This is a genomic window from Clostridium sp. (genome assembly GCF_021372645.1).
Classification (GTDB): Bacteria; Bacillota; Clostridia; order Clostridiales; family Clostridiaceae; genus Clostridium.
The window spans coordinates 1-41,250 of the sequence record NZ_JAJFUC010000100.1 but is presented as its reverse complement, the minus strand read 5'-3'; the positions used below and the strand labels follow the sequence as shown (position 1 = coordinate 41,250).

At 28.9% G+C, this 41,250-nt stretch carries 35 protein-coding genes, 2 pseudogenes and 1 riboswitch; of the genes and pseudogenes, 6 read left to right on the top strand and 31 right to left on the bottom strand.

The genetic code is table 11. The features are described 5' to 3' along the window. Window positions 1-202 precede the first annotated feature (202 nt). The 13 genes from LLF98_RS14790 to yajC form a co-directional block, all read right to left on the bottom strand. Complete coding sequence (locus LLF98_RS14790; RefSeq protein ID WP_291704940.1) at window positions 203-895, bottom strand: DUF554 domain-containing protein; 693 nt, start codon at window positions 893-895, stop codon at window positions 203-205. 96 nt (window positions 896-991) lie between these two features. Next, a complete protein-coding gene (aspS, locus tag LLF98_RS14785; RefSeq protein WP_291704938.1) occupies window positions 992-2,791 on the bottom strand; it encodes an aspartate--tRNA ligase in 1,800 nt (599 codons plus the stop codon). Between the two features lie 176 nt (window positions 2,792-2,967). Then, window positions 2,968-4,221 (bottom strand): histidine--tRNA ligase, encoded by a 1,254-nt coding sequence (gene hisS, locus LLF98_RS14780; RefSeq protein WP_291704936.1) that lies wholly within the window; start codon window positions 4,219-4,221, stop codon window positions 2,968-2,970. A gap of 174 nt (window positions 4,222-4,395) precedes the next feature. Then, the gene (locus LLF98_RS14775; protein ID WP_291704934.1) at window positions 4,396-5,823 is read right to left on the bottom strand and encodes a coproporphyrinogen III oxidase; all 1,428 of its coding nucleotides are present in this window, start codon (window positions 5,821-5,823) and stop codon (window positions 4,396-4,398) included. A 74-nt stretch (window positions 5,824-5,897) separates the two neighbouring features. Beyond that, entirely contained in the window at window positions 5,898-6,494 is a 597-nt protein-coding gene (locus LLF98_RS14770) for an MBL fold metallo-hydrolase (protein WP_291704932.1), read from the bottom strand. A 13-nt stretch (window positions 6,495-6,507) separates the two neighbouring features. Beyond that, on the bottom strand, window positions 6,508-6,957 hold the full coding sequence (dtd, locus tag LLF98_RS14765) for a D-aminoacyl-tRNA deacylase (protein ID WP_291704929.1): 450 nt from the start codon (window positions 6,955-6,957) through the stop codon (window positions 6,508-6,510). Window positions 6,958-7,000: 43 nt separating this feature from the next. Next, entirely contained in the window at window positions 7,001-9,211 is a 2,211-nt protein-coding gene (locus tag LLF98_RS14760; protein ID WP_291704926.1) for a bifunctional (p)ppGpp synthetase/guanosine-3',5'-bis(diphosphate) 3'-pyrophosphohydrolase, read from the bottom strand. 201 nt (window positions 9,212-9,412) lie between these two features. Further along, window positions 9,413-9,931 carry an adenine phosphoribosyltransferase gene (locus LLF98_RS14755; RefSeq protein WP_291704924.1) on the bottom strand — a complete coding sequence of 173 codons (519 nt, stop codon included), beginning with the start codon at window positions 9,929-9,931 and terminating at the stop codon, window positions 9,413-9,415. A gap of 108 nt (window positions 9,932-10,039) precedes the next feature. Further along, the gene (locus LLF98_RS14750; protein ID WP_291704921.1) at window positions 10,040-10,891 is read right to left on the bottom strand and encodes a DHH family phosphoesterase; all 852 of its coding nucleotides are present in this window, start codon (window positions 10,889-10,891) and stop codon (window positions 10,040-10,042) included. A 129-nt stretch (window positions 10,892-11,020) separates the two neighbouring features. Next, the gene (gene secF, locus LLF98_RS14745) at window positions 11,021-11,896 is read right to left on the bottom strand and encodes a protein translocase subunit SecF (RefSeq protein WP_291704919.1); all 876 of its coding nucleotides are present in this window, start codon (window positions 11,894-11,896) and stop codon (window positions 11,021-11,023) included. After that, window positions 11,889-13,154 carry a protein translocase subunit SecD gene (gene secD / locus LLF98_RS14740; RefSeq protein WP_291704917.1) on the bottom strand — a complete coding sequence of 422 codons (1,266 nt, stop codon included), beginning with the start codon at window positions 13,152-13,154 and terminating at the stop codon, window positions 11,889-11,891. The genes secF and secD overlap by 8 nt, the downstream gene beginning before the upstream one ends. Window positions 13,155-13,519: 365 nt before the next feature. Further along, window positions 13,520-13,888, bottom strand: coding sequence for a TIGR04086 family membrane protein (locus LLF98_RS14735; RefSeq protein WP_291704915.1), 369 nt, complete (start codon window positions 13,886-13,888; stop codon window positions 13,520-13,522). Window positions 13,889-13,940: 52 nt separating this feature from the next. Then, a complete protein-coding gene (yajC, locus tag LLF98_RS14730) occupies window positions 13,941-14,219 on the bottom strand; it encodes a preprotein translocase subunit YajC (RefSeq protein WP_291704913.1) in 279 nt (92 codons plus the stop codon). A 191-nt stretch (window positions 14,220-14,410) separates the two neighbouring features. On the opposite strand from yajC, the gene LLF98_RS14725 reads away from it, so the two are divergent. Beyond that, window positions 14,411-14,647 carry an ISAs1 family transposase gene (locus tag LLF98_RS14725; protein ID WP_366512128.1) on the top strand — a complete coding sequence of 79 codons (237 nt, stop codon included), beginning with the start codon at window positions 14,411-14,413 and terminating at the stop codon, window positions 14,645-14,647. Between the two features lie 147 nt (window positions 14,648-14,794). On the opposite strand, the gene tgt is transcribed toward LLF98_RS14725, so the two are convergent. The 14 genes from tgt to splB form a co-directional block, all read right to left on the bottom strand. Further along, window positions 14,795-15,934, bottom strand: coding sequence for a tRNA guanosine(34) transglycosylase Tgt (tgt, locus tag LLF98_RS14720; protein ID WP_291704911.1), 1,140 nt, complete (start codon window positions 15,932-15,934; stop codon window positions 14,795-14,797). A gap of 233 nt (window positions 15,935-16,167) precedes the next feature. After that, window positions 16,168-17,193, bottom strand: a complete 1,026-nt coding sequence (queA, locus tag LLF98_RS14715; RefSeq protein WP_291704909.1) for a tRNA preQ1(34) S-adenosylmethionine ribosyltransferase-isomerase QueA — start codon at window positions 17,191-17,193, stop codon at window positions 16,168-16,170. 208 nt (window positions 17,194-17,401) lie between these two features. Then, window positions 17,402-18,442: a Holliday junction branch migration DNA helicase RuvB gene (gene ruvB, locus LLF98_RS14710; RefSeq protein ID WP_291704906.1), complete on the bottom strand. Its 1,041-nt coding sequence runs from the start codon at window positions 18,440-18,442 to the stop codon at window positions 17,402-17,404. Between the two features lie 86 nt (window positions 18,443-18,528). Continuing rightward, on the bottom strand, window positions 18,529-19,125 hold the full coding sequence (gene ruvA / locus LLF98_RS14705; protein WP_291704904.1) for a Holliday junction branch migration protein RuvA: 597 nt from the start codon (window positions 19,123-19,125) through the stop codon (window positions 18,529-18,531). A gap of 269 nt (window positions 19,126-19,394) precedes the next feature. Continuing rightward, complete coding sequence (locus tag LLF98_RS14700; RefSeq protein WP_291704902.1) at window positions 19,395-19,970, bottom strand: hypothetical protein; 576 nt, start codon at window positions 19,968-19,970, stop codon at window positions 19,395-19,397. Between the two features lie 189 nt (window positions 19,971-20,159). After that, window positions 20,160-20,894, bottom strand: a complete 735-nt coding sequence (locus LLF98_RS14695; RefSeq protein ID WP_291704900.1) for a hypothetical protein — start codon at window positions 20,892-20,894, stop codon at window positions 20,160-20,162. Between the two features lie 119 nt (window positions 20,895-21,013). Further along, a complete protein-coding gene (locus LLF98_RS14690) occupies window positions 21,014-21,883 on the bottom strand; it encodes a radical SAM protein (protein ID WP_291704898.1) in 870 nt (289 codons plus the stop codon). Window positions 21,884-22,023: 140 nt separating this feature from the next. After that, window positions 22,024-22,272, bottom strand: coding sequence for a hypothetical protein (locus LLF98_RS14685; protein ID WP_291704896.1), 249 nt, complete (start codon window positions 22,270-22,272; stop codon window positions 22,024-22,026). Between the two features lie 211 nt (window positions 22,273-22,483). After that, on the bottom strand, window positions 22,484-22,978 hold the full coding sequence (locus LLF98_RS14680; protein WP_291704895.1) for a L,D-transpeptidase: 495 nt from the start codon (window positions 22,976-22,978) through the stop codon (window positions 22,484-22,486). 84 nt (window positions 22,979-23,062) lie between these two features. Further along, the gene (locus tag LLF98_RS14675; RefSeq protein WP_291704893.1) at window positions 23,063-23,677 is read right to left on the bottom strand and encodes a DUF488 domain-containing protein; all 615 of its coding nucleotides are present in this window, start codon (window positions 23,675-23,677) and stop codon (window positions 23,063-23,065) included. 351 nt (window positions 23,678-24,028) lie between these two features. Further along, window positions 24,029-26,062 carry a thioredoxin domain-containing protein gene (locus LLF98_RS14670; RefSeq protein WP_291704891.1) on the bottom strand — a complete coding sequence of 678 codons (2,034 nt, stop codon included), beginning with the start codon at window positions 26,060-26,062 and terminating at the stop codon, window positions 24,029-24,031. 386 nt (window positions 26,063-26,448) lie between these two features. Continuing rightward, a complete protein-coding gene (brnQ, locus tag LLF98_RS14665) occupies window positions 26,449-27,804 on the bottom strand; it encodes a branched-chain amino acid transport system II carrier protein (RefSeq protein ID WP_291704889.1) in 1,356 nt (451 codons plus the stop codon). A gap of 270 nt (window positions 27,805-28,074) precedes the next feature. Continuing rightward, entirely contained in the window at window positions 28,075-29,766 is a 1,692-nt protein-coding gene (locus tag LLF98_RS14660) for a methyl-accepting chemotaxis protein (protein ID WP_291704887.1), read from the bottom strand. A gap of 110 nt (window positions 29,767-29,876) precedes the next feature. After that, window positions 29,877-29,960: riboswitch (cyclic di-GMP riboswitch) on the bottom strand. 205 nt (window positions 29,961-30,165) lie between these two features. Continuing rightward, window positions 30,166-31,188 (bottom strand): spore photoproduct lyase, encoded by a 1,023-nt coding sequence (gene splB, locus LLF98_RS14655; protein WP_291704885.1) that lies wholly within the window; start codon window positions 31,186-31,188, stop codon window positions 30,166-30,168. 345 nt (window positions 31,189-31,533) lie between these two features. Between splB and LLF98_RS14650 the strand changes: the two genes are divergently transcribed. The 4 genes from LLF98_RS14650 to LLF98_RS14635 all read left to right on the top strand — a co-directional run bounded on the left by LLF98_RS14650 (window position 31,534) and on the right by LLF98_RS14635 (window position 35,967). Further along, the gene (locus tag LLF98_RS14650) at window positions 31,534-32,220 is read left to right on the top strand and encodes a FadR/GntR family transcriptional regulator (protein WP_291704883.1); all 687 of its coding nucleotides are present in this window, start codon (window positions 31,534-31,536) and stop codon (window positions 32,218-32,220) included. 154 nt (window positions 32,221-32,374) lie between these two features. After that, window positions 32,375-34,045, top strand: a complete 1,671-nt coding sequence (gene ilvD, locus LLF98_RS14645) for a dihydroxy-acid dehydratase (protein ID WP_291704881.1) — start codon at window positions 32,375-32,377, stop codon at window positions 34,043-34,045. Between the two features lie 503 nt (window positions 34,046-34,548). Next, the gene (locus LLF98_RS14640) at window positions 34,549-35,265 is read left to right on the top strand and encodes a DUF434 domain-containing protein (protein ID WP_291704879.1); all 717 of its coding nucleotides are present in this window, start codon (window positions 34,549-34,551) and stop codon (window positions 35,263-35,265) included. Window positions 35,266-35,391: 126 nt separating this feature from the next. Further along, window positions 35,392-35,967 carry a hypothetical protein gene (locus LLF98_RS14635; RefSeq protein WP_291704877.1) on the top strand — a complete coding sequence of 192 codons (576 nt, stop codon included), beginning with the start codon at window positions 35,392-35,394 and terminating at the stop codon, window positions 35,965-35,967. 565 nt (window positions 35,968-36,532) lie between these two features. Here LLF98_RS14635 and LLF98_RS14630 read toward each other — a convergent pair. The 3 genes and pseudogenes from LLF98_RS14630 to LLF98_RS14620 all read right to left on the bottom strand — a co-directional run bounded on the left by LLF98_RS14630 (window position 36,533) and on the right by LLF98_RS14620 (window position 39,863). Further along, on the bottom strand, window positions 36,533-37,144 hold the full coding sequence (locus LLF98_RS14630; protein WP_291704876.1) for a DedA family protein: 612 nt from the start codon (window positions 37,142-37,144) through the stop codon (window positions 36,533-36,535). Window positions 37,145-37,245: 101 nt separating this feature from the next. Beyond that, window positions 37,246-37,590 (bottom strand): annotated as a pseudogene (locus LLF98_RS14625) (phosphatase PAP2 family protein); the annotation flags it as partial. Window positions 37,591-37,865: 275 nt separating this feature from the next. Then, entirely contained in the window at window positions 37,866-39,863 is a 1,998-nt protein-coding gene (locus LLF98_RS14620) for a methyl-accepting chemotaxis protein (RefSeq protein WP_291704873.1), read from the bottom strand. Between the two features lie 160 nt (window positions 39,864-40,023). On the opposite strand from LLF98_RS14620, the pseudogene LLF98_RS14615 reads away from it, so the two are divergent. Then, window positions 40,024-40,335, top strand: a pseudogene (locus LLF98_RS14615) (transposase); the annotation flags it as partial. 184 nt (window positions 40,336-40,519) lie between these two features. Here the strand turns inward: LLF98_RS14615 and LLF98_RS14610 are convergent. Beyond that, window positions 40,520-40,885 carry a transposase zinc-binding domain-containing protein gene (locus LLF98_RS14610; RefSeq protein WP_291704871.1) on the bottom strand — a complete coding sequence of 122 codons (366 nt, stop codon included), beginning with the start codon at window positions 40,883-40,885 and terminating at the stop codon, window positions 40,520-40,522. Window positions 40,886-41,250 lie beyond the last annotated feature (365 nt).

Here is a 41,250-nt window from a genome sequence, read left to right as displayed (position 1 = left end):
TAATTGTATAATCTTTTTGTAAAATATTTTTTAGTAGCATAATGATATTTTACTATAAATCTCAAACTTATTGGGTTTGAGATTTATTTTTTTTCACAAAAAAGGAACTGTGCACTAATTATTTAGTGCGACAGCCCCTTTTTCTCAATTTTTATATTCTCTATTATTTATTAACATATTAATTGATATATTGAGCGGTAATTTAGAATAATCCAAATATAATAGGTATAAATATAGCTGGCAATAAATTCGCCACCTTAATTTTGCTCATCCCAAGCATATTAAATCCAAGACCTACAATCAAAAGACTACCGACTGCTGACATATTAGAAATTACAGTATCTATTAAAACTGTTGATAGTCCACCTGCAAGAAGTGTTATACTTCCTTGATAGACAAATACTGCAATTGAAGATAACATTACTCCTATACCAAGAGATGATGTAAATATTATTGAAGCTACTCCATCTAATATGGATTTAGCAAAAAGAGTTGTGTGATTTCCTTGAAGTCCACTTTCAAGAGATCCAACTACTGCCATTGCTCCAACACAAAATAATAAACTTGATGTGACAAACCCCTCTGATATAGAAATTTTATCCTTAGTTTTGCTTTTTTTCTTGCTATTTATTTTATTTTCTATCATATCCCCTAAATCATTCAATTTTTTATCAATATCAATTATTTCACCAATTAGTGCACCTATTGCTATACAAATTATGATTTGCAATGTATCTTCTCCTTTGAGTGCTCCTGATATTCCTATGTATAATACACATAATGCTAATCCATTCATTATAGTTGAACTAATCTTATCAGTTAATCTTTCTTTTACAATTAATCCTATTAAACATCCACCTATTATAGTAAGTGAATTAACTACTGTTCCTAACATTTATATTCCTCCATTTTCTCTACCATATACAAAAAAGACTCCCATATAACAATTTTTCATCATCATATGAAAGTCACTCTTATAGTAAAGCTATTTTTATTCTGCGTCTTTTTTATCTTCCTTCGGAAGTATTCCAATTCCAAGTTCAGTTAATTGTTTTTCATCAGTTACATTTGGTGCTTCACTTAAATAGCAATATGCATTTTGATTTTTTGGAAATGCAATAACGTCTCTTATGTTTTCTGTTCCAGCTAAGAACATTATCATTCTATCCAATCCAAATGCTAAACCGCCATGTGGTGGTGGTCCAAATTTTAATGCTTGTAATAAGAATCCAAATTTTGCCCATGCATCTTCTTGTGTAAATCCAAGTGCTTTAAGCATTCTTTCTTGAAGTGCCATATCATGAATTCTTATAGATCCTCCGCCTAATTCTTCTCCATTTAATACTAAGTCATAAGCTTTAGAACGTACAATTCCTGGATCAGATTCAATGAAATCTAAATCTTCATCCATTGGTGCTGTAAATGGGTGGTGACAAGCCATAAATCTTTCTTCTTCTTCACTATATTCAAATAATGGAAATTCAGTAATCCAAGTGAAATTAAATTCATTTTTATCTTTTATTAAATCAAATTGTTTAGCTAATTCCAATCTTAAAGCTCCTAAGCTTTGGAATACTACCGAATTTTTATCAGCTACTATCAAGATAGCATCTCCAGTTTCAGCATTCATAGTTTTTACTATAGAACTTGTTACATCATCAGTTAAAAATTTAGCTATTGATGATTTGACACCATCTTCCTTAAGTTGAATCCATGCAAGTCCCTTAGCTTTATATGTCTTAACAAATTCACCTAATTTATCTAAAGGCTTTCTTCCCATATCAGCTCCACCTTTTAAACATAGAGCTCTTATAGATCCCCCATTTACTATGGCATCCTTAAACATTGGTAACTCTACTTCTTTAACAGCTTCAGTTAAATCAGTTATTTCCATACCAAATCTTACATCTGGTTTATCTGATCCATATTTATCCATTGCATCTTTAAATGTCATTCTCTTAATTGGAAGCTTAATATCTACTCCAGCAACTTCTTTAAATACATGAGCAATTAATCCTTCATTTACTGCCATTATGTCATCTTGCTCTACAAAGCTTAATTCCATATCCACTTGAGTAAATTCTGGTTGCCTATTAGCTCTTAAATCTTCATCTCTAAAGCATTTAGCTATTTGATAGTACTTATCAAATCCAGATACCATCAACAATTGTTTAAATAATTGTGGTGATTGTGGAAGAGCATAAAACATACCTGGATAATTTCTTGAAGGCACCAAATAATCTCTAGCTCCTTCTGGTGTACTCTTATTTAATATTGGTGTTTCAACATCTAAGAAGTTATTAGCTTCTAAATAATCACGAATAGCTTTTGTTGTTTTACTTCTAGTAATGAATATTTTTTGCATATCTGGTCTTCTTAAATCTAAATATCTATACTTTAATCTAATGTTTTCTGCTGCATCTAAATCTTCTTTAATATATATTGGTGGAGTTTCTGACTCCGAAAGAATCTTTATATCTTCGCACTTTAATTCAACAAAACCAGTTGGCATGTTTTCATTAATGCTTTCTCTTTTAACAACTTCTCCTATTACTGCTATGCAGTATTCAGGTCTTACTGATTTTGCTTTTTCAAAAGCTTCTCCATTAATTTCTTCACCGAAAACTACTTGCATTATACCTGTTTTATCTCTTAAATCAATAAATTCAAGTCCTCCAAGCTTTCTATTTCTTTGAACCCACCCCATTAAAGTAATTTTTTTACCTACATGTTCTTCTCTAGGTTCACCACACATCATTGTACGCTTTAATCCATTTAAAGACTCACCCATTACTAATTTCCTCCTAACACTTTTTCCAATTCACAATTCACAGTTCACAATTTAGGATGAAACGCCTACGGCATTTACAAAAAATATATTTTAAAATCCTTAAAGGATTTATTCCTTAATTGTACATTGTGCAATATGCACTGCTAATATATCTAGATATTACCCATAAAAATATATTATTTAACTATCTTTACGATGTTTTCTAAATCATCCAATGAAACCTCAAAGACTTCGCCATCACTCATTCTTTTTAAATTAACTTTTTTATTTGTTAACTCATCTTCTCCTAAGATAGTAGTAAATGCTGCACCTATTTTATTGGCAAATTTCATTTCAGCTTTTACACTTCTACCCATATGATTTATTTCACATTTAACGCCTAAAGTTCTTAAGCTATTAGCTAATTTGAAAGCATATTTTCTTTCTTCTTCCCCTCTAGCGCCAATATATAAATCAAATAAATTTTCATTTGGTATTTCAATATTTTCTTTTTCTAAAGTCATAATTAATCTTTCAATTCCCATACCAAAGCCAACAGCTGGCATATCTGGTCCACCAAGCTCTTCTATAAGCTTATCATATCTTCCCCCACCACATACTGTGAAATCTGGAGTTAATATTTCAAATATAGTCTTTGTATAATAATCCAAGCCTCTAACTATACCTGGATCTATTTTATAAGGTAACCCTAATATATCTAAATATTCTTTAACTTTAGTAAAATGAGTATCACATTCTTCACACATAAAATCTAAAATTATTGGTGCGTTCTTTGTAATTTCTTTACACTTCTTTTCCTTGCAATCTAAAATTCTCATGGGATTCTTTTCAAATCTAGTCTTGCAAGTATCACAAAGACCATCATAATTTTCTTCTAAGAATTTCTTTAAAGCTTCATTATACTTAGGTCTACAGTTTGGACAACCTAAATTATTTATGTTTAAGCTTAAGCTTTTTAAGCCTAATTTTTTCAATGTATCCATAGCTACAGCTATAACTTCTGCATCCATTGAAGGTTCTTTAGATCCGAAAACTTCTAATCCACATTGATGGAATTGTCTAAGTCTTCCCTTTTGAACATTTTCATATCTGAAAGCTGGTGTTATGTAATATAACTTTGTAGGTTGTGCTTCATTAAATAATCTACCTTCTACAAAAGCTCTAACTACAGATGCTGTTCCTTCTGGTTTTAAAGTTACACTTCTATCACCTTTGTCATTGAAAGTATACATCTCTTTTTGAACTATATCTGTTGTATCTCCAACCCCTCTTAAAAACAATTCTGTATGTTCAAATATTGGAGTCCTAATTTCTCTAATTCCATAAGTTTTAGCAACGTCTCTAAATACGCTTTCTATATATTGCCACTTGTAAGCATCTTGAGGTAACATATCTTTTGTGCCTTTTGGTGCTTGCATTTCCATTGCCATTTTAATTCCTCCTTTTTATCCTAAAGTCATCTCCAATGAACAATTATCATTTAACAATTAAGGACGAAACTCAAAGAAAAAGAGTTCTACTTGCCAAATGTAAAATGCTCACTGGATATCTTAAAGGGTATCAATTGTTCATTAATCTAATAACTTAATATCTACAGTCACCAATTACGAATATAACGTATCTAGCAACTTCTTTTTTCTTTCAATCATTTCATCAATTCTTGATACATACTCGTGAAGATCCTTTAAATTAGGAAATCTCTCAAGTCTATCTTCTTCTAAAAATATCACTTTGCTTACAGCAGCTGCTCCTAATGCAATTGTTGTTTGTCTTTCTTCAATCATTTGAATGTTATAAATACATTCTTTACCTTCTTTAGCATACCCTAAATTCTCTAAATTTCCAACCATATTCTTTTGCCTATACATATAATATGGTAAAAGATCTAAGTTTTCTGCTAAATTCTTGCTTTCTTCGTACATTTTTATAATTTCTTCTTGAGATGTCATTTTTATTCCCTTTTTAAGAATAAACTCTTCATACATCCTAGATCCTCTTTTTAATGCTAACCCATGTACTGTAATGCTATCTGGTTTTAATTTTATCAATTCATTTTTAGTGTTTATCATATCTTCATGATTTTCACCTGGAAGCCCTATTATTATGTCCATATTAATATCATCAAAACCAAGTTCTCTTGCCATTTTAAACTTTTCTTTAATATCCTCTGACGAATGAGTTCTTCCTATCAATTTTAAAGTTTTATCATTCATAGTTTGGGGATTAATACTTATTCTATCTACACTACAATCTTTCATAGTTTGCAATTTATTTTTAGTTAATGTATCTGGTCTTCCACACTCAACTGTGAATTCCTTAACATTATTGTTTTTAATAAAATTATTATAGATTTCATTCATCACCATCATAAATTCTTTATCATTAACTGATGTTGGAGTACCTCCACCAAAATATATGGATTCAATGTTAAGATTTTTTTCCTTAACATACTCACTTATACTTCGTATTTCCTTTATTAATGCTTCTAAATATGGCATCACCATTTTTTTATAAACACTTATAGAATTAGAAGTAAACGAACAATAAAGGCATTTAGTTGGACAAAATGCCATTCCAATATAAATAGCAATATTGTTTTTATCTTTATTTACTATTCTTTCTTCAGCTTTTGCCACATCAATACATAATCTTGCTTTATCTTCATGTGCTAAATATCTCTCTTTAAATATTTCTATAACTTCTTCTTCAGTATTTCCTTCTTTAATCAATTTTAATGCTATTTTAGAAGGCCTAATTCCAATTAAAATTCCCCAAGGATATATATCATTAGTTATATCCTTTAAGCATAGAAAAAGAAACCTTCTAAGAGAATTTTTAATATCTTCTCCTAGAGATTCTTCTTTGCAATAATCTTTATATTCAAATCTTAAAACTTCCTTATCAATATAAAAAGTATAATCAGCTTCTTCTTTTTCTAAAAATTTAATTTCTTTCATTGGAAAATACACATTAAGTAATTGATATACCTCATATCTAAACTTTAAATCATTCAAATTAACTTTAACGTCCATTATTTCTCCTTAATCAATGTACTCTATGCTCTACTTGTAATTCTAAAATAAATTATATTTATTCAAGTGCCTTATTAAAAGAATGGATTCATTCTTTTCTCATAACCAATAGTAGATGATCCTCCATGCCCTGCATAAACTTCAATATTATCTCCTAGTGGAAGTAATTTTTCTTTTATATTCTTAATAAGCTGAATGCCATCTCCACCTGGGAAATCGCTTCTTCCAACAGATCCTTGGAAAAGGGTATCTCCTGTAAAAAGTTTATCGGCTATTAAAAAACAAATCCCCCCTGCAGTATGTCCTGGTGTTTCAATAACTTTTATTACATTACCACCTAAATTTAAAGTATCTCCTTCTTTTAAATATCCTGATGCCTTAGGCAATGATCCAAATACATATTTATCATTTTCCATATATTTTTCTTCTATTTCATTTATATAAAATGGAATATTTAATTTATTAACCAATTCAATAACTCCACCTACATGATCCATATGTCCATGTGTTAGAAGAATAAATTTAGGTTTTGCATCTAAAAGTCTAATTTCTTCTGCCAATATATTTGCGTTTCCACCTGGATCTATAATTGCAAGTTCTTTAGTATCTTCATCCATTAGTAAATAACAATTTTCTTCATACATTCCTGCTATAATAGTTTTTATAATCAAAGTTAATTCCTCCTTAAAAAGTTTTTTTACTATCTAATAGTATTGTAACTGGACCATCATTATTAATTTGAACTTTCATATCTGCACCAAACTCTCCACTTTTAACTTTCAAATTAGATGTTTTAAGAATCTCTAAGAATTCTTCATAAAGCTTATTTGCATAAATTCCACCTTGAGCTTCCATAAAGTTTGGTCTTCTGCCTTTTCTACAATCTCCATATAAAGTAAATTGGGATATAACGAGTATTTCACCTTTAATATCTAATAGGGATAAATTCATTTTATCATTTTCGTCGTGAAATACCCTCAAATTAATAATCTTATCTTTTATATACTTTAAATCCTCTAAAGTATCGTCTTTAGATATTCCTATTAGCACATTAAATCCTATTCCTATTTTCCCAATTATATTTTCATTAACTGAAACACTAGATGAGGTCACTCTTTGCACTACTGCTCTCATGTTATCCCACCTTTCTTATATTTTAATAATTTATGTAATGTATTTAACTATTCACTCTATATACATCTACTACACCTTTCAATCTCTTAATTCTTTTCATTAAATCTTTAAGATTATCCACTGATGTAATTTTTAATTTTACATTAACTAATGCAACTCCTTGTTTTGCTAAGTCTGCATTTACTGCACTTAATTGCAATTTAAGCTCTGTTATAACACTCATTATATCTGCAAGCAAGCCATCTCGATCATCTGCTTGAACTTGAATTTTTGCAAAATAAGCTGTGCCTTGCGATGATCCCCAGTTAACTTCTATAACCTTCTCTTCATCCGTATCTATAAGGTTCTGTAAATTACTACAATCTTTTCTATGTACTGATACACCTCTACCTTTAGTTATATATCCTAAAATGTCATCTCCCGGAACCGGATTACAACATTTTGCAAATCTAACCATTAAATTACTTTCACCTTTTACTGTTATTCCATAACTATTAGGTTCTGGTTGCCTTGCTGATTTTGCAATTTGCTCTTCAATTGCTTTACTTAAAATTTCTTTGTTCTCTCTCTCTTTGTCTTTATTTATTAGCCCATTATCTTCTTTAAGCCTTGAAATAAGCTTTGAGGCAGAAAAACCACCAATACCAATCAATGCATGTAAATCTTCCATTGAATGAATATTATATCGTTTCATTAATTTGTCGTAAATTTCACCTTTAGCAATATCAGCATAATTAACGCCTTGCTTCTTTAGCTCTTTTTCAAAAATCTCTTTACCTTTTATTATATTTTCTTCTTTTTTAGCCTTTTTAAACCAAAGCTTTATTTTACTTTTAGATTGATTACTTTTTGCAATATTTAACCAATCCATATTAGGACCTTTTGCATTAGAAGCAGTTAATATCTCAACGATTTCTCCAGTTTTAAGAGTATAATCAAGAGGCACTATTTTACCATTAACCTTAGCTCCTACACACTTATTCCCAACATCTGTATGTATTCTATAAGCGAAATCTATAGGTGTAGCATTACTACATAAATTTATTACAGCTCCTTTAGGAGTAAATACAAAAACTTCATCTGAAAATAAATCTATTTTAAAGCCTTCTATAAATTCTTCTGCATCTGATGTTTCTTTTTGCCATTCTAACATGTCTCTAAGCCATACAAGTTTCATTCCTAAATCTTTTTGTTTATCTTGTTCTGGATTTCCTATATCCCCTTCTTTGTACTTCCAATGAGCTGCAATTCCATATTCTGCTGTTTTATGCATCTCAAAAGTTCTTATTTGAATCTCAAAGGTTTTTCCTTGTGGTCCAATTACAGTAGTATGTAGTGATTGATACATATTAGGCTTAGGCATGGCAATATAATCCTTAAATCTTCCCGGAATCGGTCTATATATCGTATGAACTATTCCAAGCACTCCATAGCAATCTTTAACCGAATTAACTAGAACTCTTATAGCTGTTAAATCAAATATTTGCTCTATACTCTTATTCTTGGTGACCATTTTTTTGTAAATACTATAAAAATGCTTCGGCCTTCCATCAATATCTGATTCTATTCCTGATGTCTGAAGATTTTCATTTAACTCACTTACTATATCTTTTATGTAAGCTTCTCTTTCAACCCTTTTTTCTGCAATGCTATCTACTAATTCATAATATTCTTTTTCATGCAAATATCTAAAGCATAAGTCTTCAAGTTCCCATTTAATTTTAGACATACCGAGTCTATGAGCTAAAGGAGCATAAATATCTAATGTTTCTTTAGCCTTGTTTCTTTGTTTTTTAGCTGGCATAAATTTAAGGGTTCTCATATTATGTAATCTATCTGCTAATTTTATTATTATTACTCTAATATCCTTTGCCATCGCAAGTAACATTTTTCTAACATTATCTGCTTGCTGCTCTTCTTTAGTCTTATATTCCATTTCTCCAAGTTTAGTAAGTTTAGTAACACCTTCCACAAGATTTGCTATCTCTGCATTAAAAAGTGAAACTGTCTCATCATAAGAAAAATCTGTATCTTCTATTATATCATGTAGTAATCCAGCTACAATAGTATTTGTATCCATGCCTAATTCTGCTAAAATTTCAGCTACTGCTATTGGATGAATGATATACGGTTCACCTGATTCTCTCTTTTGTTCCTTATGAGCTTCTTTAGCAAAATGATATGCTTTTTCCACCATATCAATATCGACATTATTACAATTGTTATTGATTATCTTCAATAATTTATCAACCATAAAGATTGCTCTCCTTCTACAATAATTCGTTAAAAAATAAATTCAAAGGCTGGTTTAATAACCAGCCCGACTTTCTAATAATTATATATTATTTTAGAATTATTTTCAATAAGGCATTTAAAAGAAATACTATCTTTATAAATTTAGTTTTTCATACAGCATCTAAAAAAGAATTATCCTAAAATGAAAAATATTTTTTATTTAAACATTATATTTAACTAATGATGATACATCATAACCTTTTAGTTTATCTCTCCCATTAAGTTCTGTTAATTCTATTACAAAATTTAGTAATGCAACTTCTCCACCTGCTTGTTCTATTAACTTAGCAACACCTTCTACAGTGCCTCCTGTTGCTAATAAATCATCTATAATTGCAACCCTTTGACCAGGTTTAATAGCATCCTTGTGAATTTGAAGTTGGTCTTCTCCATATTCCAATCCATAATTAACTGAAATAGTTTCTCCAGGTAATTTTCCTGGCTTTCTTACGGGAATAAATCCTATACCTAAAGCATATGCTGCAGGAACACCAAAAATAAATCCTCTTGCCTCTGGTCCAACTATTACATCAATTTTTTTATCCTTTAGATGTTCTACAATTTGATCAATAGCTTCCTTTAAAGCTTCTCCATCAGATATTAATGTTGTTATATCTTTAAAACTAATTCCTTCCTTAGGAAAATTTTCGATTACTCGTATTCTTTCTTTTAAATTCATTTTAATTCCTCCATACATTTATTTTAATATATCCTAAATTTGTGATTAGACATATAACAATAAAATAAATAATCAACGCTGCTTTAATAGTAAATATATTTTAAAGAATTATTCCTCTTTTAAACTATATAAATATTTAATAATTTGATCTGCTCGGTCCTTGTCATTTGTGGTTAAAAGCTCTAAAACAATTCGCGCATTATCCATAATTCCAACTGCACCTATGGGCGGGATTATAAATTGTATTATTTTATTTATACCATCATTATCAAATTCTTCTATATTCTCAAATTCTATTATTGATCTCAACCCATTATTATTAGTATTCATCAGGAATTTATTTCCTTCTTTAATTAAGACTCCATTTTCCCCTTTAGTCGATACCTTCGACCACTGTATACCAATAAGTATTAAATCTAAATACTTATTTATACTTTTCATATTGTAATAAATAGCGATAGCTTGCATTAATTTAAAAGCTAATCCACTTGTAGATAAATTTTTATACCTATATTGACAACCCTTTTGATTTGGATTAATGTAAATATAATCATTCACAAAATCACTTTCCTCATTTTCAAGAACAATTAAATCTATGCCTAATTTCTTGCATAAATTTACTTCTTCTTTAGACTTTAATCCCACACCTAAAGTTATTAGAAGCTCCGCACCTAAAAAATCCACATTATCTTTTATGTCTCTTGAGTTTAGCTCCGCATCATTTTCTTGTCTATCATATATTATATACTCAACATCAGCATTTAAATATTTTAAAACAAGAATCAACGATGAAACAGCACAAATTCCATCCACATTATATGTACCATAAACGACAATTTTTTGTCTATTATTCACAGCCATAACTAATCTCTCTATTGCTTTGTTCATACCTTTAAGTATAAATGGGTTATATCCAGTAATATAATTCGGACAATATATACTTTCCCAGAATTTACGCATGGCTTATTCCTCCATAAAATTAGAAAACACTTTTATTATAAATGATTATACTCATTTTTACAATTATTTTATTAACAAATGAAAAAACCTCCATTAGTGCTGGAGGTTTTTCTATTGTTTTTCCAGTAATTAAGCTCTTTGTAATTTTGTTTTTTTGTTTCCAATTCTATCTTTTAAATATACCCATATTGGAGATGCTATACATATTGAAGAATATGCACCACTTATAATACCTATTATTAAAGGAATAGTAAATTGTCTAACTGATGGCACTAATATATTCATAGCAACTATTGTAACCACTGTCGCTAAAGATGTATATATTGATCTTGCTAATGTTTCTGTTATGCTTATATCAGCTACTTCAATCGATTTTGATCTTCTCAATTTCTTAGAATTTTCTCTTATTCTATCAAAAATTACTATTGTATCATTCATAGAGTAACCTACTATAGTTAATATAGCTGCAATAAACGGCGTGTTTACAGGAATATAAAATATTGCATAAACACAAACTGTTATTAATATATCATGTAATGTAGCAGCTAACGCTGCTAATCCAAATTTAAATTCAAATCTTATAGCTATGTATATAAGCATTACTGCAAATGATGCAAGCAATGCTAAAACTGAATTGTTGGTCAATTCTTTTCCAACTGATGCGCCTATTTCATTTTGTGAAATTAATGCTTTATTATCCAATTGGTACTTGTCTTTTAAATCAGTCATAATTGATGCTACTTTATCACTATTAAGATCTACTGACTTTATTCCATATTGATAATTATCAGATGAATTTGTAGTAGCATCCGGTGCATAATTCTTAACTATTGTGTCAACATCTTCTTTATTAATATTTTCATTTAATTGAATTGCGACTTCTGTACCACCTTTGAAATCTATTCCAAAGTTTAATCCTCTAAAACATAAGAATCCAATTCCAATTAAAATAATGATTAGGGAAATTGAAAACCATATCTTTGTTTTTTCCATTATCTTAAACATGTTTTTTATCCCCCTTTTTCATGTTAATTCCAAAGTATGACAATTTATTTAACACTCCACAGTCAACTGCTAAATTAACAAGTAATTTAGTTACTACTAGGCCTGTAAATAAGCTTATAACTATACCTATCATAAGTGTGATTGCAAATCCCTTAACAGTTCCTGACCCTATAAAATATAAAATCAATGCTGCAAGTAAAGTTGTTACATTTGAATCTACTATTGAAGATAAAGCATTTTCTGCTCCTTTTTTAACTGCTGCTTTAATAGTAAATCCTTTCTTTAACTCTTCTTTAGTTCTTTCAAAAATTAATATATTGGCATCAACAGCCACACCAATGGTAAGTAAAAAGGCTGCTATACCTGGAAGGGTTAATGTTACTCCTACTTCTATAAACACCAAAAGTGTAAGTGTTATATATAATGTTAAAGCTATATTTGCCATTAAACCTGGAACTCTATAGTGAAACAACATAAATAAGAATATTAATGCTACTCCTATCATTCCTGCTTTAACAGAATTCGGAAATGCTGTAGTACCTAATTCAGCTCCAACATTACTAACTGAAACTGCTTTTACCGGAATTGGAAGAGCTCCTGCATTGATTAGTCCAGCAGTAGCTTTACATTGTTCTAATGTGTTATTTCCAGTAATTGATGCTCTACCATCATTTATTTGTGTTTGTACAGTAGCTTCTTGTATCATTTCGTCATCAAGATAAATAGAAATTTTTTGTCCTATATACTTTCCTGTAGCTTCTGCAAACTTCTTTTGTCCTTCGTCATTAAATTCTAGCCCAATTTCATATCCACCTTTTTCTTGGTTAATTTGAGCTGTTGCTTTTTTAACATCTGAACCTGTTAAAATTTCTGTTCCATCTGGTCCTTTAAAACTCAAGTTTCCAGATTTACCTAAGCTATCTACTATTTCTTTAGAATTAGTTAATCCTGGTACATCTACTCTAATTCTCTTGTTGCCTTCTGTTGTAACAACTGTTTCAGCAACACCAAGCTTGTTTACTCTTAAAGATAAATGTTCCTTAGCACTTTGTAATTCTTCTGGTGTTACTGTATCTTTTTGAATTTCCATAAGAACAGAAACTCCACCTTGTAAATCAAGCCCCCTAGTTATTACTTTATCAAAAGATTTAAATTCATATCCTCCTAGGACAAATCCTTTAAATCCTGCAAAAGCTAACAATCCAATTACAGCAATAATTAATATAAATAATGCTGAATTTTTGCTTTTCTTTTTCATCTTAATCCTCCTCTGTACATTATGTCTTTTCCTTAATTAATATTTTGTATATTCCCCATAAGAAAATTTCGAATGATAATTTGTTCAATTTTTTTATTGTTATGTAAAATACTAAAATACTTAAAATTAAGAAAATAAACCTCTATTTTAAAGTGTTTATTTATTCTTAATTTTAAATATTATTATACTTATATGCTGGTATGCTGGCACATTGTTCATTATAACACACTATAATTTCTTAATAAAGTTTTTTATTATGCATGGATATAACTAAAAATCCATTTAAATTTCAACTAAACATTATCTTACCTTAAACACGTACAACTTATTTTAATCCTGACAAAGTTAATTTGAAGTAAAGTATCTTATAAATTTATTCCTAACATTCCAGCAAGAGTACCGACTGCTAACGCTATAGCTAGTTTAGCTAAATCAAAAATTTCAAAAGTTATTTCACTACTAAAACTACTAGATAATGCAAATAACACTAAGTAATATCCTATCGCTACTCCAAATCCTACAAGCCATCCTTTTGATTCATTTTTCTTTGCTCCTATGATTGCACCTAGACTCAAGCTACATAAAGATATTATTACATATATCATGTTAAAAATACCTTTACTAAATACTAATTTAGTCATCAATAAAGATAAAACTGCAATTCCTATAAAGCTAAAAATTAAAGATCCTGTAGTACCTTTTAATACTGATTTAAAGAATTTACTATTTTCCATTAAAATAACACCCCCAATACTTCATTTTATGATGTATTAAGGGGCATTATGATTAATCCACCTTTACTTTATAAGATATTCCACTCTTATCTAACTTAATTCTAGTTTTAGCAGTACTTGTTTCAAGTGTAATGCTTTTTTCATCTATGTGTGTAATCTTTCCTATGATTCCACCTCTTGTTACAACTTCATCATTTATCTTCAATTCCTCAAGCATACCTTGATATTTCTTTTTTCTTTTCTTTTCAGGTAATATAAGTAAAAAATAAAAAATTACAAAAACAAGTATAAAAGGTACTACATTTATAAGTAATGCTATCATGTTATTCATTTTTTTCCTCCAAAATCTTTATTTTTAAAATATTTCTTTTTTCCATGATAAGTAGTTTACATTTCTTTAAGTTTAATGTCAATATAGATCTGGCTTTATTTCACGGTAATTGCATACGAAAATTTTAGCAAAATGGCTTTACACAAGGATTTCAATGGTATATTATAAATTCATAGAAAACATAAAGTCAAATCTATAGAGTTGGAAATGTTGTAGATCACAAGTTAATTGACATACTAGTAATAGTCATATTGGGGACTATAGGTTGTGCTGATAGTTGGACAGATATAGAAGATTTTGGTGAAGCTAAAAAGGAGTGGTTATCAACTTTTTTAGAATTACCGAATGGGATACCATCACATGATACATTTGAACGCGTATTTGCTAATATAGATCCTCAAGCCTTTCATAATGCATTTCTAGAATGAATACGCAGAATGAGATTGCAAACACAATGATTGAATGTAATGTATTAAATTAAACATCCTTACTATAATTTATTTAAATGTATAATAAGGATGCGATTACCGTGATAAACTAATACATTAGTGTTGACAATTAAACATTTAATTTTTCTAGACTTTACCTTCCCATTCCCTTAATTTTTCTTCTTTGAATTTCTTAAAATAATCTCCATCAATAGCATCTCTTATATCAGCCATTAATTTATTATAGAAATATAAATTGTGCAATACACATAATCTCATAGCAAGCATTTCTTTAGCTTTAAATAAGTGTCTTATATATGCTCTTGTATAATGCTTACACGCTGGGCATTCACAACCTTCATCTATTGGTCTTGTATCAAGTTCAAATTTTGCATTCATTAAATTAAGCTTACCCTCTTTACAAAATACATTTCCATGTCTTCCATTTCTAGCTGGAAGTACACAATCAAAGAAGTCTACTCCTCTGTCCACTGCTTCTAATATATTACTTGGAGTTCCAACTCCCATTAAATAAATTGGTTTATCCTCTGGCAAATGTGGTACTACAGCATCTATTATTTTATACATTTCTTCATGAGTTTCTCCAACAGCGAGTCCGCCTATTGCATATCCATCTAAGTCCATTTTTACTATTTCTTCAGCATGTTTTATTCTTATATCTTCATAAACTCCACCTTGATTTATACCAAATAACATTTGTTCTTTATTTATTGTATCTGGAAGAGAGTTTAGTCTATCCATTTCAACCTTACATCTTTCAAGCCATCTTGTAGTTCTTTCTACTGACCTTTCTACATATTCTTTTGGTGCTGGATTTTCAACGCATTCATCAAAAGCCATTGCAATAGTTGATGCTAAATTACTTTGAATTTGCATTGATTCTTCTGGTCCCATAAATATTTTTTTCCCATCTATATGAGAGTTAAAATATACACCTTCTTCTTTAATTTTTCTCATCTTTGCAAGTGAAAACACTTGGAATCCGCCTGAATCTGTAAGAATAGGCCTATCCCAATTCATGAATTTATGTAATCCCCCAAGCTTACTAACCACTTTATCTGTTGGTCTTAAGTGAAGATGATATGTATTAGAAAGTTCAACTTGGCATCCTATCTCCTTTAAGTCCATACTAGATACTGCACCTTTTATGGCTGCTAATGTTCCAACATTCATAAATACTGGAGTTTGTATAGTTCCATGGGGCGTTTCAAACTGTCCTCGTCTTGCTTTTCCATCCTTTTTTAATAACGTATATTTTTTACTCAAAAGTTTCACCTCTTAATTATAATTTTTTAGGCATACTCACTTGTTATTTAGAGAAATAACTAAAAATGCCTTATATAATTGAAACATTTGATTATGTCACCTCATCAATGTAATCAAAGCTTTTTTATTAATACATAATTACAGTTGGAATTACTTCATAATTTCTTTAAATATGCTTTTTTCAAATTCCATAAGAACTTATTCCTTAACTGTACATTGTTAATTATAAATTATTACTTAATAAACATAGCATCTCCAAATGAAAAAAATCTATATTTTTCATTTACTGCTTCTTTATATGCATTCATAACATTATCTCTTCCAGCCAAAGTTGAAACAAGCATTATCAATGTTGATTCTGGCAAATGGAAGTTTGTTATTAAGTTATTCACTACTTTAAATTTATATCCTGGATATATAAAAATATTAGTCCATCCACTTTGTTCTTTAACAAATCCATTATTGTCACCAATAGTTTCTAAGGTTCTTGTTGATGTTGTTCCAACAGAAATAACAGCATTACCTCTTTTTTTAGTTTCATTTATTATATCTGCACTTTCCTTTGAGAGCATATAAAATTCTGAATGCATTTCATGTTCCTCTAATGATTCAACTTTCACTGGTCTAAAAGTTCCAAGTCCAACATGTAGCGTTAGGTAAACTATATTTATACCCTTGCCTTTTATTTCTTCTAATAATTCTTTTGTAAAATGCAGTCCTGCAGTTGGAGCTGCCGCTGAACCATTTTCCTTTGAATAAACTGTTTGATATCTTTCCCTATCTTCTAATCTTTCATGAATATATGGAGGCAATGGCATTTCACCAAGTGCATCTAATACTTCTTCAAATATTCCGTCATAGAAAAATTCAACGATTCTATTTCCGTTCTCTTTAACTTCTACTACTTCAGCTTTTAATTTTCCTTCTCCAAAAGTAAATTTTCTTCCTACTCTTGCTGATTTACCTGGCTTTGCTAAGCATTCCCACTTATCTTTTTCAATTCTCTTTAGTAAAAGGAATTCTATCTTTCCGTGAGTGTCTTCTTTTTCACCAATTAATCTTGCTGGCATTACTCTAGTGTTATTTAATACTAAAGTATCTCCTTCATTTAAATATTCTACAATATCATGGAATCTCTTGTGATTAATTTCTCCAGTTTCCTTATCTAAAACCATAAGTCTTGATGAATCTCGTCGTTCTAGAGGGTGTTGAGCTATTAGCTCTTCTGGCAAATAAAAATCAAAATCTTTTACGTTCATCTATTTATCTTCTCCTAACTAAAAAGTGCATTATAAGTGAGAGTCCAAATTTTATATTTTGTTCCTCGAACTTACTCAGCGAACGCATGTGAGTCGAGTTTCCTTATATATTCTTTAAACCCTGACTATAAATATAACTTCTTAAATGCTTATATTGTTATATTGTTGGTATTTTATCATGTCATTATTTACTTAACAAATAAATTTTCTAATTTTCAAAAAAATTTCCTTGCATTCTATTATTTTCTCTATTCTTTGATGTGTTTACCCTACCAAGATGTTTATACGCTTTTTCACTTGCAATTCTTCCTCTTGGAGTTCTTATAATAAATCCTTTTTGAAGGAGATAAGGTTCATAAACATCTTCTATTGTACCTAATTCTTCTCCTATAAAATAAGAAAGTGTTTCAATTCCAACAGGACCTCCATTAAAATTATCTACAATAGCTTCTAATATTTTATTATCAACCTTATCAAATCCTTGATTATCAACTTCTAGCAATTCCAAAGCTTCTCTTGCTTCTTTTAAAGATACTAATTTATTTGCTTTTACTTCTGAATAATCTCTGACTCTCTTTAATAATCTATTGGCGATTCTTGGAGTCCCTCTAGATCTTTTTGCAATTTCAAGAGCTCCCTCTTCTGTAATTTGGCAACCAAACACAGTAGCACTCCTAACGACTATTTCCTTAAGTTCTTCATCTGTATAATATTCCATAGCACACAATACACCAAATCTATCTCTAAGTGGCGATGTAAGCATTCCAATCCTTGTTGTTGCTCCTATAAGTGTAAATTTAGGAAGATCAATTCTTATAGACTTCGCCGCCGCACCCTTACCTATGACTATATCTAATGCATAATCTTCCATAGCAGGATATAAAATTTCCTCAACATTTCTATTTAACCTATGAATTTCATCAATAAATAAAACATCATAGTCCTTTAAGGTTGTTAAGATAGCTGCTAAATCTCCAGCTCTTTCTATTGCAGGTCCTGAAGTGATTTTCAAATCCCCTCCCATTTCTTTTGCAATAATATTAGCTAAAGTAGTTTTACCAAGTCCTGGTGGACCATACAAAAGTGAATGATCTAAGGCTTCTTTTCTATTTTTTGCAGCCTTTATAAATATATCTAATCTTTCTTTAACCTTATCTTGTCCTATATATTCATTTATTTTTTGAGGTCTTAGACTAAGTTCAGAATTAGAATCTTCTTCAAATTCTGATGGATTAACTATTCTTTCCATAAAAACCTCCCCATATTCTTAATGAATTAACTACATTCAAATATTCAAGCTAAATGCTTATACATACTCTTATCACTGAACAATTTTTATCCCATTAGCGCTTTTAATGCATTTTTAATGATATTTTCAACGCTATCATTTTTATCTGCTTTCTTAAGTGCAAAATCTGCTTCTTTTTCACTGTAGCCGAGTGCAAGCAATGCACTTAAAGCCTCTGATAACACATTAATATTTTCATTATTGCTATCATCAAAATTTTGAGTATTATCTAATAACTCATCTGGTTTTAATTTATCTTTGAGTTCTAAAATAATTCTAGCTGCTGTTTTTTTACCTATACCAACACCCCTGCAAATATGCTTTTCATCATTAGTCAATATAGCATATTTTAAATTATTAACTCTACTTATAGATAGTAATGATAATGCTGCCTTAGGACCAACTCCACCAACTGTCAAAAGCAATTTAAACATTTCTAGTTCTTCCTTAGAATCAAATCCATATAAACCAAGAAAGTCTTCTCTTACTATTTGTTCAAGATAAAGCATAATTTCATCTCCTGCTTTTGGTATGGAGGACATTGTAGCACCTGATGTAAATATTTTGTAACCAATCCCATTATTCTCTACTATTATGTAATCCTTACTTATACCTACATATTTTCCTTTAATATATTCATACATCCATTTTCCTCCAACTTTTGTATATAAATAAAATATACTTAAATTAAAACTTACAAAGTATACTCTTTTAAAAACAAATTACTATATTAATAAAACCTAACTTATACTTTATCATTTTAAATGAAATCTTTCAATAATGTATTTTTAAATGAAGAATACATATTTAAAAAGGTATGTGAGCAAATATTACTCTCATACCTTTTAATCATATAAAAAAAATAACAGACCAGTACATTTGTATACTTGGTGTGTTATTTTATTTCATATGTTTAAGATAAAAATTCAGACAAACTTTCTTCTGCATCTTCTTTTGAATTATATTCAAATTCAAAATTCTTAATTTTGTTTTTATCTGACTCCCTTAAGTTATCTACTTTTTTATTATTAGAATATACATCTTCACTATTTTCAATTAATAATGTTCCATCATTATCAGTTTTATATATAGCTAAAAATCCATCCTTCTCACCAATATAATATTTATTGGGTTTTACTGATTTTGAAATATCTCTTTTATATGTCATTGCACCATTAGATTCTACTTCTAAAACATATCCTTTATCTTTTAATGTTTTTGACAATTCTGCTTGTGTTAAATTACCATCTATATTTAATTCTTTTTTTAAATCTGCTATGGTTGATTCTTTTTCTTTCTTTTCTCCTGCAAATAAATATATTTTCGTGCTATCATTTAGCTCACTGCTTTTATTTATCTCACTTGCTGTCGCAGCGTTATTTTTAGCATTTTTATTAGTTATATATTTATCTGACAAATAATAAGTTATAGAAAATATAAGTACTAATGTTATTGTCATTGAAATAAATAATTTCTTTTTATTCATCATAAATAATCACTCCTTATTGAGAAGTATTAACATTTTTCTAATACTTATACATTTATTTATATATTGGTAATCATTTTTTCATATATCTCCATTATTTCAATATAGCTAAATTCCAATTTCATTATATACTAAAAAAATAACAAGTTAAATGTGCACCTCACCTTTGACTTGTTATTTTCTTTCATATGCCTAACTTCTTTTAAAAGTATGTTTTAGTGCACTAATTAATATATTCCAAGTAATTAGTATGCAATTTCTATAATTTATAATTGAATTTATTATCATAACCGTTATTATAATTTCAAAATAATAAAATATAACGGTTAAAATCGGATTAATATTTACCCATTTCATATCTGAAATCATTGCAGTTACAAAAGATAGTCCAAATATAACAACACTAAAAATTATAAGACCTTTAATCATTCCTTTGAAATCTTCATGACTGGGTGCTATTCCGCTTATTAGTACTAAAAATAATAAAATTGTTATTAAGCCTTCTTTAGTAACTATAATTCTTGGATCCAATATCATTGAAATTTCTGACATTTCACATTTTAATATAAATTTGCTTTCTATAAATATAAATAAGGGTATATTTACCAATGCGGGTGCTATTGCTATAAGAAATTCCTTTATACTTATAAAAAATGGGATTTTACTTCCTACTCTAGATCTTACGAATCCTGGTCTATTTCCTTTTGGAAAAAGTTGTACTTCTTCTATTTTAGCAAAACATAACACAGCAACTAATAAATGTGCCAGTTCATGTGCTGGTGTACCTAATGCATATATAAACTTAGCTAATTTAAAGCTTATACTTCCTATTGCACCTTGAAAAACTGATTGAATAAATCTTAATGCAAAATAATACGAAAAATATAATAATAAAAAAACTATTACTGATTTAATTGCTACTTCCATTTTAACCACATCCATTTCTATTCACGCACATTCAAAAATACCAAGTCCGTATGCTTGTCTATTTTGCATCTTTGTACTTATTATTTTCTTTCATGAGCCTAATCCTATTATGAGTACTTCTATCTTACTCTATTTATAAATCCACATCTTTTACATAATTCTTCTACTGCTTTTCTTCCAGAAAATCCATCATATATATCCTTAGCTCTTTTACAGTTTAAGATTTCATCTAAAGTGCTTTCAAAAACATTACCAAGAGAGATACTGCCTTCACTATCTAAACAACATGGCACCACTGTTCCATCAACTAATATACCTATTTGATCTCTAAGTCCATAGCAAAAAGCCCTTTCCCCTAATTCTTCAACTTTTAGAGATGGCCATTTAAATTTTTCGCCCATACTAATATACACATTATTTTTTAATTTAAAACTATTTTTCTCTTTTAAACATTCCTTTAAATCACAGTTTGTTTGAAATTCTTGTTCAAGTAATTTAAATATATCAATATTCATATTATTACTAGCACTATATTTTGTATCTAAGTTCCACAATCTCAAAGAACAAATTATATTAGTCCTTTCCGTTGATTCTTTAACAAAATTGATTATATTATTTATGTATTCATTAAAATCAATATTTTCTTCATTAGCTTCAAAACTATGTAGTGAAATATTTACTTGTCTTAAAGCAGATGCATTAAGCAATGTATCTTTAACATCACTTATTAAAGTTCCATTAGTAGTTATATTAACTTTCAATTGATTTTCTTTGCTTATCTCCAAGAAATTTTCAAGTTCTTTATTTAAAAATGGCTCTCCCATTAAATGAAAATAAACATGATCTGTATAGGGTTTTATACTTTTAGCAATATGTTCGAAGGAGTTTTTATCCATAAATTTTAGTTTTCTAGATGTTTTAGGACAAAAATTACAACTTAAATTACATACATTTGTTATTTCTATATAAACTTTTTTAAATTTCTTCATTTAACTATTAACTCCAGTCTTTTTTAAGCATCTGAAAAAATAATCATTCCAAAATGCTTTATTTAAATATCTCAAATTAGTATAGCTTTTAATTGCTGCTATTTCAACTAAAATAAGAGTCTATCTCAAAATAACTTTATTCATACATCATCCAACCTTACGTCAATATATTTAATAAATTTAAATTTTATTATATAGCAATTTATTATTTTTTCAATAGATTTTATAATGAATATACTTATTTTCATAGTAATTAAGCTTTTATTTATCAAAAAAGCAAGTGCATTAAATACACTTGCTCTTCTTAGTAACTGATTTTTACGTTGTCCGCCAACTGGATACGCCCATATGTCGTACATTGCTTCCGGGTTTTTTACGTTGCCCGTCACCAACTGTATATCACTGAAGATATACGCTTCTGCCGGATTGAAGTGTCAGTCCACTAAGATAAATTTTAATCTTTATCTTATTTAAATTATATCTCATTGTGCAACTTATTGCAATATATTTTTTTGAATTTTCTGATTAATTTTATTTGCCTCAGATTAGGCTGTTCTTTTAATAGATATTCCATCTCAAATATATAATAGTTTGGTGTTTTTAACTGATAACTACTTTAGTTCCTCTAGGAATGTTATCATAAATCCATTTCGCATTTACTTTAGTTAGTCTTATGCAACCATCAGATAATGCCATCCCAAGTCTTCCATCCCTAATAGAGCCATCTAAATTATATATTATTGAATGAAATAAATAATTTCCTTTAAATTGAGTATAATACCAGCATTTATATCCTTTATTTACTCCAAAATAAAGACCCTTTATTCCAATTGTATAAGTTCCCTTTGGTGTTGGAGTAGATTTCTTTCCTATGGTACATAAATAACTATGGACTAACACCCATTTATTTGTACTTCCTTCAAAGATATTTACTTTAAATTCTTTAAGATTTACCCAAATGAAATAATTAGTTACACTTGAAAAATTATTTGAATTCACATAATTTGTAGCATTAGTATTATCCTTAAAACTATCTGCTCTTGTATTTTTCCTATTGTTTTCTTTGCTTTTAAAAATTCTAGCTAAAAATTTCATATTTAACTTCCTACTTATTAATCTAAAGTAGTATATGTAATTTATAGTCATTTTGTTTTTTAATTCTTATTTAAGCCAAAGGCTCTATTTTAAATTTTCTACTCTATATCCAATTTCTTTATTCGCTAATCTATAAGCTTCTTCAATCATTTCTTTTTCATTCATATCATTTCCAAGCAAACTATCCATTGTTATTTGATTTCTATTACTATAATATTTGTTTAAAAGATTTTCTTCTATATTTTCTTGTGAAGCTAACGAATAATCATCTAATATATGCTTAACATTAAAGTTAGGTTCTCTTAAAGCTCTTCCAACTAATATGCTTCTATGACACCTTATTGGATCTTGCATAGCTCCTAGAAGGGCTATTTTATAATCTTTCTCACAACCTGTTTTTAATCTTTCAATTCCATTTACAAACTCTTTTTCAGTAATTACTTTTTCAAAATCAGAATATCCTTCTTTATTATAAGACAATTTATTTTCTCTGTTAGCTGCAAATTCTTTAGCCATGTATATGTATAAAAATCCTGCTTCTTTTAAAGACTTAGCTATAGTTTCTTTATTATATTGAACATTATATTTAGAATACGGTGTTCCTCTAATATCTACAACACAATTAATATCATGATATCTTAACATATTAATTAATTTTTCTACTGGATAATTTGAATGTCCAATTGTATATATATCCATTTTATAAACTCCTATCTTAAGTATCTAACTATTTTACCTTGAAAAATATTATTTAATAAATATTTCGATAATAATTGCTACAGAACCCTCTTCAGCTAGATTAATAGTAAATTGATATATTTCCAATTACCTATAGAAATATAGAAAAGTCAGATATAAAATTGTGCTTATCTGACTTTTAGACTATTACTTTTCCTTACTTCGGATTTAGAGATCTCTAAGAGCAAGAGAAAAAAATGGCTATCGCTTAAAGCTTGCTATTGCAAAAAGTATTATAGATATGAATCATGGGAAAATAACTGTTAAAAGTTCATTCATATATTAAAATTTTTCCAAAGCTAAGCTCAAATTTTATAGTAATTTTTTTAATTGATTAATATCATTAATTGGAGCTAAGCATGCCCTACCTTTACATAAGTAATATGTAGATTTATCATTTGTAAAATTATAGTCTTTAATAAACGGTATTATTCCTTCTATTTCCTCTTTATTTTCGTTAGTTTTAATGATTGTTGTTAAATTAAATGTTTGTTTTTCACTTAGTAAGTCTTTAATTTTTTCTTCATCACTTTTATCTTTAAGAACACATACTAGTTCTTTCGAAGGATTTAATGCAAATGATGCTGCAATTAAAAAGAATGAATAATTTATTTCTTCACTAAATAAAGATCCGCAAATAAAATTAAGTTGCTTTTCTGCCATTTCTTCTAAATATGTATCTCCAGTAATTCTTGAAAGCTTTATTAAATTATAAGCTGCAACAGAATTTCCTGATGGCATTGCTCCATCAAAAAGTTCTTTAGGTCTAGCTATTAATTTTTCGCTATCTTCTCCATAAAGGAAAAAGCCTTGTTTATCATTATCCCAAAAGAAATTAATCATATCTTTATTTAAATCAATTGCTTTCTTTAAAAATGTAATATCAAAACTACTTTCATAAAGCTCTATAAGTCCAAAGCAAAGGAATGCATAATCATCTAAATATGCTTTATGACGAGATTCTTCATCTCTATATCTAGCAAGTAATCTTTTATTTTCATCAATTAAATTATCAAAAATAAAATTTACTGCCTTTTTAGCATATTCAAAATATCTTTCATCTTCAAGAACTTTATACGCCTTAGCGAGGGCTGCTATCATAAGACCATTCCAAGATGTTAAAATCTTATCATCTTTATGTAATTTCATTCTTTTGCTTCTATATTCAAGTACCTTTTCACTTAAATCTCTTATTCTAGTATTATCCACCTTAAACTCACTATTCTTAATTAAATTGGGGATACTCTTCCCTTCAAAGTTTCCATCAGTAGCTATATCAAAATATTCATTAAAATATGTTCCATCCTCTTCACCTAAAATTTCTAAAGTTTCTAAAGGATTAAATACATAATACTTACCTTCTTCGCCTTCACTATCGGCATCTTCTGCACAATAAAATCCACCATTTTCATTTGTAAGTTCTCTAAATACATACTCTAGTGCTTTCACTGCTACACTTTTATATAGTTCATTTTTAGTAATCTCATAACCTTCAAGATATGCAATAATTAATAATGCATTATCATAGAGCATTTTCTCAAAATGTGGCACTAACCATTTACTATCAGTAGAATATCTAGAAAATCCAAAGCCTATATGATCAAATAATCCACCTTTATACATACAATCTAAAGTCTTTTCAGCCATTTCTAAAGCTTTAATATCTTTATATGCTTTATAATATCTAAGTAAAAACATAATTTTATGCGGTGTTGGAAACTTGGGAGCAACTCCAAATCCTCCATATTTTTTATCAAAAACGCGTGAAAGTTGGTTATAACCATTTTCTAATGTTTTAGAAGTTAATTCAACTTTATTAATTTCTCCTTCATAATATTTATCAAGTTCTGATAAAATACTTTCGCTAGTTGATATAAGCTTACTCTTATTATCTTTCCAATGAGTAATTATAGAATATAAAATCTCTATAAGTCCAGGCATATTATATCTAGAATTCTTAGGAAAATAAGTTCCTGCAAAAAATGGTTTTTGATCTGGAGTCATTATTATTGTAAGTGGCCATCCTCCACTATTTGTTAAAGTTTGACAAACAGTCATGTAAACGTTATCTACATCAGGTCTTTCTTCACGATCTACCTTTATTGCTATGAAATTATCATTAATAATTTTTGCAACCTCTGTATCCTCAAAAGATTCATGTGCCATTACATGACACCAATGGCAAGTGGAATACCCAATACTTAAAAAGATTGGCTTATCTTCTTTTTTAGCTTTATCAAAAGCTTCATCACTCCATGCATACCAATTAATAGGATTGTAAGAATGTTGTAAAAGATAAGGGCTTTTTTCATTAATTAAGCTGTTGGCTTTTCTATTAGATAACATCGCATCACCTTCTTTCAATTATTATACTTATTAGTTTACCTATTGCTAAAATAGATATACATTTAGAAATAAATATTTTAAAATTTAAGTGTTATATTATAATTTTATTAGGCAAATATAATAGAAAAGTATTTAATGTTACACTTATTTTAATACATACAAAAATACACATAGTTCTATATATATTCCTTTATAATATATTACAATCAAAATTAGATTTGATTGTATTTGAGAGTTGGCTTTATTACAATATCAAAAAGCAAATTTACGTAAAAAGACCTACTCTAAGTCATTATTCAGAGTAGGTTCCTTAAAATGATTTATGTACTACTTAATTTGCTCTTCATTAAAAATATTATAAGTTCTTGGTTGCGCTTCGCGCTTTTTTATCTGTGTATGTTTTTTACACGAATAATCCAAATAATTAATCCTATAAAAAAGCCACAAAGTGCTGGTAATATCCAGCCAAATCCATAATCAAATCCTGGTAAATATAAGTGAGCAAAATTAACAATTTGTGTAACTACAACATTTCCCTGCATATATTTCGGTAATGATTTACATAAGTCAAAAAATGCTGCAATAATTGTTAACCCAGTTGTCCATTTATAAACATCACTTTGCTTATTAATAAATGGAGTTAATAGAGACAATAAAATTAAAGTAATTACTAATGGATAAAGAAACATAAGCACTGGTATAGATATCTGCATGAGATTGCTTAATCCAAAATTAGCAATTATAAATGAAAAAAGTGTAAAAATAATAGCATATTTTTTATAGGAAATTGATTTTGGAAACATTTCACTGAACATTTCAGAACAGGAAGTGATTAAACCAATAGCTGTTTTTACACATGCAATTCCAACAATAGCTGCTAATAGCACCTTACCAACAACACCAAAATAATGATTGCTGACCATAGATAAAATAATTCCTCCGTTATCAGCACGGCTCACACTGCCTAAGCTTGTAGCTCCCATATAAGCTAATGAACCATAAATAATAGCCATTCCAACAACACTAACTAAACCTGATTTACATGCTTCAATACTAATTGAGCGAGAATTTTTAATACCTAACTTTTTAATATTAGAAATAATAATAATAGCAAAAGCCACAGACGCTAAAGCATCCATAGTATTATATCCATCTAATAAACCAGTAAATAATGGCTGAGCAGCATAACTTTCTTGAGCTGGATAATCACTTCCTTGCCCCATTGGACTTACAAATGTAGCAATTAATAAAACCGATAATAATATCAGAAAAATAGGAGTAAGATATTTCCCTACCCAATCTAAAATTTGCCCTGGTTTTAGTGAAAAATAAATTGTAAAAACAAAAAATATAAATGAGAAAATAATGAGTCCGAGCTTCAAATGTTCATCAGAAATAAAAGGATGAATTCCCACCTCAAATGCAACTGTTGCAGTACGCGGAATTGCAAATAATGGACCAATTGTTAAGTATAATAAGCATGTGAATATAATTGCATAGCGAGAACTAATAGGGCTCGCCATATCAAATAAACTTTCACTGTTTGAAATAGCTGATGCAATAATCCCTACCATAGGCAATCCTACACCTGTAATTAAAAATCCAATAGTCGCTGCAAAAACATGTTCTCCAGCTTCCTGTCCCATTTGTACTGGAAAAATCAAGTTACCCGCACCAAAAAAAAGTCCAAATAATAATGAACCTATCAATAAGTTTTGCTGAAATTTCAGCTTTTCTTTCATAAATAATCCTCCTTAAATTTTTTGGTATTGTCAATTTTTTTTGCTCTTCTTCTCACTTTAGTGTTTGAGTTTTCACTTTTTTGATAATACCTTGAATCATTCTTTTCATTATAATATATTTATATACAATAGTAAAATTCATTTTTTCATGCTATAAATGAATTTTTTTCAATTCAAAGAAATATTATACTTAAATAATTACACAGTATTAAACCCTATTGTAAAATGACAATGTTCTTTCAAGTTACAACAGGGTTTACTATGCCAAAATTATATTTTAAACTTATTTATTGCTCCAATCATAGATTGTGCCTTGCCACTTAACTCTATTGATGATGCGGCTACTTCTTGTGATGATGCATTAAAGTCTTGTGATGATGCGGTTATTTCTTCAGTTGATGCTAAAACTTCTTCTGCTAGAGATGCTGCTACTTCAACACTTTTAATAATACTTTCTTTATCACTATTAATAATAGCTATACTGCTATTTACAGCTGTTATTTGTGGCATTATTTCTTCTATATTTTCTATTATATCTTTAAATGAGCTCATAGATTTATCAATCACCTGCATCTGACTATTAAGTTTATTGTTCATTTCTTCTGATGTCTTTACTACAATGTTGCTATCATTTGAAATGTTTGAAATTAAATCACTAATACTTAAAGAAGATATCTTAGACTGCTCGGCTAATTTCCTTATTTCTTCTGCTACTACTGAAAATCCTCTACCTGATTCACCTGCTCTTGCTGATTCAATTGCTGCATTTAGAGCAAGAAGGTTAGTTTGATCAGAAATAGATTTAATTACATTAGTTATTTCACTGATTTTAGATAACTCTATACCTAACCCTTGTATTTTTTCTCTTACATCAGCAAATGATAAATTAGTATCTTTTATTGAATCTTCCAAAACCTTTAGGTCTTTACTACTATCTATTGCCTTTAAGTCTACTAATGTCATTTTACTATTTATTTTTTCAATATCCATCACCGATTGATCAATTTTCAAACCAAAGTTACTAATAGTATTGCTTATATTCATTAACTCTCCAGCTTGGTCACTTGATCCCTTAGATACTTCTTCAACTGAATTAGTAATAACCTGTGATGATGCAGCCAATTCTTGGAATACTACTGATAGAGTCTCACTTTGTTGCCTTACATCACCAGAAACACCTTTTGCCAATCTTAATGTTTCTGCTGTCTCTTCTCTGAAATTATTTATTTCTTCAGCTATATCTTGTAACTCATCTTTACTTAAAACATTTATAGAAACAGTTAAATCTCCTTGCTTCATAGCATTTAATGCATCTTTTATTTGATTAACATTAAAAGTTATTTTTTTTGAGAATATAATAGATGATAATACAGATAATATCAAAATAACTATTGAAGCTATTATACTATCACTAATAATCCTAGTTCTTATATATATAAAATTTGCAACATCCTTATCAACCCCTACAATTGCAATGACCTTACCACTAGAGTTTTTGATAGGTGCATAGCCAGATATAAATGTACCATATTCATCTTTGGTAGGTTCTTCATTAAATGACGGTGTTCCCTCAAACGCTTTTTTCATTTCCTCTTCTAACCCATACTCTTCTCCAAGTTCAGATTTATTAGTTAACGCTGCATCCACAAGGATATATGCACTATTCCCCTGATTTTGAGCTAATGTATAAAAATATCTTATATTATTGTCACTCTTAAAGCTCATCATTGATTGTTCAATTTCTTTATATTCATCACTATCCATTGATTTATTTTGTATAACCCTCTCTAGCTTATCACCATCAATAACATTTACAGCTTCTATTGCAATATTTTTTGCATCAGTTTGCAGACTTTTAAATAACATTTTAAACACTATTACATTAAGTAATAGTAGCAATATCATTGAAATAAGTGAAATTATTCCAATCATTTTTAAAATTTTTATTCCTATTTTACTCATATTGTACCCCCACATTCTTATAATATTTAAGATTTCTTTTCTAGTAAATTCAATTATCTTTATGACATTAAAAGAGCCAATATAAGAATAATCCCTTTTAAAAGTTTTATTCTTATATTGGCCGGTTGCACTACAAACTCCAAATTTCCTAAGTGCCCAAATAAAAGAAATTCATAATTGTTTCCAATACTAGTTGTAATATATTAATATACATGCATTTAACTTAACATGTAAATTATATCAAATAATTTTACAGTTTACTAGTAATTTTTACATATTCTTTTCTATGTAATTCTATTGAGTACAAATCTGTTTTTATCTATCTGAAACTTTCAAATTTACCATAACAAAAAGCATGTTAATATTTAAATTTTTAGACTTCTTTATTCTTATAAACACTCATATAATATATTTAACTTCTTTATTGGTAAACAATTCTTCTATCTCTTTTATGAAAAATTGTTTTATTTCATCTATGCTTTCTTTTGGATATACATACTTGCCATATCCAAATTGTCCATATTTAAACTTACGCTCTTCATCATTCATAGGCAATTCACTTTCAGGAAATATATTAAGTATTCTATTTTTAGCTATTGTAGTATAACGGTGGGATATAACTTCAAAAGTTACTGGAAATTTTAAATCATGTGGAAGCTTACGCCTTAATTCTATTAATAAATCATGATATTCCTCTTTCCAATTAGGGTATACAAATACAGGTGCAACTAAAAATCCCATAGGATATCCTGCTTTGGCTACCTTTATACTTGCTTCTATTCTTTGATCACGAGAAGCTGTAACGTGCTCATATTTATTTATAACTGAAGAAGTATTGATACTAAATCTTATTTCTGTGTGACCATTATGTTCTAAATTAAACAATGAATCTATATCATTGTACTTTGTTACAAATCTAAATCTAGCACTTTTATTTTTGCCAAAGAATCCTATAGCTTTCTGTAAAGAATGACTATAAGGTTCTACAGCTATTGGGTCAGATGTAGCTGCTCCTTCAAATATAGTTATTTCAGGCAACCTTTCATCTATATATTTCTGAGCTTGATTAAGAATATCATCTATATTCACATGGATTTTTACGAAAGGTTTATCTCCAAGATTAGTATTTAAATAACAGTACTCACATTGCCCCATGCACCCAGATACTAATGGAAGTTGATAATGTGCTGAAGGTTTACATGATTGAAATTTTAAACTCTTCTTGGTTCCAACAACTAAAGTTTTTTTACCTTCTCTATACTGAGAGAATAAGCCATCCCCTGGAATGTGTTGTTTGAGTTTATTAGAAGTCAAATTTATGATTTCAATATCAATCTTATCTTTAAATTTATTAAGGATTTCCTTTCCCATGTCATATTCTAATGAACCTTTCTCAAATATAATTCTTTTAGGTATAAACATATCTTCACTAATAAACCAGCATGAAACAAGCTGAGTTTATTTTCTCCTCTCTATTTTTATTTAGAAAAATATTTTATTATCATAATCAATTCGTAGCTTACCTTAAGCAAAACATGAATAAGCCTATATATTGTATTTGCTTACCCTATGATGTTATATTTCTATAATTATTATCTGTTAAACTTATAGCGTATATACTAATAATAATTTAAATTTCCCAAGGAGCTTTAATATGGATCTTAGTTTATTTCACCTTATATACATATTACAGACATCAGACATCACTATTGAAAGGCGACCTCTTTTATTATATTATATAAGCATAACCTAAAGGGAGGTTTCTTTATGTCAAGAAAAGAAAAAAGCCTATCTGAACGTATTGCTGATGATGTTCTTGCAATGATTACTATAGATAAGAAATTTGCTATTGGAGATAAACTTCCAAATGAAAATGAACTTTCCACGCAGCTAAAAGTAAGTAGAACTACATTACGAGAAGCTATTCGTATTTTAGTTGCTCATAATGTTCTTGAAATCAAGAGAGGTAAAGGAACATATGTAACAAATCATCAAGTTTTAAATGAGAATTTGGGATTAGAAGAACTTTCTACAACAAAATTAAATGCAAAAGATTTATACGAGATGAGGTTGATTTTTGAACCACAAACTGCTTATTATGCTGCAAAACGTGCTACTGATAAGGAGCTTGAAAGAATACTCTATTATGGGAAACTAGAGGAAGAAAAAATTTTAAGAGGCGAAGATCGTACTGAAGCTGAACAGGCTTTTCATAAATCTATTGCCAAAGCAACTCACAATGAATTTATGAATAAGCTAATGCCAATACTTTATAAGGCTATAGATAAGGGCGTTATTTTATCTGATGAAAATAAGTCTATAATACAAGATACTTTAAATGATCATCGTATGATAATGGAATTTTTAGCAAACCGAGATGCTGAAGGTGCAAAAACTGCGATGAAACTTCATATTATTCGGGCTATGCGAGGTTTAGATATATATAATGAATAAAGTTAAGTGCTAATCCTTTAAAATGTACTCGATGGGAATTATCACTTAATTTTTTTATATGAAGTATAATATTTTATTGACAGAAGACATCATACAACGTACAATAAAAATATACAACTGGCTAATTAGTATATAAAGATGAGGAGATTATGCTATGAAAAGTGATGTAATAACAAAAGGATCTAAAAGTGCACCACAACGTTCATTACTTAGTGCATTAGGTTTAACAAAAGAAGAAATGGAAAGACCTCTTATAGGTATTGTTAGTTCACAAAATGATATCGTACCAGGTCATATGAATTTAGATAAAATAGTAGACGCTGTAAAAATGGGTGTTTCAATGGCTGGTGGTACTCCCATTGTATTCCCCGCAATCGCTGTATGTGACGGAATTGCAATGGGTCATGAAGGAATGAAGTATTCACTGGTTACTAGAGATTTAATTGCAGATTCTACTGAAGCTATGGCAATGGCCCATGCTTTTGATGCATTAGTAATGGTACCTAACTGTGATAAAAACGTACCAGGACTTTTAATGGCAGCAGCAAGAGTTAATGTTCCTACTATCTTTGTAAGTGGCGGACCAATGCTTGCTGGAAAAGTTGATGGATGTAAGACAAGTCTTTCAAGTATGTTTGAGGCTGTTGGTGCTTACAATGCCGGAAAAATTACAGCTGAAAAGTTAGATGAATATGAAAATAATGTATGTCCTACTTGTGGTTCTTGTTCTGGAATGTATACAGCAAATAGTATGAACTGTTTAACAGAAGTTCTTGGTATGGGCCTTAAAGGAAATGGAACAATTCCAGCAGTTTATTCTGAGAGAATTAAGCTTGCAAAACATGCTGGTATGAAGATCATGGAGTTACTTGAAAAGAACATAAGACCAAGAGATATTATGACAGAAGCTGCATTTATGAATGCGTTAACTATGGATATGGCTCTTGGATGTAGCACAAACAGTATGTTACATTTACCTGCAATTGCACATGAAGTTGGTTTTGATTTAAATGTTGATATAGCAAATGAAATCAGTGCTAAAACACCAAACCTTTGTCATCTTGCTCCTGCAGGACATACTTACATTGAAGATTTAAATGAAGCTGGTGGAATTTACGCAGTTATGAATGAAATAAATAAACTTGGTTTATTAAGGACTGATTTAATAACAGGTACAGGACAAACTGTTGGTGAAAATATTGAAGGTTGCATAAACAAAAATCCCGAAGTTATAAGACCTGTTGAAAACCCATATAGTCAAACTGGTGGAATAGCTGTTCTTAAAGGCAACCTTGCTCCTGATTCTTGTGTTGTTAAGCGTTCAGCAGTTGTACCTGAAATGTTAAAACATGAAGGTCCAGCAAAAGTATTTGATTGCGAAGAAGATGCACTTGATGCTATTAACACAGGAAAAATTGTTGAAGGAGATGTTGTTGTTATCCGATATGAAGGTCCAAAGGGTGGTCCTGGTATGAGAGAAATGCTTAACCCAACATCTGCAATTATGGGAAGAGGTTTAGGTAGCACTGTTGCTCTTATAACAGATGGACGTTTTAGTGGTGCAAGTAGAGGTGCCTCAATTGGACATGTATCTCCTGAAGCAGCAGTTGGTGGTAACATTGCTTTAGTTGAAGATGGAGATATTATTCAAATTGATATCAATGCTAATACTATTAACTTTGTAGTTAGCGATGAAGAATTAGAAAAAAGAAGAGCAAATTGGAAACCAAGAAAACCTAAAATTACAACAGGTTATCTTGCAAGATATGCAGCATTAGTAACATCTGGCAACAGAGGCGCTATTTTAGATCTTCCCAAATTTTAATTAAATGCTACTTTAAGGTGCTCAAAATATACGTTAATATAAAATATAAAACTAGTACAATAAGAATTTGAACTCTTGTACTAGTTTTTTGTTAACTAAAATTCCATATGTTGCTTAAACAAATATAACTTTTGCTAATTATTATATCTTTTATTTCACTAAGGCATAATCAAAAGTTGAACCTATCTTAAGGCAAAATATACATCGCATTTTGGACTTGTTGTTTTATTTCATATTCTTATCAAGTTTTTCCATAATAATCATATTACTATTCATTGTGAATTCCAATTCCTTTATACATAATTATCCAAGTCCTATTACATCTAAATTCTATTATATTCTACAGTGTTGCTATGGTATAATTATCCAAAAAGGAGTTGGTACGATGCATTTAGAAAAATAGAATATATATGCTAATATTGCTTAGAATATATATGGCTTAGAATAAATATTCTAATATTCTCAAGAATATTTATAGCTTAAAAATATTAGGAGGCATATTTATGACACAAATAGTTCAAAGAGGTTTTGTTCCATCTGATAAAATTGAATTTAATGATAAAAATATAGATTTATTAAAGAAAGCACAGGAAGATATTTGTTTTTTATTAAATCGTGGCTATGGAATTAATAAAACCATTGAGTTTATAGGCAATCATTTTTTATTCTCAGCAAGACAAAGATTAGCTTTAAAGAGAAGTCTTTCTTCTTTTGAAGATGTTAAAAGAAGAAAGAAACATAAATTAATAAATGAATATGAAAATAGCACAATACATATTGATGGTTTAAATATAATTATTACACTTGAAGTAGCACTATCTAATTCAACTTTGCTTAGGTGCATGGATGGCACTTTGCGTGATTTAGCAGGACTTCGTGGAACTTATAAATTAATTGATAAGACAGATATAGCAATAGAATTGATTGGCTTAAAACTTAATAAGATGAAACCTGAAAAAGTAATCTTTTATTTAGATTCCCCTGTTTCTAATACAGGAAGATTGAAGCTAAAAATATTAGAACTTTTGGATAAATACAATTTTGATGTAGATGTTGTTCTTGTACCAAATGCAGATGTTATTTTAAACAAGCTAGATCATGTTGTGACCAGTGATGGAATAATCTTAAATACTTGTAATAGTTGGATTAATCTAGCATATGAAATTGTAAGTGAAGAATTACCTGATACTTCTTATATTGATTTTCAAATTAATCATTGAAAATGATCTACTAAATAACCTATCTACAAATGAAAATCTTTGATTTATTATTTAAGTTAAAGTATAACAAATTTAATTTTTATGAATATATTATTTTATAAATAATTAATTAGGAGCTAAATATAAATGCTAAACCTAAACGATGATATTTATGAAGATACTATGGAATTCATAAATTTTGAATCTTTTGAACGACAAAGACCACCTTTTTTACCTATGCCAGGTGGTAACATTCCCCCAAAAGATAATTATCCACCTGATTTTAATCCTCCTAGTGGAGAAGGCTTTAACCCACCTGGTTTTAATTATCCTAAAGGAGGCAATAACCCACCTAGTTTTAATTTTCCTGGAGGAGGTTTTACCCCACCTGGAGCACCTAAATCTCCACCTCCAAATTATGTTCCTAGTAAAATGGATCAGGGTGTTCAAAGCTTTAGTCAAAGTCAATATGGTCCAGGAACTAAGGCTGTTAGTCCAAATTCTATAAGATTTTGTGTTTTTAAATACACATATATTTGGGAGGAAAATGGTAGAAGCTATTGGGCATTCTTGTTTAATGTTGACAGGAGATCTGTATCTGGATTTAGATGGACTGGTAGACATTGGGTTTATTTCGGAGTAGATTTAAGAAGAATTGATTCTTTTGTATGCTATAGATCAACTTTTACAGATGATTGTGATTACTGTGAAACTTTAAGATAAGATATCAGATAATTATAGAATATCACTTGCTCTATTATATAGAAGAAGATTTCATGATAATTAAAAACCCTACTTTTATAATGACTCATTATTTTAAAGAGTCATTAATATTTTATTTAAATAAAAATGAGAATCTTTTGTCTTAATTCTGGACAAAGATTCTCATTTACTATAAAGTAATTTTGCTTTACCTCAATAAAGTTCCCAATGGTATATTATACTTGTCCATAAATTCCACATCCTTCCCCAATATAAGTTCTCTATAAGAGCTTAATCCCGTTTATTTTTGGAAATTTATGTATTTTATCTTCGCATATTCTAGAGAAATTAAATTTTCAATAGTTTCATATCACTCCTTACATTTTGTTCCTAATCTAAATCTCAATTAAAACCTTTTCATAATTCAATACAGTTAAGTAATATTTGCTACAATATGCTAATCAAAAAACTCAAGATATATCTTTTCAGATATATCTTGAGCTTTTATTCTCTTTTCTAGTAAACTTCCATTAAAATTATACTCAAGTTAAAACATACTACTCTAAATCCATATCTAACTACAACATCACTTGAATCTTGCAACTTTAAATATTTTTTGTTTATAATTCTTATAAAGGTATATTAGAATTATAATTACAGCAACAATTAAGCTTCCTATTAACAAATCTTTTTTTAACAAACTATGATATCTTCCCCAATTAACTCCAAGAACTTTTCCTAATGAAATAAAAGTAGTAGTCCATATAAATGCACCTAAATAAGCATTAACTGCAAATTTCTTATATGACATCTCTGTTATACCTGAAAAACAACCTGTAACATGCCTTATACCCGGAATAAAATATGCTATAATCAACATTTTACTTCCATATTTTTCGAACCATATTGATATTTTATCTAGTTTATTCTTATCCATATGAATATAATGACCATACTTTTCAAAAAAAGTTACTCCTAATGTTTTGCCAATAAAATAAGATAAAGTAATGCCTATACATACTCCAATTGTAGCAATTAAGATACTAATAGCTAAGTTCATTTTCCCCTCATAAATAACATATCCACAATAGGTCATAAGAGCTTCTCCTGGCAGCGGAAATGCTATCATTTCCACCATTAACGCTATTAATAATACAATATATCCATAATTATTTAATAATTCTATTACAAACTTCAAAATATTCACCTCACATATAACAAGTATAACCATTAAACTATGTTTAATACTAAAAGGTATCTAAAATTATGTACTATTAATTATATAGTATGCAATCCCATTTAGCTATATAATTCTTTAAATCCAAACCGTGTTGCAAATTTCCCTTCAATTAATTCATATAAGCTTTCAACTTTACTTCTTAATTTCAAATTGTAAATATAACTTGTAGCAAAAACAATCACATATACTCCTATAACATCCATAGGATAGTGATGTCCAACATATACTCTTGAAAAGCCAACAATTATTGATAGTCTATTTAATATAATACTAAGTAACTTATTATATTTCCCAAGTCCCAATGCTATACTCATTGTTTTTGTGGCATGGTTACTTGGAAAGGATGAAGCTGTATCATGAGGCACTAATAAATTTACCTTATTTTTAACAAAAGGTCTATCTACATTTGTCCATATTTAAATGTCCCCCCACATCTTCACGCCTTCTCCTAAATATCCCCTTATAATACCCTAAAAAATCACCATGCTAAAAAGCCCCGTACCAAGTCATTTTTGACCTAATACAGGGCATATTGCCTATCTATTTTTCTCGAACTTTTTATGAAGCTAGGGACCTTATTTTAATAATACATAGATATTGTTAAAGTATATGCATCATAGTTCTATTAATCAAAACCTTATAAAAGAAAGATGTACTTCCACCTCAATTAACTCACTAATTATATTTTAAACTTATCTATTTCTTCTTTTAGTCTTTCAGCTAATTCTTGTAATTCTACTGTATGTTGAGAGAATTTATCCATTGTAGCTGTTACTTCTTCTGTTGAAGCTGTCACCTCTTCTGTTGATGAAGCTGTTTCCTCAGAAATAGCAGAAGTATTTTCAATCTGAGTAACAAAAATCTGCTTTTGAACTTGCATATCCTCTATTGAATTTTTAACATTTCCAACCTTTTCATTTAGCGTTGTTATAGAAAGCAATATGTCTGTAAATATTTTTTCTGTTTTTGATACAGCTTCATTTTGTTCTGAATTAATCTTCTTTGTACTATCCATAGCTTGTACTGCTGTTGTTGCCTTTGCTTGAATAGTTTCTATTATTTTCTTAATTTGCTCAGTAGAATTCTTTGATTGTTCTGCAAGCTTTCTAATTTCATCAGCTACTACAGCAAATCCTTTACCAGCTTCTCCTGCACGTGCGGCCTCAATAGATGCATTTAATGCCAGTAAATTTGTTTGTTCTGTTATTGCATTTATAGCATCTGAAATCATACTAATTTCTTTTACGCTATCATTCATATCGGAAACTATATCCTCAACTTTAGTTGTTGACTCTATAGTTTCGTTATTTTTATTGATTAATATATTTACAGTATTTATTCCTTGATTACTTAAATCCTTAGTATTTTGTGATACACTACTCATATCATTAGTAACATCAGCAATGTTATCTAATTTTTGCGATAACTCTCCAATTCCTGTTGCAGTATCTTGAGAATTTTCAGCTAAGTTAATAGCACCTTGAGAGATTTCAGAAACAGCTAATGCAACCTGTGACATTGAAGCAGTTGTTTCTTCTGCCATGGCTGAAATGTTTGAGGTAGTATCAAGCACTATATTTGATGTTTGTTTTGCACTCTCTAACAATTTCCCAATATTTTTTATCATAGAATTATAATCATTAGCAAGTTCTCCTAATTCATCTTTTGATTTTATTTCTATAATGTTAGATAAATCTCCATTAGAGGCCTTAGCAAATACTTCTTTTAACTTCTTAACGTTTTGAGATATTCCCTTACTTAATATTAATGATATTACTACTGCAATTAACGCCATTACTAATGTTATTAATGAAATTGTTTGTAATATTAACTTTGTATCAGTTGATAACTCACTTTGGTCTAATGAAGCTACTAACTTCCATCCTGTTAGTTCATTTGTTTCATATACACCAAACTTTTGTACACCATCATAGTTATATTGAACAAATCCTCTTTCCTCAGCTTTTGCTTTATCCCAGAAAGATAGCTTTGAAGCTATATCTGTACTAATAAGGCTCTTATCAGGATGAGCTAAAATATTACCTACTCCATCAGCAATAAACACATATCCTGAACTTCCTATTTTCTTTGTTGCTATTTTGTCTGCAAGTGTAGATAACGTACAATTAATACCAAGAACACCTACTACTTTTCCATCTTTCTCTACTGTTTGTGCAATACAAAAAACCATATTTCCTGTTGATGCATCTTTGTATGGTGGAGTTATTATAACTTTTCCTTTTGATTCCATTGCTTGTTTATACCAATCTCTTGTAGTTGCGTCATATCCATCAGGCATTTTAGTATTAGGATATATTTCAAACTTTCCAGAAGCAGTTCCATAATATGCTCCAAGAATATCATTATCACTCTCTTTTACATTTTTTAAAATTTCTGATACTAACTCTAAATTATTCTCACTATCTATATTAATGATGGCAGGATTTTTTGTGGTCATCGAAGTTATATCCGAAAACCCACGAAAATAATCATTTAATCCATGATTTATTTCCATAAGTGTTTGTGTACTTGTAACATTTAGTTTGTTATTAAGAATTGACTGCGACTGATTATATGAAAAGCCTCCCGCTATAATTAGTGGTATTATACAAATTGTTACTAAACTAATGATTAATTTACTACGAATACTATTTATATTTACTTTTTTAACTTTCATTTTAACTTTCTCCCCCAATAATGCTTATTTTTAAAAATTCAATCAATTATTTTTCTAAAAAATTTGTTTTTTAATGTATTTACTTAGATATTACATTTTATCTTATGTATATATTTACATTTCTCTTCACTTCCTAATTCATATTATATATTTATAGTGAACTAACAGAATTATTTATCCCAAAGGAATTAGTATTCAAGTTAAGGATTTTAGTGAATATATTCAAAAGAATGATGTTTGCCTTGTTACAGTAAACAATTCTAAATATCGGACTTATCGTTATGAAAGAAATCTTAATGGAATAGATAATTCAGTCATTTTATTTTGTTGGCCTGAAAATGCTTTTAAGAAAGACGGGGCATTGCATGCTTTCTTATGCACTGACACTGAACTTAACACTAAAACAATTCTCGAATATTATAGTAAGCGTTGGCCAATTGAGATATTTTTTAAACAAACAAAGAATAACCTTGAATTATATTACATCCCAAGTCAATAAGTAAATCCATCTGTTCTCTCGTTTAGGATAACCTATTAAAAGTAAATTTTTCCATTTGAATAATACGAATGGTGTTTAATTCCATATGATTGATTTTGATTAGGTAAATATTGCTTAAAACTATAAATATTAACTTATTTTATCATATAAATATCAATTATTCAATGATTAAGGCACTAACAAAAAATAACAAGTCCAATTTAATAAAAATAAATACACTATGCCTATGAGCAACTCTTAACATATTCGCTTGTTGCTTTTCTGCCCATTTTAGAGTATACAATCTACCACACTTATTACAAAATTTACTCTTACATGTAAATGGCACTTTGGTACTTTCACCGCATTCCTCACATACATATTCAGCAAAACCATATTTAATATCACTACATTTCATAGCTTTATTTACAATTTCATCAATTTGTACACGCATACGTTTCGGAACTTTATTCCAATATTTATTTTTAAAATCAATGTATTTATCTTCTAACATCTCTTTAACTGTTGTCTTATTATTGATCATAATATTTATATTATTAAATTGTTCATTATTTGTCCATATTTAAATCTGCTTCGCAGACTAAGTGCTTGTGCTACATCTAAGAGTTATTCACAGATTTGACTTTATTATAATTTCCTCGTATTTGAAAATACTAAATCTATAGAATAAAAAAAGTTGTGAAATAACAAAGAATTTCCTTCATTATTTTCACAACTTTTAACACAACTTTATTATTGTTAGATAATTGTTCCCTAATAAAATAGTTTCGAACTTCCCCCACCACCTCCAACCCCTTATTCCATCAAGGCTAACCGCACCTCTTTCAAATCCAGTGATAAAAAAGTTTCGAAAGAAAAAACATGTTAAAACCCCTACTTATCCACAGG

Excerpts from the sequence above, each read along its gene's own strand:
- queA (WP_291704909.1), bottom strand. The coding sequence starts at position 17,193 with ATGAACGTAAAAGATTTTGATTTTTATTTGCCAGAAGAGCTAATAGCT.
- ilvD (WP_291704881.1), top strand. The coding sequence starts at position 32,375 with ATGAAAAGTGATGTAATAACAAAAGGATCTAAAAGTGCACCACAACGT.
- LLF98_RS14680 (WP_291704895.1), bottom strand. The coding sequence starts at position 22,978 with ATGAAATTTTTAGCTAGAATTTTTAAAAGCAAAGAAAACAATAGGAAA.
- ruvB (WP_291704906.1), bottom strand. The coding sequence starts at position 18,442 with ATGGAAAGAATAGTTAATCCATCAGAATTTGAAGAAGATTCTAATTCT.
- LLF98_RS14775 (WP_291704934.1), bottom strand. The coding sequence starts at position 5,823 with ATGGACGTTAAAGTTAATTTGAATGATTTAAAGTTTAGATATGAGGTA.
- LLF98_RS14735 (WP_291704915.1), bottom strand. The coding sequence starts at position 13,888 with ATGGAAAATAGTAAATTCTTTAAATCAGTATTAAAAGGTACTACAGGA.
- LLF98_RS14695 (WP_291704900.1), bottom strand. The coding sequence starts at position 20,894 with ATGGAAGTAGCAATTAAATCAGTAATAGTTTTTTTATTATTATATTTT.
- aspS (WP_291704938.1), bottom strand. The coding sequence starts at position 2,791 with ATGGGTGAGTCTTTAAATGGATTAAAGCGTACAATGATGTGTGGTGAA.
- LLF98_RS14610 (WP_291704871.1), bottom strand. The coding sequence starts at position 40,885 with ATGATCAATAATAAGACAACAGTTAAAGAGATGTTAGAAGATAAATAC.
- LLF98_RS14750 (WP_291704921.1), bottom strand. The coding sequence starts at position 10,891 with ATGCGTAAATTCTGGGAAAGTATATATTGTCCGAATTATATTACTGGA.
- LLF98_RS14635 (WP_291704877.1), top strand. The coding sequence starts at position 35,392 with ATGCTAAACCTAAACGATGATATTTATGAAGATACTATGGAATTCATA.
- yajC (WP_291704913.1), bottom strand. The coding sequence starts at position 14,219 with ATGAATAACATGATAGCATTACTTATAAATGTAGTACCTTTTATACTT.
- splB (WP_291704885.1), bottom strand. The coding sequence starts at position 31,188 with ATGTTTATACCTAAAAGAATTATATTTGAGAAAGGTTCATTAGAATAT.
- LLF98_RS14620 (WP_291704873.1), bottom strand. The coding sequence starts at position 39,863 with ATGAAAGTTAAAAAAGTAAATATAAATAGTATTCGTAGTAAATTAATC.
- ruvA (WP_291704904.1), bottom strand. The coding sequence starts at position 19,125 with ATGTATGAATATATTAAAGGAAAATATGTAGGTATAAGTAAGGATTAC.
- LLF98_RS14755 (WP_291704924.1), bottom strand. The coding sequence starts at position 9,931 with ATGAATTTAAAAGAAAGAATACGAGTAATCGAAAATTTTCCTAAGGAA.
- secF (WP_291704919.1), bottom strand. The coding sequence starts at position 11,896 with ATGTTTAAGATAATGGAAAAAACAAAGATATGGTTTTCAATTTCCCTA.
- LLF98_RS14650 (WP_291704883.1), top strand. The coding sequence starts at position 31,534 with ATGTCAAGAAAAGAAAAAAGCCTATCTGAACGTATTGCTGATGATGTT.
- hisS (WP_291704936.1), bottom strand. The coding sequence starts at position 4,221 with ATGGCAATGGAAATGCAAGCACCAAAAGGCACAAAAGATATGTTACCT.
- LLF98_RS14640 (WP_291704879.1), top strand. The coding sequence starts at position 34,549 with ATGACACAAATAGTTCAAAGAGGTTTTGTTCCATCTGATAAAATTGAA.
- brnQ (WP_291704889.1), bottom strand. The coding sequence starts at position 27,804 with ATGAAAGAAAAGCTGAAATTTCAGCAAAACTTATTGATAGGTTCATTA.
- LLF98_RS14790 (WP_291704940.1), bottom strand. The coding sequence starts at position 895 with ATGTTAGGAACAGTAGTTAATTCACTTACTATAATAGGTGGATGTTTA.
- secD (WP_291704917.1), bottom strand. The coding sequence starts at position 13,154 with ATGAAAAAGAAAAGCAAAAATTCAGCATTATTTATATTAATTATTGCT.
- LLF98_RS14700 (WP_291704902.1), bottom strand. The coding sequence starts at position 19,970 with ATGATGAATAAAAAGAAATTATTTATTTCAATGACAATAACATTAGTA.
- dtd (WP_291704929.1), bottom strand. The coding sequence starts at position 6,957 with ATGAGAGCAGTAGTGCAAAGAGTGACCTCATCTAGTGTTTCAGTTAAT.
- LLF98_RS14690 (WP_291704898.1), bottom strand. The coding sequence starts at position 21,883 with ATGAAGAAATTTAAAAAAGTTTATATAGAAATAACAAATGTATGTAAT.
- LLF98_RS14670 (WP_291704891.1), bottom strand. The coding sequence starts at position 26,062 with ATGTTATCTAATAGAAAAGCCAACAGCTTAATTAATGAAAAAAGCCCT.
- LLF98_RS14660 (WP_291704887.1), bottom strand. The coding sequence starts at position 29,766 with ATGAGTAAAATAGGAATAAAAATTTTAAAAATGATTGGAATAATTTCA.
- LLF98_RS14760 (WP_291704926.1), bottom strand. The coding sequence starts at position 9,211 with ATGGTTGATAAATTATTGAAGATAATCAATAACAATTGTAATAATGTC.
- LLF98_RS14675 (WP_291704893.1), bottom strand. The coding sequence starts at position 23,677 with ATGGATATATATACAATTGGACATTCAAATTATCCAGTAGAAAAATTA.